The organism is Okeania sp. SIO1H4 (assembly GCF_010672695.1).
Lineage (GTDB): Bacteria > Cyanobacteriota > Cyanobacteriia > Cyanobacteriales > Microcoleaceae > Okeania > Okeania hirsuta.
The window spans coordinates 1-57671 of record NZ_JAAHGB010000014.1 but is presented as its reverse complement, the minus strand read 5'-3'; the positions used below and the strand labels follow the sequence as shown (position 1 = coordinate 57671).

Genomic DNA, 57671 nt, shown 5'->3' with positions numbered 1-57671 from the left:
GAGCTAAATTTGGGACCAATCAATTTCGGGAACATGATCTCTTCGGTCAAGTTCGACCAGGGTGTGCCACCAGCCCCAGCGGTGAGTCCGATCCCGGTGGTAGCCGAACTCTACAGCGGTGTGAACTACGGAGGAATTCGGAAGCTGATTATATTTGAGGATGTGGACAACCTGCATACCTACTCTGAGTTCAACAACCTGGCTTCCTCGGTGAAGGTATTCAAAGGGCCGAACTACAGGCCAGGAGATAAGATCAGGCTCTACGACCTTTTCAATGGTACTGGTGACTACATCGACCTTGAACCCGGTGAGTATCCGGATCTCCAACAGAGCCACCGCTTTGGTAATAGGACCTCATCAACCAAGTTCATCATCGGAGATGGCACGGGGTCTGAACCAGCTTCCCCCGGGTCCATGGAGTACGCCCACATTCCCTTAATCGTGGAACTGTACCAGCATTTATTCACCCCGAGCACGCCTTGGATGGGGGCTCCAGGGCGACGTCTTCTGTTGAGCCAAGACACCCCCAATCTGGCTCCTCCTTATTCTATGAATAACACAGTTAGCTCGTTGAAGATCCGTCCGGGTCCTAACTTTGACCCGAATGCCGACTACGAGGTGAGCTTCTACCGCGAGGCCGACTATATCGGTGGTCAGTTAGTGCTAACGCCTGGTGAATATCCGGATATCCACTTTGGACCAATCAGGTTCGGGGACCAGATCTCTTCGGTCAAGTTCAACCAGGGTGTGCCACCAGCCCCAGCGATGAGTCCGATCCCGGTGGTAGCCGAACTCTACGACCTTATAAACTACGGAGGCCGGAAGCGGATTATATTTGAGGATGTGGATCACCTGGGTCACTACTCTGGCTTCGACAACCGGACTTCCTCGGTGAAGGTATTCAAAGGGCCGAACTACATGCCAGGAGATAAGATCAGGCTCTACGACCTTTTCAATGGTACTGGTGACTACATCGACCTCGAACCCGGTGAGTATCCGAATCTCCAACAGAGCCACACCTTTAGTAATAGGACCTCATCGACCCGGTTTATCATCGGAGATGGCACAGGGTCTGAACCAGCTTCCCCCGGGTCCATGGAGTACGCCCACATTCCCTTAATCGTGGAGCTGTACCAGCATTTATTCTGGAGAGGGAATCCAGGTATGCGTCTGCTCTTGAGCCAAGACACCCCCGACCTGGCTCTTTATTATATGGATAACAGAACTAGCTCGTTGAAGATCCGTCCGGGTCCGAACTTTGACCCGAATGCCCACTACGAGGTGAGCTTCTACCGCGACGCCAACTATATCAGTAGTCAGTTAGTGCTGAAACCTGGTGAATATCCGTATATCCACATACCAATGCGGTTCGGGGAGTCGATCTCTTCGGTCAAGTTCAACCAGGGTGTGCCACCAGCCCCAGCGGTGAGTCCGATCCCGGTGGTAGCCGAACTCTACGACCTTATAAACTACGGAGGCCGGAAACTGATTATATTTGAGGATGTGAACCACCTGGGTCAATACTCCGGCTACAACGACCTGACTTCCTCGGTGAAGGTATTCAAAGGGCCGAACTACAGCCCAGGAGATAAGATCAGGCTATACCAAGATCCCGATGCTAGTGGTAACTACATCGACCTCGAACCCGGTGAGTATCCCAATCTCCAACAGAGCCACTCCTTTAGTAATATGACCTCATCGACCCGGTTTATCAAAGCATAACCTTCTTCTGTCACTCTTCGGTTTTTCCTACTAGCAGTCAAATGTTACCTTAAATCTTTTGACTTCATCCTGTATGTAGGACTTTAGATTGATATAGTCCCCTGCTGTAATCTGTAATTCAGCGGGGGATTATCAGTACAATTGCTGATTCTCAGTTCATCGAGCCTACTTAAAAATTGACCGTCTCCGTTCAAAATCTAGAGGTCAGTTTGGCGTTGAGCCGAGATATGTGTAAAATCATGCCATATCTCCTTGTAACTATTACTATACATAGCTTCCAATCTTCACTGCCAAGCAATCTGCTACACATCTCTCTGAAGGTCTTCACTCGTCCCGCGAATATAAACCATCGTTGTAGGGGTATGAGCGAATTTCTCCCCCAGAATAGAACACATTATCGGGAAAGACCTTGCCACAGCAATTAGAGCGCACCAACGGAATTGTCCGCCAACAAACAGGTCTCGGGCATCGCCGACAGAATAAATTTGGCAAGAACTGGGAGCTTTCCTCAAGTGACGGCAAGGTTGCTGGTGAGCTATTTCAATTGGATTTGGGTTCGCCCGTCGCAAGGAAAATAGTGCAGCCACATTCGGCAGAGTTGGCGTTGGCGGAGTAAGTGCGACAGCTATATCGCTCCTTGGTATTGGCATGACTTAATTACTTATCTCACACTTTGCGCTCTGCACTACTGGATTTTTCCTTCTTCCTTCTTCCTTCTGCCATACACAATAATTACCTCAAATTTAGTTTCCTCTGGGATTTTGACAGAACACATATGTATCAAACATCGCTCCCACTAAACTAAAAGTGACAGCAATTACCAAACACCCTTGCCAAGGATGGCCATCACCAAACGTGGCCAAGAAATGCCAAATTTGCCTAACACCAGATTGACCAATTGTCCGTAAACTGGGAAAATGACTAATTAAGGCAAAGCTCGTCCAGCTAACCCCAATTAACAGAATAGGAGTTACAAAGCTAAAGATACTTGTAAGTAACAAAGAACGTAGAAGATTAGGCAAAATATTCATATATGTAAAAATAAGTTCAGTCATAATGCCACTTAGTAGCAAGTCAGCTGATATAGCTAACTTACTTTCTAAGATAGAGAGCGATCGCTCAAAATCACTCAATCTGTCAGAAAACTTCAACGTTGGTTAAACAATCTTGTTGAAGATTGGTAAATTTCTCTCATTAGTTTTGTTTAGTCTTCTAATTTATTAATTTCTATTGAGTAAGATTACTTTTAAGTTAAATTTAGGGGTATGGGGACAACGGATGTTGGCTGCAGCATATTTAGCAGGCCAAGTATTTTTTCATGTCCTAAAGGGCAAAATTCATCGTCGTAACACTGTTGAGCAAATGGCTATAGTCGGTCCAGAATCTTTACTCATTGTCTTACTGACAGCTAGTTTTGTAGGTATGGTATTTACCATTCAGGTTGCTAGGGAACTTGTTTCCTTCGGTACAGCGAATATGGTTGGGGGTATGTTGGCTATAACTTTAACCAGGGAATTAGGCCCTGTATTGACAGCAGTTGTTGTCGCAGGAAGAGTAGGTTCAGCATTTGCAGCGGAAATAGGCACGATGAAGGTGACAGAACAAATTGATGCTCTGTATATGCTGAAAACCGATCCGGTAGATTATTTAGTTATTCCTAGAGTTATTGCTTGTGCTGTAATGATGCCAATATTAACTTTGTTATGTTTAATAGCTGCCATATTAGGTGGACTTATAGTGGCAGTTAATATGTACGATATTTCCCAGAGTATATATATTAGTTCTGTCCATACTTTTCTGACTCTTTGGGATTTATGCAGTGGATTGCTTAAATCAATGGTATTTGGTGTTTTAGTTGCTGTAATTGGTACAAGTTGGGGTTTAACTACCACTGGTGGGGCAAAAGGAGTAGGCCAATCTACAACCACAGCAGTTGTGACAGCCTTAATATCTATTTTTATCTTTAATTTCTTTCTCTCTTGGGCAATGTTTCAAGGTATTGGTGGAGCAATGAAGCAAAGTTTTTAATATTAGGGAGATGGGGAGATGGGACCCACCCCTAACCCCTCCCAGGAGGGGAATGTGGGGAGATGGGGAGTAGGTTTTTTAAATTCTTGATTTTTGCTTTTCTTCTGTTAATCTAGGAGCAGGCTAACTATTATTTTGTTTGTAAATTAAAAGTCAAAATTAGTCACTTATCTCTAAGCCTTTGTGAATGAAAAACTAAAAACATTCATTTTAAATTGATTTTTAGGAGCATAATTTTGATTATTTTAAGCAAATTAGATTTTTCTGAGTTTTGAGGATGTTGAAACTGATAAATTTTTATACTATCTATCACTACCTTTTACAATAAATAATTGTATTGAGCAAATAAAATAAAACTATGACTACTATTTCTACATCCGAACCCAAACAAACTATCGAACTTGCCCCTAATTATAAAATTCCTCTGGTGCTAATAATTAGTGCATTGCCTTTGGCCTTTTGGCAACCATGGGTAAGTCTAGCGATCGCTCTATTTGGTATATTTCTATTATTTCAAACAGCCACTATCCGTCTCAAATTTACTGATACATCTCTAGAAGTATATCGTTCAGAAAAACTAATACGAAGCTTTCCTTATCAAGATTGGCTAAACTGGGAAATATTCTGGTCTCCTGTCCCAATTTTATTCTATTTTAGGGAAGTTAAAAGCATTCACTTTCTACCAATTATTTTTGACCCTAAAACACTAAAAAATTGCCTAGAAAAACACTTACCCTCAAATCAGAATTCAATAGAAGCTTAGTAAATTTATCTTATACCAATTTGAAAAAAGAATGCTATATTTAAGTGGTACTTCAATTATTAAGTAATTAACACAGACTGAATAATTTTTTTGAGAATTATTAGCTAGTTATTGTTAGTTATTCTTATTTCTACTTCTCGCTATCAGACGTTGAATTAAATCTCCCTACCAACTCCCCTACTCCCCTGCAATGCGAAAATGTAGCAAATATTTATCAAATTGGTATATTAAAAGTTATACATAAATCTACTAAAATTACCAATGGATAATTGATAATTAATCCATTGGGTTTAAAGCCTCTCCTTTTAAGGAGAAAAAAGCGGTCGATCTTCGGAGCTTCCCGTAGGGTGGGATGGCGATCTTCGGAGCGGGTCTGCAAGAACAGGTCTCCTCGCCATATCCAATCGACCAAGAGAAGAAATCAGATTTCCTTATATTCAATTCCGTAACGGTTTTAACTAGAGGTAATTATCCATTATTCATTATTCATTATCCATTAATGAATCGTTCCCTTTGAGCTAATATCTACAAAAGCTTAAAGTAGAAAATAAAAACTATTCAGTTTAAAACCCTGAATGAAAATAGCATAAAGTCTTGATAATTTTTTTCCATTATGTACCCAGACGAAACACAATCAGAAGAACAAAAAGACCAATCAACAACAACTTCAGATAATATAAATGAAATAGTTCCTTCACCTTGGGATTTAGATGAAGAGGTTGAGACTCAAGTTATTCCTACAGATAAACAAAGTGTCAGGACTTACAAGTCTACCACGACTCAACCAATAGATGCAGAGTATGTTCCATTAGTTGAAGAAAATTCTACAGATACTCCTAATATCAAGGAAAAATCTACAACTCCCCCAGTTACAGAAATAGATGCAGAGTATGTTCCATTTGTAGAAGAGAATTCTACAGATACTCCTAATATCAAAGAAGAATCTACAACTCCCCCATTTGTAAAAGAGAATTTTACAGATATTCCTAATATCAAAGAAGAACCTACAACTCCCCCAGTTGCAGAAATTGAAACAGAATTAACACCAGCAGTTAATGGCCTTCAACAGCAAGAAGAAAATTTGAAGGAGGAAATAGCTGTCCTACAACAAACCAAGGCCAAATTACAGCAAGAAGTAATGGCGCAAACTGAGGCCATAGGGCGTCTGTTACCTGAAGCTTTGAATCAGTTAGAGTCCCGTAGACAAGTATTGCAAGTAGAAGTCGAAAAACTAGAACGTCGCAAAGAACGTATTCAGAAAGAGATGCGAACTACTTTTGCAGGTGCTTCTCAGGATTTGGCAATTAGAATTCAGGGATTTAAAGATTATTTAGTAGGAAGTTTACAAGATTTAGCTCTTGCTGCCGAACAGTTAGAATTAACTCCACAGATACAGGAACCTCCAACACCTTCTGTGATGGAAAATTCTCCTCGGTCTGTCAGAAATGCTGAAACTCCACAATTTGCAGAAATGGGTTTTGAGGAGCAAGCTAGACAAATTCGTCTAATTCTTGATGAATATCGAAAGATGCCAGATTATTATGGCCCTCCCTGGAAATTACGGCGTACATTTGAACCTATTCATGCAGAAAGAGTTTCTAATTGGTTTTTTTCCCAGGGTGGTCGTGGTGCCCTGCGAACTATGGGCAGTCGCTTGCAAAATATTTTGCTTGCTTCGACAATTGTTTCTGTACTAAGAGATTTGTACGATACACGAGTACGGGCCCTAATACTTGCTAACTCCCCGGAACGTTTAGGAGAATGGCGTCGGGGTTTACAAGATTGTCTAGGAATTGACCGCCGTGATTTTAGTCCAGATAGAGGTGTGGCTTTGTTTGAAGAGCCAGAAGTATTGGCCCAAAAAGCAGACAGATTGGTAAAACAGGGAAAATTACCGCTCATTATAATTGATGATACGGAAGATAGAATTAGTCTCTCAATGTTACAGTTTCCTCTGTGGTTAGCTTTTGCTCCTGAACCTGGACTTCAGAACTCCATAGATAGGTTTTGAAATGGAAGAAGGAAGAAGGAAGAAGGAAGAAGTGAAGAAGGAAGAAGGAAGAATAAATATCGCCTTTCTCAATTTACTGAGGTACAGTTGTTTTTCTTATTTCCTACTCCCTAAAGCAAAGTAATTTTGTACCTCACGCTTCTTGGGAATTGCTATATCTATGAATTGGAGCAAGCAAAAAGCTAATTCAGAGGGATTGTGGATATAGGATCAATTCAAGCTATGCTAAATTTGTTCCTCCTAATTGATGCTTTTTTTAAAGGAGTAATTTAATGATTAGCTGGTTATTATTAAACGGAGTAATATTAATTATTGCCTATTTATTGGGTGCTACTCCTAGTGGTTATTGGATAGGTTCGTGGTTCTACGGGATTGATATTCGCGAACAAGGTTCGGGTTCTACAGGTGCGACAAATGTATTAAGAACCATCGGCAAATGGCCTGCTTTGGCGGTGTTAGTTATTGATATTTTAAAAGGGGTATTAGCGATCGCTCTAGTCCGCTATATTTACTCTCTTTTGTTTGTGCAAAACTTAACTATTGCTGCTGGAATACCTGATGTTTATATAGCAAAAGAATGGATGGTAATCTTAGCAGGACTAATAGCTATATTCGGCCATACTAAATCTATTTGGATTGGTTTTAAGGGAGGCAAATCAGTTGCTTCTAGTCTGGGTATTTTGTTAGCAATGTCTTGGGTTGTTGGTTTAGGAGCACTTTCTGTATTTGCTGTATTTTTAGCTATTAGTCGTATTGTTTCTCTGAGTTCTATCATTGCTACTATTTCTGTTTCTGGGTTAATGTTTTTCACAGGTCAACCACTGCCTTATGAAATATTTGCTGTTGCTGGTGGTATGTATGTAATTTTGCGTCACCGCAGCAATATTGAACGACTTTTAGCTGGTCAAGAACCTAGAATTGGGCAAAAGTTATCAACGGAATCTTAGAGGTTGTCTGAGAAGTCTCATTTACTACATCCAAGCCCCCTAAATCCCTCAAAATTGAGGGACTTTTAGAAGTAAATTGACTCTTGTTCCCCCCAAAGTTGGCTTGCTAGACGGGCAAAATTCAGTATCAAAAAACTTTTCAGATATCCTCTTAGTTGAAGAAGGTAGAAAGCAGAGAGCAAAAGGGAAAATTGCTTATGTATAGTCTCCCCTACAACCCAAATTTATTGTCCTAACCAAAAGACGCAGTGCTATAAAACCTTCTTCTTTCTTCCTTCTTCCTTCTGAATTAACTGTTGAAATTCTAATTTTCCAATTTTCCCCAAATAGCTAATCCTCCACCTCTTCCCCTCGCAGAAATAAATTTTTCTTGAATCAAAAAGTAAGCAAAAAAAGCTTGCTTACCCACACTTTCAGTCGCAAATTTATCTTCACTTTCTTGACCACCTCGAATATATCCAGAATAAAGTTTTACTCCTAATAATTTGATTGTAATTTTTGTAAAATCAAACGCCAAAATATTTTTTTTATCTATAAATTTTGTCGGACCAGAAAGAGATAGTTTCAAACCAGCAAATTCTACCGTATTTTCTACCCTGCCTATTTCTAATTGCTCAGGTGTTTCAGAAGTATTGAGAGGAGAAAAATAGGAGAGTGAAATTTTTACCCAATTAGGAATATAACGTCCAGCTCCCAGAACAATACCTGCTCGCTTTCTAGTTTTTTTCGTACCAGTAATAAAACATAATTGCCAATTGCCCGATAATTGCTCAATATTATAGTTATTTTCTTGTTTTTTTGACTGTTTTTCAATTTGAATAAGTGCAGAGACTACAGAATCTTGAGAGGGTTTATTCGGGGAATTTTTGATAACTGAATTAGCTGCTGTTTCTATTGTTATTAAATCTTCCATAATATTCTTAAATAATTTTTGAATTTTTAGATATTATACATATTTGAGAAATAAATCTTACAAAACCATTTTTTGAGGAAAAAAATAACTAGAAGTAGTAGACTGTTTCATCTAATTAATTATAGGATTTTATGTATTCGGTTGGTGTTATACCTGTTTTCTTTTTGAATAATCGTGAGAAATATTGAGGATATTCAAAGCCGAGAGCGTAAGCTACTGTTGCTACTGTTGCATTAGAATCTAACAATAAATCTTTTGCTTTATCAAGCAAATGTAAATGAAGATTTTCTATAGCTGTTTTGCCTGTTTCTACCTTTAGAGCATCGCTTAAGTAACGAGGAGTCATGTTCAGTTTATTTGCAATTTCTTCAATTGTTGGAATTGCTTTTCCATAAATCTGATCTTCATTCATATAACGCTCAACTTCATCAATGAATTTATCAAGTAAATTAGAGTTATTTTCTTTACGATGCAAAAACTGACGGTGATAGAAACGATTGGCATATTTTAACAACGTATCTAGCTGTGAGAGAATAAGCTCTTTACTGAATTCGTCTTGGTTGCTGTGATATTCATATTCTATCTGATCAATCAACCCTGAAATCATCTGTTCCTCTTTTTGCGACAAATGTAGGGCTTCGTTGACTGCGTAGCTGAAATAGTTATATTTCTTGATTTCATCCTTGATCGAATACCCACGGATAAAATCCTCATGGAAAACAATTGTGCGGCCTGTTGATTTTACATTTAGCCCCACAACCTTCACTTCCTGCTTCGGAGCCATGAAAATCATTGTGCCGTTTTTACAGTCATATTTTGTGCGGCCGTAAAAGATTTCGCCGGATGTAATATGCTTGAGTGATACCGAATAAAAATCACCGCTTAGTGTAATATCTCGATCGTCACATTTTGTATCATTTGTCTTGTTGGACGACATAGCTACCACAGAAAACAAAGGATGTTCCGGGTCTGGAAGCCCTAAAAAGCTGTGGTACTCTCTCAAATCACTGAAATGTATCTTTTTTGTATTCATATTAAATCACCTTATCTTGTTTGAAGTGGATCGCCTAGAGGAGGCATGGGCGATCCACTTCGTTTAGTCGCATTATATCATGTCCGGATAATTAGGGCTTGTTGAAAAAAGCAAAGTGTGGTCCGGGTGGGAAGTGTGGGAACCCACCCCTAACCCCTCCCAGGAGGGGAATGTGGGAAGACTGGGATTGTAGGAGAAATAATTTTTCCTTGATTTTTCTGCCTCGCCCTGCCCCAACGTCCTCACTTTATGCAGCTCTTTTCACCGAAAAACTGATACTTTTTCACGACTTAAAATGGCTAAAACCTTTATCTGTAAATGCTTTTATATTTAATCAGCAGAGCAATAATTAGTGATAAAAAAACCTTTTCCCGTAAGTACCTTTTCTTTCCTCTCTTGGTGCGCATTCCCTCTCTTGGTCAGCATTCCCTTGCGCCGACAGGCGCAAGGGGTCGCACCGCTTCTGCCTTACCTCCTCCAAAATGTAAGTATTCAACCGGACATGATATTACAGCGGTTTAATAATGAATAAACCACAATCATACTGACTCCTTACTCATTACTCATTACTCCTCACTCCTTACTCATTACTCATTACTCCTTACTCATTACTCTTACAACAGTTTTGTGGTCTACTCAACTGAAAAGCACTGTAGGCTACCGCTGGGACTGACTATGGTTGGGCTTTGGTTTGTGCGCCACCATGCTTTTTGAAGAACCCGTCCATCGCGTCAATGGCTCTAGAAACAAATTCGTCTCTGTCGTACAGGTCAACATGGGATGCGCCTTCGATTTCAACAAACTGTTTCGGGTCAGATGCTTTATCGAAGAAAGTTTTTGTTAGTGGTCCTGTCATGAGAACACCACTAGCAGGCTCCATCGCCTTTTCACCAATGATGCCAATGTATGGCGTGTAGAGGTAAGGTGCGTAACTTGTCGCATCAGCCAACATCGGTGCTTCAAGCATAAAGGATGGCGACAGGTGCGAGTAGTTGGGGTAAGTTTCCGCACCCGCACGTTTGGTCATATAATAATCATAACCTTCGCTCGGTGTTGCTCCATTCTTGACCGCTTCCACTTCTGCTCCCATGCCAAGCGCATCAACATATTCGACGACGCCTGTTTCATAGGCTTTTTGACGACCTGCATTTTGTCTAGCGATTAAGGCTGTAACAGTCTCACGATCCATCGCTTCAAAGTAGCTAGCCTTATTGCCCATCATGCCGGATACAGAGGCAATCGCTTTCAAGCGTTTATCTGTCGTGGCAGTCAAAGCCATGTAACCGCCTGATGCGCAAACGCCGATGCCAAAGAGGTTGTCACGGTCAACGAAGGGAAGTGTACCCATGAAGCTAACCGCATCGCGGATGCTTTCAATCTTCACAAATGCATTTTCGTTGTTACGAATTTCCCCTTCGCTGTCGCCATAACCGATATGGTCAAAAACGATCATGACATAACCGCGTTCGGCAAGATCAGGACCGTAAACGGCTCCGGTTTGCTCTTTCACTTGGTTAAAGGCTGACGAAAAGACAATAGCGGGATAGCTACCATTTGAATCAAAACCTTCTGGTGTGTAGAGGTGAGCTGAAAGGTTTAATCCCTGAGATTTAAAGGTAATATCATTTTTTCCAGATTTTAAATTTTGTAATTTCATCATGGTGTCCTGTTCAATTAAGTTTTAAATTCGCTTACATTTACGATATTATCCAGTTATTTGAGATTAGTAAATAAACAAAACTGCAGGATTTGGATACATTTTTGCAACTTATGTTTTAAATGAACAGGACTTAGGCACTGACCTGACAATAGATGTAGGGTCTTGCTCAGTTACGCTACTGCTAACACACCCTACTGGACTTCCTATTCCCTCTATTCCCTAGCGCTACGCGCTATGCTACTTTTTCCGAATAAAATGCGCCCAAACACCTCCATTAGGACCTGCAACTCGATCCATGTAATCATAGGGATAAGTTAAACGAGTACCTTCAGTATCAGAATAACCAGTTAAAGCATTCCCCCAAGGATCGTTAACAATATAACCCTTGTAGTTATATCCGATCGCTGTCAATATATGACCGCTAGCAGTAAAGTCTCCTGCCACAACTACTGGACGACGGTTATTCAACTCATTTTTTACCTCAGACCACTCACGGGTAGTACTAAAACTTGTCTCAAAATCATAAGCACGAATTAACGCTGATAATACACTGTGGTCTGTTTCTGAACCCTGACCATAATTATTAAAACACCATTCCAATAACTCATCTTCTAACTGATCGCCTCAATAAGACCGTACTCCATAATAAGCAAATATCATGGCGATCGATGTTACATTACAAGTAGACCAATAAAACCGAGGGTTATCACGTTGAGAAAAATAGGGTACATTCAGCTCTATATTATTTCTAATGGGATTAAAAGATTTATTCCCACGTTTAAACAAAAAATAACTAGGAAACACATAACCAGTATTACCAAATTCCCCCATTTGTTCGGTCAAAGCAACTTTGAGATGATTTCCCTCTACAGCATAACTATTCACCCCGTATACTCGACCAATAGGTAACGTTACTCTTTCTGAGCGACCTAACAAAAATGAAAACAAAGGTCGCTTTTTTATCACGGTAGTTTCTCGAACCGTCATCGTCATAGCATTAGGATCGTAGAGTATTTCCTCTTCTTGTTTCTTGATTCTAACGTGCTGCCAATAGATATATCCCACTTTACCAAAACCGGGAATAGATTCCAGCAGAGTTACGCGAAAATGTCCTTTAGTGGAAGCATAACCAGTAATTGCCAAAGTCTGACCTAGAGATAATTCTGCTTTTTGATTATCATCAAGTTGAGATGAATCTTCTGGACTACCCTTAATAAAAGTTTTTTGAACTACCAATATTTTAGCGCTGATATAAGTATCTGGAACATCGGTAAAATCAAATAGTAGAAGTTTAGAACCTTTTGTCATTTCAACATAGGGTTCATAAAAATAGCCAAAATTCCCTATCGGTGATATTGCATTACTCAATACCACTTTTAAATGCCCATCAACTAATCCATATTTTTCAACAGTAAAAATTTCTCCTGCGTCAACCCTAACTTTTTGTTGATTATTAAGCTTGGAACTATCTATAGGATATAATTTAAACCAAGTATCCTTGACAACTTTCAATTTAGTATCTTTTCCAGCAGATATTGGTTCTGAACTTACATAAATATTAATTACTTTACTATCAACAACATTTCCCTTACTATCAAGACTTTGTAAGCGTAACCACCGTGTTCCCTCTGTATTAAAACCTCGACTTAATTTGACTTCCCATAAACCAGACTCTGAGTCAAGATTCACTGGCAATGGATATTTATCTTCCGCAGTCACTGTTACAGTTTTTCCTTGACTAGGATCATAAGTACCCCGGAGAGTTGTGCTTTGATTCACCAAAACTTCTGTAGGACCTAAAAATTTGAGTGTGGCAGCAGTAGCAAAAGCTTGACTAGCTTCAGTTAATTGCACAAAATCTGGATAAACGTACCCCTCGTTACCAAAGTCGGGTAGGTTTTCTGTGAGTAATATTCTGGTATGGTTATTTTGGTATGTGTAGTTGGAGACACCATAAACCATTCCTTTTTGCAGAATTAATTTTTCATCTGGTTTTAAATATGCTTCGTTTGTTGGTTGCTTTTTGATGACGGTATTGTTGAGGGTTTTCAGAGCGATCGCTGTTTGATTATATTTTACTGTTTCCCCTTGTCTGATAATTTCCACTTTTTGTGGATCGATATATCCTGTATCGCCAAAACCTGGGATAGCTTTAGTTAAAGATACTCGAAAATGATCTTCCACACTTGCATAACCTTGGATAACATAAGTTTCTCCAGAAAAAAGTTCTATTTGTTCATTGGATGCTAGTTGGGAATAAGGTTCCGGTTTAAGTTTAATTTGAGTTCTTTCTTTGACCCATAGTAAGGCTTTATCTGGGGGTGCTTCTGGTAAATTAGCACGATTGAAGTAGAGAATTTTTGCCCATTTAGATAAGTGTACTTGTTGAGAATTAAAATAGCCAAATTTGCCAATGAGTGGAATAGGTGTTGCAAGTTCAACTTGTAGATAGTTATCTACTAACTGATAATTTAGCAGTCGATAAGTTTGACCTGCTGATAGATTTGCTTTTTCTTGAGCAGTTAAATTATCTAGATATTCTAATCTTTCTTGAAAGACAGTATTCGTGAGGGTAATTAATGTTAATGATGGGTAAATATTCGGTTCAGTATTAACAGTAATATTAATTGTTTGTTCAATAACTAAAATATTATTTATATCCGTTCCTTTCAGTCGTAACCAACGATTTCCTGAAGTATTAAACCCTGATTCTAAAATTATGTGCCATCATCCTGTAGCTAGATTTTTAGTAACATTCAAAGTATTTATCTTCTGCTAATAGAGCAATACTATGGATTTGTTCGGGATTAAATTTACTTGTAATAATAGTAGGTTGATTAACTAGAAATTCGGTCGGACCAAGATAGGAAAGGGTATCTTTACTCATAATTTCTATTTATTCTAAAACTAAAATTTACTACAACAAATAAACCTGTAGATAATTCTACAGGTGATGAGTAAAAAAATATTTTTCGGAAAATTTATTAGATACTGAAAATTAGTAGAAATCTCCAGAAAAGAGGGAGTAGGGAGTAGGGAACCCACCCCTAACCCCTCCCAGGAGGGGAAGAATTGATAGTTTCTGTGCGATAATCAATTTTATTTTTTATTATCGGAGATGTCTAGTACAAACTATAGCAAAGAATGGATTGCTGAGGACATAGACTGATCATAAACCGTAAGACAGGGAAATGTTTTTCCCACTGTTCCCTATTCCCTATTCCCTATTCCCTATTCCCTATTCCCTGGCTATAATTATTTTGCACCGATAACTTCTAAAATATCTTGAGCGTGACTACCAGTTTTCACATTCTCATCGACGTGAGAAATGTTCCCTGTGGAGTCAATAATATAGGTGACACGCTTAGGATATCCACCACCTTCAACATCATAAGCTTTTGTGATAGCGCCATCAACATCTGCCAATAGTTGGAAAGGCAAACCATATTTCTCAGTGAAAGCTTTGTGGGAAGCTTCATCATCCATGCTTACACCAAGAACAACCATATCTTTACCTTGGTATTCAGCATAGTTATCTCGGAAGCTTTGAGCTTCTTTAGTGCAACCTGGAGTATCATCTTTGGGATAAAAATATAGGACAACTGTTTTGCCAGCAAAATCAGATAAGGAAACGGTGCTGCCGTTGGTATCTTTTACAGTGAATTCTGGTGCTTTAGTGCCAACAGATAATGGCATAGATTTTGTTTTCTCCTTAATAGGTTTACAGTATGGCCTTGTTTTCTTTCTGTTATTTTAAGATATTTTGTGCTTTGAAAAACTTTTTATACCAAATCCGCTTATCAAAAATATTTTATATAATCTAAGATTAAACCTCTTCCTTATTTTCCCCACACCCTATCTCCGCATTTTTACAATTGTGAGGATCTATAAACCGGATTTAGCATTACTTACCCTATAAATTGTTTTCTAAACTACTTAGTAAAAAAAAATCAAGTATTATTTGTATAGCTTATTTTAATGTAATATTATTTGTATTATGAATCAAGATAAAAAAACTTACTTATATGGTATAATGAATAAAAAAAAATAATAACAATGACCTCTATAAAATCTGCAAACTTAATATCACTCCAATACCCTACTAATACTGAAAAAAGGGCGGAAATAGCGCTTAGTTGTAGTCCGTTTAACATCAGCTTATTTGTAACAATGTCGGATAGAAGTGTGGAATTAAAATCAATAGCATCAGAGATAGGCTTCAAAAATGCCTATACTCGTTCGCTTATATCAGAATTAGCTGCTGAAAATTATCTAATGTGGCTCATTCAGGTGGGTGTATTAAGGAGAGAAGTTGATGGACAGGGTATTACAGATGGTTTTCGCCTCACACCTCTGGGCCATAAGTTAGTTAAAAAATATTCTCCAAAGGGAAGTTGGTCTCAACCCTCTGTGAGCGATCGCTTCTATAATTTAATTAATCGTTGGTTTCGACTTCCTATTTAGATGGGCAAAAAATATTCAAGTTTTGAAGAATTCGATCGTAATTTTTTAGTCAAACCTCAACTTTATAGTTATAGATTCTGAAATTAAGTGAATATAGATTATTAACTTCAAAAAAAAGCGCTAATAGCTCAAAATGCTTTTCTTTTGCTCTTACAATATGTTTAATATCAGTGAGGTTCTATGGTATGCAAGATGCCCGCACTTTATAGTTAATATTTGTACCTCATATACCACCAAATATTCTCTCAATTTCTTATCTACCTTATTCGAAAGCTTATATACTTTATCAGCTTGTAAAGTAAAAAAAAATACGGCGTTGGTGATGCGTGGCTATGATTGTGCTTTAATAGCAATTGTCTAACTATTAACTGAAAAGCATTTTATATTTCGCTAAATTTAGGTTTCATAGCTTGACTTACCAACGCCAAAAATACAAGTATTTTACCAAATTCATAAGAAGTTCCATAGAAAAAATTTTAATCAGAGTTGACTGTAGCTCAAGAAAGACTTGTTCATAAATTTCATAATTCTGTGCAGCCTCACATAAAATTGGTATAGTAAAAGATTACACAAAGCTAGCTATATATATTTTAGATTGCAGATAGAAAAATCTTAATTATAATTCCTTTATTACAAACAGCTATGAAAGCAATTATGGTAGTGGGAACTACCTCCCATGCGGGGAAATCTCTGATCACTGCAGCTATCTGTAGAATTTTATCACGTCGTGGATGGAGAGTATCCCCCTTCAAAGGACAAAATATGGCTTTGAACTCTTATGTCACATCTAGTGGTGGAGAGATCGGCTATGCTCAAGCAGTACAAGCTTGGGCCGCAGGTGTTACTCCTGCGGTAGAAATGAATCCTATTTTGTTGAAACCTCAAGGAAATATGACTTCTCAAGTTATCCTCAAAGGAAAAGTATTAGATACAGTAGGAGCCATAGATTATTATCAGAAATATTTTAATATTGGTTGGCAGGCTATTAAAGAATGTTTACAACTTTTATCTCAGGAATTCGACATTATAGTCTGTGAAGGAGCAGGTAGTCCAGCAGAAATTAATTTAAAGCACCGAGATTTAACTAATATGCGAGTAGCCAAGTACTTGAATGCGACTACAATTTTAGTAGTTGATATAGATCGAGGTGGTGCTTTTGCTCATATTATTGGTACTCTAGAACTGCTAGATCCAGAAGAAAGAAGTTTAATTAAAGGGATTGTAATTAATAAATTTAGAGGACAGCGATCGCTTCTAGATTCAGGTATTGAATGGTTAGAAAAAAGAACTAATATTCCTGTAATTGGCGTAATTCCCTGGATTGATGAAGTCTTTCCTGCCGAAGATTCTTTAAGTCTTTTAGACCAACGTTCTACTAAATCTAATACTGAGATTATAATTGCAATTATTAAATTACCAAGAATTTCTAATTTTACTGATTTTGATCCTTTAGATGCAGAGTCTAGTGTCAAGATTAAATATCTCAATCCTAATGATGATTTAGGTTATCCTGATGCGGTAATTATTCCTGGTTCTAAAACTACTATTAGCGATTTATTAATATTACAAAAAAGTGGCATGGCAACAGCTCTCAAGGATTACCAAGCTGCTGGCGGTACAGTTATGGGAATTTGTGGTGGTTTTCAAATGCTTGGTGAAGTTTTAATTGATGCTCAGGGTTTAGAAGGACAAAAGGGAGAATATCAAGGACTAGGACTACTACCACTCAAAACTGTAATTGCTGCTCAAAAAATTTCTCGTCAGCGACAAGTTATTGCTAATTATCCTCTAGCTAATTTACCAGTAATCGGTTATGAAATTCATCAAGGTAGAACCAAAATTACAAAACCAGATATGGTAAATCCTTTATTTAATGATCGTGATTTGGGATTTATTAATAATAATCAGTCTGTCTGGGGTAACTATTTACATGGAATTTTTGATAATAGTCCTTGGCGTCGTTCCTGGTTAAATCTCTTGCGTAAAAAACGAGGTCTCGAAGGTCTACCTACTGGTGTTGCTAACTATAGAGAACAAAGAGAAATAATGTTAGATTCAGTTACAGATCAAGTTAATCGTCACTTAAATTTAAAGTTGATATTTAACTAAAATTTACTGATTAAAATTCACTATAAGCTAACAGTTAATCAAATAATTATTGCTTAATTATGGAAATACTTTTCTTGCCAGATAATGTTACTGTTGAGGCAGAGTCAGGAGAACCTATTCTAGAAGTTGCTGAACGTGCTGGAGTAACTATTCCTACAGGTTGTTTAATGGGTTCTTGTCATGCTTGTGAAGTTGAAATTGATGGTGGTCAAATTATTTGCGCTTGTATTACAGCAGTTCCTCCAGGACGGAAAAAAATGACGATAAATCTGTCTGTAGACATGGACTGGTAATCTTAATGTGGGTGGTAGGTTGTAGGTTCTAGTAAAAAATTACGGGGTATAAATAATAGTAATTAATTTGATTTAGCTACTTAATAGAAGTTTAACTCTTTGACTTATATTTATTGTTCTATCGATCTATATAAGTTGCTACTTAAATCCAGCAAAGAGTTTAATTTATTTTTGCTTGTTCCTATTTTGTTTTCAAAATCTAAAATTTTAATGCCGTTACAAGCTTCGTTTAAAATTTGTTTTAATATTCTTAAGCTGTTTGACTGACAATTGGGATTTTTATAGTTGATATTTGACTTTGTTGAGAATCGAAAGTTTCTCAAGGTATTTTTTTAATAAAAGTAATTCTTGAACTTCCTCTCTTTCAGCACCTATTTGAGCATTAAATCCTCCTGTTATACCAATTTTATAAATGTTTGCTACAAATAGGTAGGGTACTTCTTAGAAGTCAACCCACCCCTAACCCCTCCCAACCCACCCCTAACCCCTCCCAGGAGGGGAGGGGAAGTCAGGAGTCAGGAGTCAGAATGAATAGATTTAATACCAGTTTTTAGGTCATAAATTCTCTTTTTTGTCAAAGATACATTTCCTGCAAAATTTTTTTATTGCACTTATTATTCCTAACATTATTTTTGAAAATTGGTATTATACCTTTAAGCACTTCTTCAAAAGTTGAAATTAAAATTTCCAATCCTTTTTTCTTTGCCTTAATTAAAATAATTTCATTATTCAACAATTAAAATTTTACTAGAAGATTATCCATAATCATTTCAGACTTAGGTTGTGGTTTAGCCAAATCAATACCCAACTTTAAAAGCAAAAACATATTAACTAAATTAGATTTAAATAGTTAATTCTAGCCAGAGATTTCAATTTTTTTTTCTTAAAATTGTTATATTTCATTGATTTAAAAGGTGGAAAACTCATCAGCTTGCCTTTTCATCTCATGTGCATTAAATAAAATTTTAAACTACTTAAACTATTACCAATTACCCATAATTATAGTTAACTTTTTCCTTCTTCATTCTGCTTGACAGCAACAGCATAATCACGAAATCTTTCCATATCTGCCATCAAAGTAGATTCTACCATCCTACCTAAAAATAAATTATCCATAATCTTAATTAACCAGCCAGGAACTCCATAGGCTACAGTTAACTTGACGATACTACTACCATGACGGTCATAAAAACGGATTGCACCTCGGTTGGGTAAACCATCCACAGACTCCCACTGAATAATTTGATGGGTAACTATTCTCTGAATTCGAGAAAGCCAGCTAAACTCAAAATTACCACTAGCTAATTTCCACTTGGATAAGTCTGGATTATCTTTAATAACTTCAACAGATTCTATCCACTTCATCCATCGAGGCATTTGTTCTAAATCTGACCAAAGATTCCACACTAAATCAATTGGAGCAGCTACCTCTATCTGTACGCTATGTTCTAGCCAATTACTCATAATTTTTAGGGAGTAGGAAGTAGGGGGTAGTTAGGAAAAATGAAAATTATGAGCAATAGGGTTCGGATCGGACCAAAACTCATAAGGTATGGAAACATTATACAAGCTTTTTAGATTATAAGACTGCACAAAAAAATCCTTATCGCAAAATTTCACTACTCAATCTTCTCTAGCTGAGTGCTTCAGCAAATGAATCAATTATTGCTCTATACGCAATAGAAGAAAAATTTCACTACTCAATCTTCTCTAGTGGAGTGCTTCAGCAAATGAATTAATTATTTCCCTATACGCAATAGAAGAAAAAATTCCTCCCACTACCCATCACATCTTGCATGAGCTTCAGCAAATGAATTAATTATTGCTCTATACGCAATAGAAGAGAAATTTGACTATCCATCTCTCGTAGCGGGGTGCTTCAGCAAATGAATTAATTATTGCTCTATACGCAATAGAAGAAAAATTTCACCATCAATCTCTCGTAGCGGGGTGCTAAACCGCAGTGGGAGCATCTTGCTCCCGTGCTAGTTATTCCTTGTTTTCCCTATTTCCTACTGCCTAATCCTATCCATTACCCAAAGTCATATTTCAATTCCTAGTTCCAAATTATATGCAAGTTTAACTTGTTACCGAATCTCTTTTACCTGTAGTCTATTGCCACTAGTAACATCTGCACATCGATCCGAGTTATCTGCACTGCAAATAATTACCTTTTGTAGATTTCCTTGAGCTAAAGTTCGATCCATATGAGCAACTTCAAAACAAAGAATAAATAGAAAAACTGCGATACAGGTTAACACGATAAATTGGGCTTGACGAATAAACATTTGCTCTCCTTGTTATTTATTGAAGAATTTTACTTACTAAAACAATTAGCAAATATCTTTACTTAAAATATTTTCAACATTCGCCAAAATTACCTTAGCTGCTTGCTTTCCAGAAATAGTTGCCCCCTCCATACTATCAATATAATCTTGTTGAGTATAACTACCCGCCAGAAAAAAGTTAGGCACAGGAGTCTGTTGATTCGGGCGATATGGATCCATACCAGGAGCTTCCCGATATAAAGACTGAGCTAACTTCACCACACTATACCAAGTCATATTTAACTCCCGCGACGAAGGAAACAACTCATGGACTTGCTTTAACACATGGTGAGCGATCGCCTCATTATTCTCCTTAATAAAAGGATCGCCAGGCGTCAATACCAACTGTAACAAAGAACCTTCTCCTTCTCGGTAATAATCTCCCGGACTTGTCAATGCCAAATCAGCAAAACACGAAAAATCAGCATCTGGAGTATAAAGCAAATTATCAATACCAGCAGCACGCTCTAACTGTTGACGTTGGTTTTTATCATGTAGCTCCGTCACCCAACCATCAAATCTTAACTGTACCGTAGCAACTGGCACTGCATCTAATTTATAAATATTCTCAAATTCCGGCCATTTTCGCCAAGCTTCCGGTAAAATGCGCTGAATACCTGGTACATCGCAGGCAAAAACATAAGCATCAGCAACAATAGTTTCTTTTGTATCCCCATTAGCAACAACTATTCCACTGACACGAGTTTCTCCATCATTCTCAGAAAACTGAATTTCCCTAACTTGTCGTCTAGTAAAAATTTTAGTACCCCGTTCCTCCAAATAATCAACAATTGGTTTGTGGAGATATTCATAAGGAGATCCTTCCAACATCCGCAACACAGACGCTTCAGTTTTTGCAGCAAATAATTGGAATATTGTCAACATACATCGAGCAGAAATATTATCCGCATCAATAAACCCTAAAGCGTAGGCAATAGGGTTCCACATTCGCTTGATACTTCCATCAGACCCACCTTGGCCACGAAACCATTCTCCAAAACTAACTTTATCCAAATCGCGAATAGTTTTCATCGCCCCATCAAAATCTACCAACCCTCTAACTATGGGACTCGTACCTAGAGCGATCGCATTTTGTAGCTTATCTTGCACAGATAACTGAGATGTGGTAAAGAAAGCTTTTAACCCATTAAAGGGCGCTCCAGTCAAAAAGCGAAAATCTAGAGAACCTGTTTTACCCCCCTTATTGATAAAATTGTGAGTATGTTCTTTGAGGCGGAGATTCTCAAAAGCTCCTACTTTTTTCATTAATTCAAAAAGTTGGTAGTAACAGCCAAAGAAAACGTGCAAACCCATTTCTAAATGGTTTCCATTTCCATCTACCCAACTACCTACTTTCCCTCCAACAAAGGGGCGAGATTCAAATATTTCCACTTGATGTCCAGCATCAGCCAACTCTACAGCAGTGGCCATTCCTGCTAAACCTGCCCCTGCGATCGCGACTCGCATTATTTACTTCCTTTATCATTTTTTTTACAATTCTTAATAATTATACCAATTAAGAAACTTTTTTGAGCTTCGAGAAAGTAATTTGCTCTGAAGAAATGTAGGGAAATTGTAGTCTTAGCATATTACTTTTTGACCTGTGGAAAGATAATTTAATTAAGATCGCACAACCATTTATTCTTACTTACAGAAATAGGTTGTCATATATTTGTTTTGATTCATATATAACGACCTATTTATTTAAAATCTCTATTACAATTGATCAATTATTTCATTAGCAAAACATAAAATAAATATGACTGAATAGTTCTCCATCTGGATCGTTTGGAAAGAAGACATTATCGTTTTGAGGTTCTATAAGACGCAACTTACAATCTTCATTAATCATCCAGTTAATAGCATGACCGCCATTATTTATCCAGTTGCCCCACAAAATTCCAAAGGCATGAGAATGATTTAAATTATTACTTTGATAAGAATTTTTTGCAAAGTCAGCCTTGAGCAAAAGAGCAAAATCATCACAATCAAAACGATATATTGTCATCCCAAAAGTACAGTAATTTATTTTTTCTTAATTTTTATACTTATCTCCCTACTTAAAGGCATTCGGCACATACTTATTAGTTATCTCTTCTTCTTAGTTATCTCTTCTTCCTTCTTCACAAAGATATTGGCATTAATTGTAATGGCCCTATCCCCAATTCTTTAGTAGAGAGAAAGCGCACTTCAAACAAAGCCATCATATCCTTAAAATCTGGTTGACCACGAGAAGCACCTGTAATACCCCTGGCAATAATTAAACCACACCAACCATCAGTAGCTTGGCAACGCTTGTCCCATTTTTGTTTAGCTTTCTTGTGTACTGGGTCATTCTGCACAAATTCACCAAATAAATGAAGCACACCATCATAAGTTTTAAATATGCCCAAATCGTAGCTTGTTTCTTCCATGGGATCTTCTCCTATATTAAACCCGATACCATGAAGTCCTTGAGCTTCTTGTAAATCATCTATCAATTTAGTTGCTTTTGGCAGAGAAGTTTGAATCAAAACTATTGGTAAACCTTCTCCTAATAATTTAAGATCTACTTCTGCTGCCTGGTGTAGTTTAGTATTGTCTCGTAGATATGCCACTGTATCCCAAGGTACCATTCCTAAACTTAAGAAAGAATTGGCCGGGACCAAATCATTCTTCAGCATGGGCATTTCAATTTCTAATTCTTCATCTCCTTCAAGATCGGCCTCGGTAGCCATTTCATATAATTCTTCTGCCACTTCTGGCATAGTGGCCACTTTGACTGAAATTATTTGTTCAGATTCTGGTATAGGGATACGGTAGCGACTATTGATACTAGGAAACTTATTACCTGTCATCTTTTTGCGACAAGAGCGTAAAAAACGATGGAGTGCTTCTATTGCCACTAATGTGGTAACTGCTTCCTCTTCATATAGAACAGACCTTAAACCTTCTAAAGGATGTAGATTACCAAAATTGGGCTGAATTTCTGATGCAGATAAATTTTGGAGGTCGATATTCTCACTCTCATCATCTGCCTCTTCTTCTTGAAGGTGATCGTAAGTGACAAACAAACAATCTTGTCCCAAAAAAGCTTCCTCTAAATTTTCAAAAGATTTTTCATAAGCTACTCGTTGCCGAAACCTTTTGAGAGAATCTAAAGAACGATATAGTAAGATGCCATAATCCATACCCAACTTACCTAAGACGCAGATGTAGAGATTTTTGATATCCCATTGATTAAGTTCTATGGAAATAATTTGATGTTCTCCTAATATTTCCCATGGTGCATCGTCCCAAACTTGATATGCTTTTTCAAGTAAAGCTTCCGCATAGTCAGGAGGTAAGTTAGGAGGACGATTTTCTGCTACTTCCTGTAGTCCTTGAAATATTTCATCAATTAGAGGTAAATCCGGGACATAATCAATGGTAATTCCTAGGTCTTGTAAAACTCCCCTCAGAAAAAATTGAATTTCTCGGTCTTTGACTACTATTTTTTGAGGTCTAATTGTTGGAGCTGGACTTTGAGGATTTTCCATTGCTCGCAGCAGTGTCCGAACAATTGCTTCTGGGCCAATTTCTGATGTCACCATGTCCATTGCTCGTACCATTCCATGGGAGCCATCGACCCAAATAATACATTCATTTGTTGTTTCTGACTCTAACTCTGGGTTAGAGCTTGAGTCTGAGTATATAGGGCGACGATCGCCTTCCCACACACTTGGAACTTGTTGTAATTTTTGTAACCTACGAATTGTTGAAGGATTAAGAGCTGCCATAGACTAAGCCTGTGAAAGTGAAGCAATCGGTAAATATTCTTTCCTTGTTGCATTAAGCCATATTCTTCATGTACTTTGATATACATTTTTCTCTATACAGCTTTGCTAATGTGACGGGAATTTTATTTTCTACTATCTTAATGACTGCTCGGATCAATTGAGCGATGAATCATAATTAACATAAAAATATATAGACTTACTATATAATTCTCTATCTATAATTTTAATAATTTTAACATTATTAACGACAGTCTTTAAGTTTTTGGTACCCATATATTAAGATATTAAACCACAATAAGGCCAGATTTAAAAAAATGATGATTTTTGACTGAGGATACTATTCAAAAAGTATAGTTACAATCTTTATCTAGAAATATAAATATGAAATAGAATATATAAATAGTAAGGAATTACTATTTTAGAGCAATAGTACAAGGAGCTAGAAATAAAAATGACACAAGCTACTCAGTCTCAGCAAAAAGGTATCATGATGAGCGAAGCTGCTTTAGCTCAGGTTAATTCTCTAAGAGAGAAAGAAGGGAAAGACCTGTGCCTCAGAGTAGGGGTGCGTCAAGGTGGATGTTCTGGAATGTCCTACATGATGGATTTTGCTGACCCTAATACTATTAGAGAAGATGATGAAGTTTATGATTATGATGGATTTAAGGTAGTTTGCGATCGCAAGAGTATTCTATATCTCTACGGTTTAGTACTCGACTATAGTAATGCTTTAATTGGGGGTGGGTTTCAATTTAGTAATCCTAATGCAACTCAAACCTGTGGCTGTGGTAGTTCCTTTTCTGCCTAAAATTAATCAAATCAAATCATATTTGTCAGAAGTTATCTAGGTCTAGTCTTTCCTAGAACTTCTGTAAATGCAACTGCTTAATAATGGGCAAACTGGAGAGTAGGGGTACAGTATTAATTGTGCCCCTATCTATGTAAATTGAGTATATTAATGTACAATCTTAAACTTACTTATTGTCATTAATTTTTTTAAGTAGAAAATATCGAATATTATGACTCAGACACCTGAAGAATTATATAAAGAAGGATTAGAAAGATATAAAGCTGGAGAAGAACCAAAAACTTTAATTCCAGTATTTAAAGATATTACAAATCGTTCTCCTAAAAGTAGTAGTAGTTGGATAAGTTTATCATGGTTATATCTATTAGAGAAAAAACCTAAATCAGCTTACAAAGCAGCGAAGACAGGAGTTAAACTTAATCCAGACGATCCACAAGGGAGAATTAATTTAGCTTTAGCAATGCTAGAAATGGGAGAAAAGGGTGTAAGAACTCATGTAGAAAGGGCACAACAAATGATTATGGCTGACTCAGATTGGCTTGAGGAAATTAAAAGTAACATTCAGGATGGTTTTGAGAGAAGAGCTGATTGGCCTAGTTTAAGTCGAGTTAAGAGTTGGTTATTCGATGTTTAAGTGAAATACCCCACCATACTTCTTTGAGGGTGGAGCTTCCTACCCTCAAGAACTAACGCTCTTGATACACAGCATTTGAACTGTCTGGTTAGGCGTAGATTCGGACACTTCCTACCCTATATATTCATCAGAAAATTGCCACAAATTATGACAGGTGTTAATATCTCTGTCATGAGCCACATGAAACTCTTCAAAGATAAACTATACACTATAAAAAAGCAGTGTTATAGCATCCAGAAACCACTAAAGGATGATAATAAATAGTTTTGAGTTGAGCTGATAACTGTATAGATGAAGCAAAACATTAAAAGCTATTTTTCAAAGATATAGAACTCGCATAAATTCTCAACATTAAATCTTTTTTTCCTTCTCCTAGTTAAACTACTCTTCACTGATTCAAGAAGTTAAAATATATATGTTAAAAAAACTTAATAATTCATATAAAAACTTTATGAGATATCCAAGAAAATCATGTTATGATGTTTAGAACTTTAAGAGATTACTTAATCGCTGTAAATTGAGAACATCCCACATAGAGCATCTAGCTCTACAAACTACCTCTAAATCATCTAGCGAAAACTTGAAGAATGCTAATATTGGCATTACATAAAATTCAAGTTAAAGGTTGACTTCCTCAAGATATTTACTCAAATAATATCATAAAGTTGTCTGCATAAATGAGGATAATGGGAAATTATCTGTACAATCCTAAAACACAGATAAAATGTCTGAATTAATAGCCTATTATGACCTACAAAAATTGCTGAAAGTAAAACAATAACATACACTAAGCAAAAAAAATGAATAGGTAGTTAAAGCACAAATAAATTCAGAAAAAGATTTTTAGAGTGTGAGGCTGTGCCTAATATACATAAGCAAGTCTGGGAAAATTTAACAACTTGTTTAGTCTTTAGTAAAAATCTCTATATCAGAGAGCCAGACCTAATTTTTAGATAATACAAAGGAGTTGAAATACAATGACAATTAATAACAACAACAAAGAAGTTAGTTTAAAGCCAGAAACTCGTAATCACAAAGGATTTTTTATACAGCAAGGAGATTATAAACTAATGAGCATAGATGAGTCTGGCTGGGCTTTAATTTGTCTAGATGACGCAGTATGTCATTATGTAGATCCAGATAACTTGGAACAAATTAAAGAATTAGTCAAAGAATCCGCAACTGCTCAGAAATAAAGATTTTAACTACCTATAGATTTAAAAATTATTTGATAGAGCTGCCTTAAACTTAAAGGCAGCTTAATTTTTTTTTACTCCCATGACGGAAAGTCCCGCGTTTTCCTGTAAGGGAGACTCGGGATGATAGCCATCCATATTTTGAAGAAGGAGACAGGAGACAGGAGACAGGAGACAGGAGGAAAATTACATGGGGATTCGCTCCCCCAAGTAATTTTGAACACCCTGTAGACGGTGGGGTATTAAACCCACAAAGAAAATGTTGAAGAAGGAGACAGGAGACAGGAGACAGGGGGAGGGCATCACCTCTGTATAAACTGCAACTCTTTTTTGAGTTGAAGAATCCCGTGGTGTCGCCTAAGCGTACCACCGGGAATATGTCAAGGAGCTAAAATATTTTTCAGAGCCGACTTAACAGTTGAATATTGATACTCAAAGCCAGAAGCTTGAGTCTGTTTTGGTAAGACTTTTTGACCTTCCAATACCACCACTGCACCATCTCCTAATAACAATTCAATGGCAAAATCAGGTACAGGTAACCAAGAAGGTCGATTTAAAACTAATCCTAAATCTTGACAAAATTCTCCCATTCGTACAGGATTAGGAGAAGTAGCATTGAATTTACCTTCTATTTTTTGGTGGCGCAGAGAATGTAAAATCAAACCAACCAAATCATCAATATGTACCCAAGAAAACCATTGCTTACCACTACCAATAGGCCCACCAGCAAATAACTTAAACGGAGTTAGCATTTTTGAGACAGTACCACCCATACCCAGTACAATACCAATCCGCAAAATAACCAACCTCACCCCCAAATCTTTTACAGGTTCAGCTGCAGTTTCCCAAGCTCGACAAACCTCAGCCAGAAAATCATTTCCACTATTGCTATGTTCATCAAAAGTTACGGTTTCACTCGTACCATAATAGCCAATAGCCGACCCACTGACCAATACCGATGGTTTAGAATTAGCCTGAGCGATCGCCTCCACCAATTTTTCCGTAGTTACCTTGCGACTGTCCATAATTTCTTGCTTCCGACTAGCATTCCAACGCTCATCAGCAATACCAGCTCCTGCCAGATTAACCACACCATCGCAGCCATCTATAAACTTTTGCCAAGCACCAGACTGTTTTGGTTGGTAGGCAACTATCTCTAAATTAGGGTAGGCTGAGTCAGGAAAAATTCGTTTAGCTTTTTCCGGATTGCGGGTCAAAACTAATATTTGTTCCCCTTCCGAATGTAAACGCTCTACCAAGCGACTGCCAACAAACCCTGTTGCTCCTGTAATAGCTACTTTCATTACTAAAAAATTTGCCCACAATACTTAATTTATCCTTGTAAGACATCATATAAGCTGTTTTGCATTTAAACCATATACCCAATTTTTGTCAAAGGGAATAGTGAATAGGGAATAGGGAACAGGGAACAGGGAATATAGAATCTAAATACACATCTCCAATAATAAAAAATAACATCAATTATCCCACATAAATCATCAATTCTTTCTCCCTACTTCTTGCTCTGTACTCCCTACTCCCTCTTTTCTCGAGATGTCTAATGATTCTTAGCTTAGTAGGTTGGGTCAAGTACCAGCGTTAGCGCAGCTTATCCACAGGATAAACCCAACCCAAATAATGTTGGGTTTCAATTCTTCAACCCAACCTACTAGACTGATACTAAAAAACTTTGCCCACAATATAGTAGCTTGGGTCAAGCACCAGGGAAACCCAATCAAAACCTATAAATTAAATAATGTTGAGTTTTATTTTTCAAGCCAACCCAACCAACCGACCCTACCTAGTCTGCAAAATTAATTTAATATTTGTTACAGGTAGAAAACAGGAAAGAGAAAATATAAACGGGTAGTGGATGTTAAAGAGAATTTTGTCTACCTACTTCTACTTATACTTACCTAGTAGATATTAAATTATAAAAAAAATTCTATGAAAAAATCACACTTTCTAATTGCTGGTGCAACCATCATTACAGCAGTCAGTATTGCTACCTATCTTTACTTGAGAAATGTGGCCGCGAAAGTCTCCAACCCTCTGAACAGCGCCCAAATAGTACCTGAGTCGGCAATTATGGCCAGTTTTATTCATCCTAATCAACAAGCTTTGAATAAATTACAACAATTTGGTACTCCCGAAACCAGAAAATTAATTAGCCAGAGTTATGCAGAATTTCAGCAGGAAAATTTAGCAGAAGCTAATATTGATTGGGAAAAAGACATTCAACCTTGGTTGGGAGGAATAATGTTTGCTTTTGTTCCCGCTGAGTCAGGGGAAGATACCGATCCGGTGAATATTTTGATGTTGGTGGGAATTAAAAATAAGTTGGAGGTTTGGAAATTTGCCAATAAATTAAAAGGAGATGAGGAAAATCAAGTTATTGAGAAGGAATATCAGGGGGTGACTATTCGGGAAGTTACTGATGAGAGTGGGAAAACTTTTAATTTGGCAATTTTGGGAGATTATTTAGCGATCGCGACCGTTGCAGCAGCAGTGGAAGATACTATTGATACGTTTCAGGGTCAAGCTTCTTTGGCAATGCAAGAGAATGCTGCTGAAAGTTTACAGCAGAGTGCAGGGGTGGAGAATGCCCTCGCTACTATTTTTATTCCTAATTATAGTCAGTTGATGACGGCATTTACTGATGACTTGCCGGAGAATGAACAGTTGTCTACTGCAAGTTTAGTGCAGTTGGAAAAAATAAATTCTGTGGTGATGGGAATAGGAGTGGATGATGCTGGTTTGCGCTTGCGGACAGTGACTAAGTTGAATTCTCCCTTGCCTCCAGAGCAGACTGAAACAGCATCGGGTGAGGTTTTGCAACGGTTTCCAGCGGAGACGATGATGTCGGTCAGTGGGAAGAATATTAGTTTAGCTTGGTCGCAGTTTGTGGCGCAAGCGCAGGGTAGTGAAGATTTGCAGGATCTGTTGGAGATGGTGAGGAAGACGTTTCAAGATTTAGATTTGGATGTAGATCGAGAAGTGTTTGGTTGGATGGATGGGGAGTTTGCTATAGGTTTAATTGGGTCAAATGAAGGAAGATTGGTACAGACTGGCGTTGGTGGAGCGATGATTTTGGAGACTAGCGATCGCTTTGCTGCTAATGGGATGTTGAGAAAGTTAAATAGAGTAGCGATGGAAAAACCTGGTGTGTCGTTGAAGGAAAAACAGGTGGGAGAGATATCGGTGACGGAGTGGCAGATGGTTGGTATTGGTAGTTTTTTGGGGTATGGGTGGTTGGATGATGATTTTTTGTTTGTGGCACTTGGTGAACCGTTGATAGAGGTGATGATAACTATGCCAGATCGTGGTTTAATTGGGAGTGATGATTTTGAGGAAGTCGTGGGGTCTTTACCAACATCGAATCAGGGGTATTTTTATTGGAATATGGAACAGATGATGGTTTGGGCGAATCGTTATCAGTTTGTGAATCTGATGATGCCACGGGATGTGAAGGTTGTTTTGAGTTCAATTCGTGGTATTGGGGTGACGGCGAGTTGGTCGGATGAGTTGACGAATGAGATGGAAATTTTGTGGGTGTTGCAGAAAAAGTAGTCAGTTTGTAGTTTGTAGGGTGCTGTTAGCGATAGCGTAACGCACCCAAATTATCAAAAGTGATTAAGTGAGTAAAACCTTAAAAGTAGATTTTTTCTAACAGAAAAATCGGACTTCAAGCCTGATTTTAATTCAGGTAATGATTCTTTTTGTATAGATTTGCCAACTTTGTAGATAGTAGTAATTTATAAATTTTATACTGTTCATCCATATCATCTATTTATGGATATGGCAATAAAATTTGGAATTGGCAAAAGTAGATTTCAATTTACCTTAATTATCGGCTGAAAACGATTGAAAACTATTTGTTTTTTACAGTTAAATTTGACAAAAACAACTATTATTTCGTCGTTAAAATAAATATAATCAAAAAATATACTACTTGGTATAATATGGTATTAAATATTATTAGGAACTACTAACCAAATGTTAGATTGGATTTCTGTTACTTTTTCTCAATTATTAAAAAATATAGATGCTATCATTTTTTATCGTATTGGTGGCGACCAAGGGATACCACTTATTGTACTTTGGCTAATTAGTGGCAGTCTCTTTTTTACTCTCCGAATGCAGTTTATTAATATTCGAGCTTTTAAACACGCCATAGATGTTATTTGGGGAAAATACGATGACCCTAATGATGAGGGTGAAGTCTCTCATTTTCAAGCTATGGCAACTGCTTTATCTGGAACTGTGGGGCTAGGAAATATTGCTGGAGTTGCTATTGCTATTAGTTTTGGAGGACCAGGTGCAGCTTTTTGGATGACGATCGCAGGGTTGTTAGGCATGAGTACAAAGTTTGTTGAATGTACTTTGGCACAAAAATATCGTGTAGTTAACCCAGATGGTACAAGCATTGGAGGGCCAATGTATTATATATCAATGGGTTTAGCTGACTTAGGACAAAAAAAATTAGGTCAATTTTTAGGTGGAATGTTTGCATTGTTCAATATCTTTGCTGTCTTGGGTAGTTCCAGCATATTTCAGTCTAACCAGTCTCAAGTAGTTGTTGCTAATGTGATACCTTTTTTTGCTCAACGAAGCTGGGTTTATGGATTAATTTTAGTATTAGTAGTGGGGTTAGTAATAGTAGGTGGTATTCAACGTATTGCTGGAGTAGCTGCTGCCATTGTACCGACAATGTGTGGCGTTTACTTTCTGGCAGGTTCATGGGTAATTTTAGCTAACTTTACTGCTATTCCTCACGCAATTTCTACTATAATTCATAGCGCTTTTGCTCCCCAAGCTATGGCAGGGGGTTTTGTGGGAGCGCTAATACAAGGGATTCGCCGTGCAGCTTTTTCTAATGAAGCAGGATTGGGTTTGGCAGCGATCGCTCATGCTACGGCAAAGACAGATGAACCTGTTCGAGAAGGTATTGTAGCAATGCTAGAACCATTTATTGATACTGTCATTATCTGTAATATGACCGCTTTAGTAGTTATTATTACTGGCGTTTACAATAATCCTGAATTTGCGACTCTCAATGGTTCAGAACTAACTTTAGCCGCTTTTACTACTGTGATTGACTGGTTTCCTGCTATTTTGACAATTTGTATAATTTTGTTTGCTTTTTCTACGATGATTTCTAGTAGTTACTATGGTCAAGTTTGCTGGCAATATTTATTTGGAAACCGAGGTGTGATTATCTATAAAATCTTGTTCTTAGTAGGTATCTTTGTGGGTACGGTTACTAACCCAGAAGCAGTCATTGAGTTTAGTGATGCTATGAAAATAACTCTTGCTTTTCCGAGTTTGCTTGGTGCTTATTTTCTCTGTGGTAAAGTGGCAACAGACCAAGCAAGTTATATGAAGCGTTTACAAGCAGGAGAAATGTTCAATGAATCTCCTTCAAAAGTTATTGGGTGAGAAATAGCGCTACGCGCAAGGCAACAGGCAACAGCGGTGCGACCCCGCGTCGGTGACAGACGCAAGCGGTCAGACCCCGCGACCAAGTTAGTAGCAAGGGAATGCTGACCAAGAGAGGGAATGTTGACTAAGAGAGGGAACGCGCACAAAGAGAGGGAGTAGAAAAATCAATGCTTTTGGGTTGCCCATACTAACTGTAGTCTATCTATGTGAAAAGCGCTATAAAGTCGGCCGTTCACCCCTACGGATAGTATATGATTTGATATTTTGCGTAAGTCCTGATTTAGTAGAAGGGCGTTGCACAAATGCGGGATGATTTTAATAGTTTTGTGCTTGGGGGGCATTTTGCCCGTTCCTGATATTTTCGTTCCTGATATTTTCACTCCTTGGCAGGGACAGGCAGGATGCCTGCCCCCGCTTATATCAAATCCGGTAGCATCGGTGTAATTAGATAGTTAATCTAGGAGTCAGGAGGACCGAGTCAGGAGTCAGGAGGGAAGAGAATGCGCGAAACATTTGCTCTTGGATGAAGATGAAAATTTTTTTTATACCGAACCCTAGCGGATTTGATATTACCACTTATATTCATCCCGCTCCTCAGCAATGCCAGTAAAAGTATTGAAAATAAATTAATACTTTCTTAATAGCAGTGTAGATGAGAGAGATAATATAATTGATAGCTCCTGATTTTCTCTAGTTCCAGTTTTGAATAATGTCAAATATTAAACTTGACAAACTACTCTGCTATCGTTACTATACTAAATGAAAATAAATCTCAACTGTTTACATAAATTAATGGATAAAAAATATGAAGATAGATCGGAATCTAATAATGTAGAGAGGAAGGAGAAAGCATGGGAATTTACATTTCTGGGAGACAGCAACTATATTGAGTTGAAAGAGGAAAACAACCATCACACTCTTAAAGAAACTTATCAACAAGTAGTAGAAACTAACTTTCCACTGACACAAGCAAAACGGGGCGATCGCTTACATATTATTACGATCAATGCTATAGATGAGATGGATAGTCGCTTGAAAAAAATGGGATTGGTAGTAGGAGTTGAGCTAGAGGTAATTAGTAACAACCCTAGTGGTTCGGTAATTGTGGCAGTAGGAGACCGCAATATTGGTTTGGGACTTAATCCTGCTAGCGATATTATTGTCTGTTCCAAAATCATTGATCAGCAATAAGTAGTAGAAAGGAAAATTCGGTCATATATTCAGTCTTTCTCGTTCCTCGGTCATTACCGAATAATTAAGATTTAAAGTCTCTCCTTTAAAGGAGAAACAAGCAAAAATTTTCCTTTGAGTCAATCCTATCCGTTCTCTAGGAGAGGTAATTGTTAATTATTAATTATTAATTATTAATTATTAATTATTGAGGATTTGCTGACGATACATTTACAGCAGTTTTCGAGTCTTGGAGGTACAAAGTTTTAGGACTTTAGGCAACAGGCAACATAATAACTTTACCTCACCATCCTAAAAAGTGCTGTAAGTCTGAGATTATATGCAGAATACAAGATAGTAATTACCACAATATCTACACAACATTTAAGTAATAACGTCAGAGGTAATCAAAATGAATGTAGCTGATTTGAAAACAGGGCAAATGGCAATAGTCGATCGAGTTTTAAATATTGGTCGCGATCAAGGAATTGTTGAGAGACTCGCAGCAATGGGAGTAGTTTCTGATAGACCAGTGCAAGTCTTGCGAGAGGGAACTTTTAGTGGGCCTTTGCACATTCGAGTTGGTTTAAGCACAGAAATAGCTATCCGGTCTCATGAAGCAGAAATGATCGTGATTAAAACAGATGGGGATGAGGAAACAAATTCATCAGAAGATTATGAGATGTTTCCCAAGTCTGTAATAAAGTTAACTAAACAAGTTAAAACTCTCTCATTACTGACATTAACTGCTATTGTTATAGTTGTTCTGGCTGAAATTTATCAACTTTTGAATCATGGAAATATCGATGGAGGCGATCAACAACAAACTACTGCTAATATTGTTTCTAATTCGACTTCACAATTAACGGAAAATGAAAAATTAGAGACGGTAGATACAACTTTATCTGCACCAAAAATAACCGGAAATTTGGATGCCGTAACTGATAAATCTGATGCCCTTGAAACGACAAATCAAGCAACTATTGAAAATACCATTAATCCGGTAGCAACAACAACTAATTCTGACATCGAAAACGTAGAATCAATAGGTAAAAGAATTACCGACAACAAAGAAATTGCTACATTACAACAAAAACTCTACACTAAGATCGATAAAAACTGGAAAAAACCAGTTAAACAAACAGCAATTTATCTAGTTAAGGTAGATAAAAATGGAGATATTATTTCTTACGAAGCTTTTAATCAAATAGCAAAAAACCATTTGAGCAGTACACCACTGCCGAATTTAGTTAAGCCTAATTCTACGAATAAAATAGAATGGACTGAGTTTGCTATTTTGCTCTATGCAGACGGTAGTCTAGAGATAGAGCCAAAGTAAGTAGTTCATCAATTGATAATGGATAATTACAAGAAGGTTAAAACCGTTACGGAATTGAATATAAGGAAATCAGATTTCTTCTCTTGGTCGATTGGATATGGCGAGGAGACCCGTTCTTGCAGACCCGCTCCGAAGATCGCCATCCCACCCTACGGGAAGCTCCGCTAACGACCGCTGTCTTGGTTGATTGGATATGGCGAGGGGACCTCGCCATCCCTCAACCGCTTTTTTCTCCTTAAAAGGAGAGACTTTAAACCTTTGGGGATTAATTATCAATTATCCATTGTCAATTATCCATTGTAATACCGTTTCACTGAATTCAGATCGGGGAGCAGTCGGATTATCGACGTACAGAAGTCAGAAGTCAGAAGTTAGATTTAATCGACTAAAAACTTTGATAAGAAAATAGTTTCGGGCAATTATTTTACATTTAAAGTTGGAAACTATTTGTGACATCCCTAAAGTGAATTGGTATAAGTATAATTAATATCATGTCCGGATAATTAGTGATAAAAAAACTTCTCCTTTTCCTCCTCTTTCTTCTTCTTTATTTCCTCCTGACTCCTGAGGACTCCGTCGTTTATTTATAACTGTTGAACTGGACATGATATAAATGTAAAATTTCATTGCGACTGGAACGGAGTGGAAGGTTTGCGGAGCATTCCGGAACGGAAAGCAATCTCAATTACTTCTGGAATTTCCAAATAGTTTCCATTTTACTAATTATTTATGTCTATCTACTTAATACTAAATCCGAGCAATAGGATATTTATTAGGAGGATAAAGCAGAAAGGTTAGAAAGTATAACTCATATCAAATCCGGTAGAATTTGTGTAATTAGATTCATAGTGTGGAGACCCACCCCTAACCACTCCCAGGAGGGGAATGTGGGGATATCGATAAAGATTTGGCAATGGCGCTCAGATGGAACATTTTTTTATACTGAATTAAGTGGATTTGATCTCAAAAGTACTTTTTAATAATCGGATTGAGTATAATTTAAGTAATTTAACTTTTTTATAGCAGTTCTATTTGGGTTTAGAAAAAAATCTCTTATAGTAAATAAAAATCAATGAGAGTTTTATACTTTGCAGTCTATTTTTGGATTGTTAATCCTGCATAAATTTCTATATTTTCATTTGTGCAGCATTCTATAGAAAAGAAAAGCAGAAGAGGAAAGTATTTAGGCTTGAGAGCTGACTTATAACTATAAGCATTCAGCTTTTAAATATTTGTCGAACGGTTTAATTTTCTGCTTTTTTTGCTTTATATAAGCCCTCGAAATATTTTGGAAAAATCTCCACAAAAACTTAAAGACTTCTAAAAATAATCCCTAATTTTCATAATTTATGTTTATAATAAAGCCATAAAAATATATCGCTAACTTTAAGATAAATAATAGGTAAGATAATGACTTGTCATACCGCTACAACTACAACAACAATCTCAAAATCTAAAGCAACAAAAAGAGTTGCTTTAATTGGGATGCCAAATACTGGAAAATCAACATTTTTTAATCGGATTACTGGAGTTTCTGCTCATGTGGGAAACTGGCCTGGAGTAACAGTCGATCTTTTGCAAGCTAACGTCAAAATAAATGGTGAAACTACTGAATTTGTAGATCTACCAGGAATTTATAACTTTAACGGTTTTTCCGAAGACGAAAAAGTTGTTCAAACATTCTTAGAAAATTATGCCATTGACTTAGTATTAGTTATTATTAATGCTGCACAAATTGACCGTCAAATTAGACTGCCATTACAGATAAAAGCCTTGGGTTTACCAGCAGTTTTGATGCTGAATATGTCAGATGAAGCAAAACAATATGGAATTAAAATAGATACAGAAGAATTATCAAAACGATTAGAAATGCCAGTGTTTCTAATTAGTGCTAAATATGGCAAAGGCTATATGAATGCATATATGGCAATTTCTGAAGAGTTAAAAAATGTAGAAAATTCCGTCAAATTAAATAATCTCACATCTTGGATAGAAGCACAGGAAGATATTTCTCTGAGTGATATAGATACAGTCTTAAATGGTGCTGTACTTATGCCTTCCCAAATGGCACAAAACTTCACAGCTCAAGTTGACAAAATACTCCTTCATCCTGTGTGGGGTTTACCCTTATTTTTCCTCGGAATGTTTCTAGTTTTTTGGGCAGTTTGGAACATCGGACTTCCCTCAATAGACCTGCTCGAAATAGTTGTTGAATGGGTACAGTCATCAATTGTTGAACCTCTAGCTCAACTTTTTCCAGAGATAGTTCAAGACTTTCTTATTAATGGAGTTTGGGCAGGGGTAACTACTGTTGCTTCTTTTGTGCCATTAATTATCGTATTTTTTATTATTATGGCAGTGCTAGAAGATAGTGGTTATCTATCACGTTCTGCCTATTTAATAGATGCCTTTATGGCAAAATTAGGTTTAGATGGACGTAGTTTTGTACTTCATATAATGGGGTTTGGTTGTAATGTACCAGCATTAATGGGAACTAGGGTAATGCGATCGCCTGCTTTGCGACTATTAACCATGTTAATCATTCCTTTTGGTTTATGTTCGGCACGACTGCAAGTATTTGTATTTATTATTGCTGCAGTATTTCCTAATGGTAATGGAGCGATAGTTTTATTCTCTCTATATATCCTCAGTTTTTTAGTAGCTATTATCACCGCAGCATTATTTCAAGGGGTATATAAAAATGAAGAACCTTTCATTCTAGAACTACCTCCTTATCGTTTACCTACATTAAAACAAGTTTTACTGAGAAGTTGGGGAGAAGTCAGAGAATTTTTAGTCAGAGCATCAGGCTTTATTACTGTTGGTTGTATTGCAGTTTGGGTACTTACAAGTTTACCACCAGGTGCAACAGGATTAGATACAATTGGCGGTAAAATTGGTCAATTTATGAGTCCAATCATGGACCCAATTGGGATTAATCCTTATTTAACATTATCCCTATTTTTTGGCTTTATTGCTAAAGAAATAGTAATTGGTTCTTTAGCTGTTATTTACAGTATGAGCGAACAGAATGTTAGTAGTAATATTGCTGAGACAGTTACTTTTATTCAAGGATACAGTTTCTGTATTTTTTGTTTGCTTTATACCCCATGTTTATCTACTTTAGCAACTATAGTTAAAGAAGCAAAATCATGGAAATTTTCTTTACTTTCTTTAGTATTTCCATTAGTTTTAGCTTGGGTTTCTAGTTTTATTTTCTATCAAGGAGCTTTGGCTTTAGGCTTCTGAAATAAATGTTAGGTGAAAATTAGTTTATATAGCAATCCTAAATGATTTGTGAGATTTTTATAATAGTTAAGATTGAGGAAAAACCTTGAAAATTCTGACTCGGTCCTCCTGACTCCTAACTACCACAAAAATATTACTATTGAAATAGGATTGCTATAGCTCTATCTTACACTTTTTGGTAAATGCTATATACAGCAGTTTCCTACTTTGTGCAGTACATATATTTATTTTTAGGGAATAGGGATTAGGGAGTGGGGAACAGGCAAAAAATATTCACTCTTAAGCTGTACCAAATTAATCACCGAATCTGCTGTAAGTTGTGGGAGTAAGTTAAAAACCTACTCCTACTTTTGCTTTTGTATAATACCTAATACCAAATTGATAAATGTTTGTTATACCAAATTCACGCAAAGGCAGTTACATCTTAATTTGTGATTTCTTCTTAAAAGAAAAAATTATAAATTCCATAAATTCTAAAATTTCCACCTTTTTTCCTCTTTAATATTTATGTTTTTCTTTCTCTGTTCCCAGCTCCGGTGTTCCCAGTTAAGTGTGTCCTCACGCTTTGCAATATTTTATGAAATTGGTATTACAAATAGCTAGGCTATTTTTTAGGAGTCAACGGAATTCAAAAGTCATGTATTCAAAAGTTAAAAGTTGAGACTAAGGTATAGCACTACGCACAATTTAAAACTCAAAACTCAAAAGTAATCCCTGACTGAGTTTGGGCATTTATAAATGTCCTAACCTTTGCTTCGACTGCTATAAGCATTCAGCCGTCAGCTATTATATCAAATCCGCTTAAACAGTTATAGATTGGTTAAGTCTTTAAGAGTCAGCTAGGGGAACCATCAGATTGGCGACGTACAGGAGGAGAGAGAATCACAAAGATGAGCGTATTTATGACGATTAGAGAATTTTTTTATGTCCAATTCCCCCGGATTTGATATTAGTCATAGCGCGATTAATTTATTGTCAGCCAGAAGTGGAATTAGTATTGATAGTATTGAGGGAGAATTAAAAGTATAAATAAAATAGATAAAAAGCTCAATTCCTAATCTTAGCAGTTATTGCCGTCATACCTGAGAGCTGACCAACGAGCTAGTTGTTAACTCCGCATTCCGCAGGAAATGCTTACAAACTAAGATTGTATGAATTGAAAACTTTATTTAAGTAAATTGGTATCAACAATTAAATCTTTCTCTCTAAGTAGAATGTAAATCCCTTGTTGATTCGCAAGGGGCAAATTTTGTTTTTTGTAGTTCTATGTTACATTTAGTATTAAAGCTTGAAATTATATTTTAGATATAATATAGTATTAAGATCTTGGAGAAGATAATAACAATCAATTAATAAAAAGTAATGATAATGAATTTATCGGATTTAAAAACAGGGCAAATAGCAATAGTCGATCGAATTATCAGCAGTGACGATACAAGAAGAATTGTTCAGAGACTAAAAGAAAAGGGAGTAGTTTCTAATAAACCAGTGCAAGTCTTGCGGGAAGCCAAATTTTCTAGTCCGTTGCATATTAGAGTTGGTTCAAGCCAAGAAATAAATATCCAACCTGAGGAAGCCGAAATGATAATTGTGAAAACAGATATTTCAGCTAAAGATATGAACCCTGACAGTACAACAGAATTAACCGAACAAGTTAAAACAGCATCATTAGTTTCATTAACTACTATTATTCTAGTTGTTATTTCTGGGTTTTATCGCATCCTGATTACTAGAGATATTTATCAACAAAATGAAGCCAAAGTTGTAACTAATGTTGTTTACAACTCAAGTTCAACAAAGACAAAAAATCAAAGATTAGAGACAGTAGATAAAAGTCAAGTTCAACCAACAATGGTCGGAAGTATTGAGACAGTAAATAAGAAATCTGAATTTCCAGAGAAGGCTGGGAAAAAAAATAATCAAAATACCAACAACCATGTAAAAGCAACAACTAATTCTCCACCCCAAAATATAGAGCCAATAGCTAAAAAGATTACCAACAAAACAGAGTTATTAGAATTAAAACAAAAACTATACAATACTATTGATAAAACCTGGAAAACCCCGATAAATATAACTTCAATATACCTAGTTAAAGTAGATAAAAATGGGGCGATCGCTGCTTACGAACCGTTTAATCAAATAGCAACAGATAATCTGGAAAAAACATCTATACCCAGTCTAGTTAATTCTGACGCTACTACTCAAAAAGAATTACTCAAAACAGAGTGGGCTGAGTTTACAGTTTTATTTTATGATAATGGTATTTTAGAGGTACAATCACAGTAATTTAACTTCCCTACTGTAGTTTCGCTGAACGTTTCATGTCTCACAACTTTTTGTAGGAAAAGAGAAGGTATTTTGGCGTTGCTCAAATGTAATGGTAAGTAGCTGAAGGTAAAATTGAAAAACTTATGTTTTGCATTGATACTTAATCTAAAAATTATTACCGTTCAGCAACACCAAAAATCGAATATGGACATAAAATTAGACTATTTGTATGATTAGAAACAGTAGTTCTAATAACAGCTTAATAACTTATTGACGCTCTCACCGTTAAATCAAAAATTATAACGGGAGATTCTTGTCTCCCAGATTCGTAAGCTTGGTAACAAATCAAATAAATTGAGCTGTACCCCCGTCAGATCATCTCCACAAGCTTTCTTGCTCCGTCTTTACGCTGAGGAAATCTCAGCGCAGGCGGTGCACTTTTCTCTAATCATGCTGGATTAATTTGCAAGCGCTCAATTAACTTACTACTTTGAAATTCATAAGGTGCTGTCTGCGTGGGTTCCCCGCGCAATTTATACGCCCCGTCTCACCGTTAAATCAGCGCGATTATAACGGGAGTCCTCTTTCAAGATTTTTGATAGAATTACTTAACTATATTGCATAATTATCTAAAATAATAAATATGGATCAGTCAAAATGTATAGGCAAAGTCTATCTAGTAGGGGCAGGACCGGGAGACCCGGGACTACTGACACTCAAAGGCAAAGTGCTATTAGAACAAGCAGACGTCGTTATCTATGATGCTCTTGTCAGCTGTCCTATCCTTGCAATGATTAACCCCAATGCAGAAAAAATCAATGCAGGCAAACGTCGCGGTCGCCATTCCCTACCACAAACACAAACAACTCAACTGCTAATTCAAAAAGCTCAAACTCATGCAGTGGTAGTACGTTTGAAAGGAGGCGATCCCTTTGTTTTTGGTCGTGGTGGAGAAGAGATGGAAGACTTAATTCAAGCAGGAATACCTGTAGAAGTTGTTCCCGGTGTCACCTCTGGTATTTCTGCACCTGCTTATGCAGGTATTCCCCTTACCCACAGAAATTATAGTTCCTCAGTTACCTTTGTCACAGGTCACGAAGCAACAGGTAAATATCGAGCAAATGTAAACTGGCAAGCGATCGCCCAGGGTTCAGAAACCATCGTAATTTATATGGGAGTTCATAACTTACATAATATTATCGCAGAACTTATGGTCGCCGGATGTTCCCCAGAAAAACCCATTGCTTTAATTCAGTGGGGAACTCGTCTCGAGCAAAAAGAATTAATTGCTACTCTCGAAACTATTGTAGAACAAATTGAAGCAACTGGGTTTCAAGCACCAGCTATTGCAGTTATTGGTGATGTAGTTAATTTACATCAAATATTAGGTAGTTATCAGCATTATATCATGTGAGGAGTCATTTCAGTTATCAGTTATCAGTTATCAGTTATCAGTTATCAGTTATCAGTACCTCTCTCTGACTAAAGTCAAAAGAATTAAGATTAATATCATACACGCGCTTTACCAACGCCTAAGATTTCTACAGGACTTACGCAAATTCTTAGACAATACGCTATCCGTAGAGGGCGAATGCCATTCGCCCCTACTAGATATAGCGGTTCTGCGTAAGTCCTGTTCTATTTAGGGCTTGCTGATTAAATCTAAAAGTATTTACAGATAAAGGTTTTAGCCTTTTTTGGGTCGAAAAAAGTACCTGGTTTTCAGCTCTTCACGCTCAAAAAGGAGCGTATTTTAGGCGCATAGTTGGGCAGAAAAATCATTCTTACAATTCTTACTCCTACTCCTACTTCCTCGCTCATTCCCATTTCTCCTGTCTCCTGTCTCCTGTCTCCTGTCTCCTGTCTCCTACCCTCACCCATAAGACTTTATTCAGCAAACCCTATTTATTTTAACGAAAGAAGTCAAATACCTAATGAATAAATCTTCACTTTCACTCCCGAAAAATCATCTAGTAGCACTCATTCTTGCTGGTGGTAAAAGTTCTCGTATGGGTAAAGATAAAGCCTTAATTCCTTGGCAAAATATACCTATGCTAAAAAGAGTTTATCAAGTAGCTAGTGAATTTACAGAAAAAGTTTATATTATTACTCCTTGGTCAGAAAAATATCAGCATATTTTACCTACAGAATGTGAATGGTTAACAGAGATTAGAACTGAAGGACCTTTAGTTGCTTTTAATCAAGGATTAGCTCAAATTAATAGTGATTGGATTTTACTATTAGGATGTGATTTACCTCTGTTGAACTTAGATATTATTCAAACTTGGGCAACTCACTTAAACCAACTTTCCCCTGAAATTTTAGCTTTAGTTCCGAAAAAATCTCAAGGGTGGGAGCCATTATGTGGTTTCTATCGGCAACAGATAAAAGTTGAATTACAAAAATATATTGACCAAGGCGATCGCTCCTTTCAAAGATTACTGACTCGAATACCAGTTCAACCATTATCTATTGATACTGATATAGAAAAAATGTTATTTAATTGTAATACTCCCTCAGATTTGCAGTAGTTTTAACCTGATGAAATAGAGAGTTTGATAATTTTGATTTTAGGTAACTAGGAGGTAAGGAAGGAGATAATATCAAATCCGGTAGCATCGGTGTAATTAGGGTTTGCTTATGGAAGTCTTTTAGTAGAGGTAGGAGACAGGAGACAGGAGACAGTATAAATGGGAATTTACGGGAGGTAGGAGCTAAGTTTTGTCCCTTAATTTTTCTGCCCAAATCTTGACCAAAATCCGCTCCTAATTGAACAATTACCACTTAAAAACTCGAACTTTTTGATACTTAAAAAGGCACTTACCTTTATCTATAAAGACTTTTAGATTTAATCAGCAAGCCCTAATTAGATGGTGAGTAGGGAGTAGGGGAGTAGGGGAGTTAGGGAGATAGGGAGATGGGGAGATGGGGAGATCGAGAAATATTTGGTAATGGTTGAAGATAGAACATTTTTTTATACCGAATTAAACGGATTTGATATAAGCTATGAAAAACAGTAAAATTTTTAAGAATTTACATAACTCAATAATTCCTGTTTCAAAGCTATTATTACTTTTTCATATTCACTATCAAGCTCTAAGACCAAATCCATTCCCTCAGTTATTAATTCAGAACCAGGTAAATTTGCTAATTTATCACATAAAATAGGAATATTTATTGCTCCAATGTTAGAACTATAAACACCCAAAAGTTGAGTATACTGTTTCAATTTTTTTGTTGAATTAATAGCAATTGCATTTAAAATTTGTTCCATATAATGAGCGACATTTTTTAAATAATCCTCAATCATTTTAGCGATAACATCATTTGCATTTGTGCCTGATGATTGGCGAATAGAATCTAAAACTGTTAAATCTAAAACTGAGTGCTGAATATGATTAATAGAATTACTGAAAGTATCAGCGGAAATATTTTCAGTGACAGAAGTTACTTCAGAAGTCTCAACTGAGTGATTAATAGAATTACTGAAAGTATCAGCGGAAATATTTTCAGTGACAGAAGTTACTTCAGAAGTCTCAACTGAATTACTGAAAGTATTAGCAGAAATATCTTCAGTGACAGAAGTTACTTCAGCAGTTGGCAAATCAATATTATTACGAGATTTAAAATTAATTAAATATCGCTTAAATTCTTCGTACTCATTTTCGAGTGTAGGAAAAATTTCTGCTGCTCCTATGGTAGTATCTGCTCGTCCCAAATTTTCCAACTGATGACATATATTTCCCATAGTAACTGCTCCCAGATTACCACTACTATCCTGTTTTCATTTTCTATCTTTGTGATGGATTATCGCCGACTCAGAGTTACACCGCTGTTCCCTAAAATCAAAAACTTTTGTACCTTATCTATTTAAGATGCAGAAATGCTACATAGATTGGTAGCGCACTCCTGTGAGGCAAAAGTGGGGAAAACATTGCCTAGTCTAAGATTGATCATCAGCATAAGTCCTAACCGCTCTGGCTATTGCTGTAATTAGCGTTTGCTGAAAAAGTCTTATGGGTGAGAGTAGGAAGACCGAGTCAGGAGGACTGAGTCAGGAGAAATGGGAATTACAGAGGGTGTAGTTGGAAGAATTATCCCTTAATTTTTCTGCCCTTATCTGTACAAAATGTTAACTTTTTAAGCTTTCTTGACCGAAAAGCTGGCACTTTTTTTTCAACCTAATAAGGCTGCAACCTTTATATGTCAATGCTTTGATAGTTAATTAGCAAGCCCTACTTAATAAATTTTTGGACTTATAGCACTACGCAATTGAAGAAGGAGACAGGAGACAGGAGACAGGAGACAGGAGGAAAATTACATGGGGATTCTCACCCCAAGTAATTTTGAACACCGTGTAGACGGTGGGGTATTAAACCCACAAAGAAAATGATAAGTTAGGACATTTCCTCTACTGCCTACTGCCTACTGCCTACTGCCTTTTCTTGTCCTAACCAAAACGTACTGCTATACCTGGAAAACCACCCTTGGCCAGAGAGAAAACCGAACTAGAGAAATAGCCTACACTAATAACTACAGTAAACAAAATAGCAATTCATTTTCTATGCCTCTATTAAGCGAAAGAACCTTAGAAGTTGGACAACAATTAGAAGGCTTTGAGGTAAAAGCCATTACCCCCCTCAAGCAACAGCAGATGGTGGCATATCAACTGGAGCATCTGAAAACTGGTGCCAAATTGCTACACCTCTACTCAGAAGATGCGGAAAATCTGTTTTCCATTAGTTTTCCTACTCCTCCGCCAAATAGTACAGGAATACCCCACATTCTAGAACATTCTGTTTTAGCAGGTTCAGAAAAATATCCTGTACGGGAACCATTTTTTGAAATGCTAAAAATGAGTCCGGCAACTTTCATCAATGCTATGACTGGACCTGACTGTACTTATTATCCAGTCTCCAGCAAAGTCAAACAAGACTTATTCAACCTGGCAGAAGTATACTTTGATGCAGTATTTCATCCTCTGCTGACTGAAAACACATTCAAACGGGAAGGCCACCATCTAGCTCCTGCCGACCCAGAAAATCCTCAAGGCGAGCTAAAATTTACTGGAGTAGTCTATAATGAGATGAGTGGTGTCTTTTCAGACCCCGAACAAAGGTTAGATAGTATTGCCAACCGGATTCTATTTCCTGACAACATTTATGGCCTTGAATACGGAGGCGACCCGAAAAATATTCCCGAACTAACTTACGAAGATTTCCGGGAGTTTCACGCCAACTATTATCATCCTAGCAATGCTTACTTTGTATTCTATGGGAATATTGCCACTCCAGAATATCTAAAATTTTTGGCTGAAAAGTTAGATGTTTTTGAACAACGGAAACCCAACATCAACATTACTCCTCAGTCTCAATGGAGCGAACCCCGTTTCCAAGAAGATTCTTATCCTATTAGTGCAGCAGACTCGGCAGAAGAGAAAACTTATATTATGCTCAAATGGTTGGTGGGAGATAGCACCAACTCTGATGAATGGGTTGCCTTGGATATTCTCAGTCGAATACTTTTGGGAAATGAAGGGGCACCATTAAAAAAGGCGATCGTTGAGTCTCAAATAGGTCAAGACTTACTACGGTCTGGAGTAGACTCTGTAGGTAAAGAAACTACTTTTCATATCGGTATTCAAGGTAGCGAACCAGACCGTGGTGAAGCATTCAGTCAGTTAGTTATTAATACTCTCACAGAACTTGCAGAGACCGAACTTGAACCTAATCTTGTGGAAGCAGCTTTCCAACAAGCAGCATACCAACATCAAGAAATTGCCAGTATGTATCCTTTGCGGATGTTGTTCCGGGTGATGCAAACTTGGATTTATGGTAACGACCCGTTAACGTTTTTGCAGATCGGCGATCGCCTCGTTGAATGCAAACAACGTTATCTTGAAAACCCTAGTTATTTCAACAACCTCATCCGCGAAAAGTTACTCAACAACCCCCACCGTTTAACTTTAATATTGAAGCCAGACCAAGAATGGCAATCTACTTATGACCAAGAAATAGCAGCACAAGTGGAAGAGGTACGTTCTCAACTGACTCCAGAAGAGCTAGAGCATATAGCTAACGAAGCAGAAGCACTAGAAGTAGAGTCAGGAACTCCCAACGATCCAGAAGCAGTAGCGAAACTACCTCAACTACAGGTAAGCGACTTACCGCCAAAACCAGATGATATTCCTACTGATGTCGAACAGATTGATGGTGGAGTGACACTATTACGCAACCATGTGTTAGCAAATGGGGTAAACTATTTACAACTAGATTTTAGTCTGCGGGGGTTGCCTGAAGATTTGTGGTTGTATGTACCTACTTATATAGATGCTTTGCGGAAGTTGGGTGCTGGGGATATGGATTACGAACATATTGCCCGACGCATTGCTTCTTATACAGGGGGAATTAATTTTAGAACTCAGTTGCGGACTCATGCTCAAGACCCTTATCGTCCTATACATGGATTTCGTGTTACTCTGAAAACCCTTGACGAACAACTAGAGCAAGCATTAGATTTATTGCGAGATTTGATTTTTGCAGTCAACCCTCGCGATACAGCTAGACTACGAGATGTTGTTAATCAGTCTCTGGCTCAATGTAGTTCTGATTTGGTTTACAATGGTATCTACACAGCCATGTTGCGAGCTAGTGCTGGCATGACAGCAGAAGCTAAAATTAGCCAAGTTATTAACGGTTTGCCTCAATTAGAGTTGCTGAATAAAGTATGCGATCGCTTTGATGAGCATGGGGCAAATTTGATGGCTAAAGTCGAAACTATCCGCGATTATGTTGCGAATCAACCTTTAACTGCTAGTTTCACTGGTTCCGACAATGGTTATGAGGTGGTGAAGAACACCCTATCAGAGTGGAGTCAGCAGCAACAGCAACAACCAGGAGAGAATTTTGCTAATCGCTTCGATCCTATTTACAATCTACGGGAAGGTTTGGCAGGCCCAGTACAGGTAGCTTATTGCGTTCAGACTATGCCTGCTCCTCACTTCAGCCATCCAAAATCTCCATTGTTAGCATTGGGCGCTCATTTGTTAGGTTTGGGTTATCTATTCAGTGAAATTCGTTTGAAGGGTAATGCTTACGGTGCTGGATGCTCTTACAGTGGGTTAGGAAAGGTTATTTCTTTGTATTCTTACCGAGACCCTCATGTGAGTCGCACTCTTGAGGTGTTTACTGGTTTGATAGATTATATCAAGGATTTAGATTGGACTCAGACTGATGTTGACCGAGCTATTATTGCTACCATTCAGGATGATTCTCCAGTGTTACGCCCAGAGATGGCAACAAGTTTAGCCTTAGAGCGTTATTTGATAGGGCAAACTACTGAAGTACGAGAGGAACGTTATCAGCGATCGCTTAATGCTACGGTAGCGGATGTGAAGCAAACTTTGTTAGATGTGTTTAGTTCAGGAATGGAACACAGTAACATTTGTGTGATGTCTTCTCGCGCCAAATTAGAAGAAGCAAACGATCAAATGGAAGGAAACACGTTGGAAATTTCTGACATTATGTGATTTGAGAATGATTAGATAAAATTAGTTGATTAGTTAATCACTTAATGGCTAATAGCTAATAGCTGAATAGGTTATTAGTTGTTAGCCATTAGCTGACAATTATATCATATTCGGTAGAAAAGTTATAATTAGGCTCGTAGTTGGGCTTTAGCCCTAAGACAAGTATTTATAGCAGAAGGAAGGACCGAAGTTGGAAAAATCTTACGTTGTCTGAGTTTTAGGCTTTTGAACTGTCCGCGCCCTTTCCTTCGACTGGTATAGAACCCCTAACCGTATCTTCGCGGTGCGTAAAAAATTTTGAGCTACTCCTTGGTCTTTATGTAGAAGCAATAAAGGAAAAATACTCGCTACACACCCCCAGCACCCCATCTTCACAAGGGTAGGTAATGCAGCTTAGGGTCAGACGATACCTTGTGCTTCCCACACCTCCCACACTTCCCACACCTCCCACACCTCCCTATATTTTTTAAATAGAACCCATTTGGGATCTATAAGTTATATTGAGGGGTTGCAAATTAATCCAGCATCAGTTATAGTAATTAATGGCCGTGGGGCACACGGTTAAATAAAAAGCTTGTGGAGATGGTCTGACGGGGGTACAACTCAACTTGTTTGATTTGTTACCTAGTTAAGAATCTGCGAAGCAAGAATCTCCCATTATAATCTTTTGATTTAACGGTGAGAGTGTCAATTGATGCAATAATATTTCGGCACTATGAGCAATAATACTATCCCGTTATGCCCGAAATTCCCCAATTTCCTGAAGCTCTTGCTGAAGCTCTCAATAACTTTCCAGAGCTAGATTTAGACCTACCAGACCCAGAAGATGAAAATATTCCAGACTCAGACTTTGAAAAAGTAGTAGACACAGCATGGAAAGTTTGCGATCGCTTCGACCTCCAGACAGAAATCTGGCGGGGGCGCATCTTAAGAATCATCAGAGACCGAGAAAAAAAAGGAGGCGATGGGCGAGGCAGCGGATTTCTAAATTGGCTCAAGGAAAGAGAAATCAGCAAGAGTCAAGCTTATGCCCTGATAGAATTGGCCAATAGTGCTGATACTTTAATTGCAGAAGGACATTTAGACCCAGACTCCATTAATAATTTTAGTAAACGGGCCTTTGTAGAAACAGCAAAATCAGTTCCAGAAGTCCAAGAAATGGTGACAGATGCAGCAAAAAAAGGCGATCGAATCACCAGGCGAGAAGTCAAACAACTAGCAGATGAATGGATGGCCATTAGCTCAGATTTACTTCCCAGCGAAATAAAAGAAAAGGCCACATCTGGTTCCATGCCACCACGTTATTTAGCTCCCCTAGTGCGAGAAATGGAAAAATTACCAGAATCTCATGTGAGCGCAATTCAAGAGGAGATCGTCCAAATTCCAGAATTAGATACCGTCAAGCAATTGACCTCAGATGCTCGTAACCTTTCTAAATATCTTGATGCAGCAGCAAAAGTTCAAGCATTGAATGAATCACCATTAGACATGGAAATGGTTCTAGAAGAAGCTTTGAGATTAGAATGTCTGAATGTAGTCGCCGATCTAGTCAAACAGTCTGGTCAACTAGAAGCAACAACTGCTAAACTTTACAGCACCTGGAAACGAGTAGGTAATTTATCAGAACGGTTATTTGTTGATACTGGTGCTAGTACACCTCATTTACGACACTTGTTAGGGTGTTTAGACAAACTATCTAATAATGTAATTGAAATCCGTCTAAGTGAAGTCAATGACCAAATTATTCGCCTACAAATACTCTCTGATGGAGATTGAAGAAAAAGTCAGGATACAGCAATTCTGGAAACAGAATTAATGGGATGGAGATTGCCGATATCAGTCACATTAATTAGGGTTTGCTGAAAAATTTCGATGAATAGACATCTCCAAAAATAAAAAATCAAATCAATTATCGTATAGAAATTATCAATTCTTTCTTCCTATTCCCTATTCCCTCTTTTCTGAAGATGTCTAATGAGGTGAGGAGTCAGGAAGACCTCCTCAGGAGTCATATCAAATCCGGTAGCATTGGTGTAATTAGATTCATAGTGTGGGGAGATCAAGAAAGATTTGGCAATGGCGCTGTGATGGAACATTTTTTTATACCGAACCCGAGCGGATTTGATATAATTAACGACAATGGGACGTTGGATTCAACGTCCCTAAAGCTTCTCCAGAAGCAATACTGATAATAGGTTACTTAACTTTCCGGCGTTGCTAATTTGAGGTATAGCGCTGTGCGCAGGCAACAGGCAACAGGCAACAGGCAACAGGGAGAATAAAAATCTGTTTGCGCAGCATCTCCGTTGGAATAATATAAGACTTTTAGCTATTGGACACCTCTTGTAATTTGTAAATATGCCAGCGCACATTGCTATATGATATCATTCAGGATAAGAGGGCGAGCAAAAAACTTTCTCCTTATACTCGGGGTTTGTTATTCTTTCTTCCCTCCTGACTCCTAACTTCCCCTCCCCTCCTGGGAGGGGTTAGGGGTGGGTTTACTCCTAAGTAATTAGGATTAATATCATACACCTGCTTCAGCAACGCCAACTTTCCGATCCCTAGATTAATTCTGGCGTATTCTCATCAAAATCATCAAAACCATCATCATCATCACTATCATCATCATCATCTATTAAGTCATCTTCTAGGTCGCCAGGAAAATCAGACTCAAAATTATCGGAGACAAAATCTGAGTCATCTAAAACTGACTCACTATTGTTTAAAATCTGAGGAAAATCAGGCATACGATCGTCTATCAATTGATTTTGATCTTGAGATATGCCTTGAGAATCTGCAAAATTATTATTCACAGGTGATAAATTCAGACCACTTTCTAATTCTAATGAACGTGCTGTTTGATCGTCTAACACTACACTTTGTAAATTATCTTCCTCAATCAGATCCACATCCTCATCCCAACTTTGTTCCAAACGACTAATCTCTGCACTCAGAGCATCTTCATAAGCATTAAAACCAGTACCTGCTGGAATCAACCGCCCAATAATCACATTTTCCTTCAATCCCCTTAACCAATCAGACTTACCTTCAATTGCCGCCTCCGTTAAGACCCTTGTAGTCTCTTGGAAACTAGCTGCCGAAATAAAGCTATCTGTATTCAAGGATGCTTTTGTAATCCCTAACAACATTGGCGTATACTGAGCTGTTGCTCCACCAGTAATAGACATAGCCTCATTCACCTGTTCCACTTGTCGTAATTCTATCAACTCTCCAGGCAACATAGTAGTATCACCACCATCATCAATCCTCACCTTAGCAGTCATCTGACGCACAATTACTTCAATATGTTTATCAGAAATATCTATACCCTGAGATTGATAAACCGCCTGCACTTGGTCTACCAAAAACTGCTGACAAGCCTCAAAACTCCTCAAACAAGCCTCATAAATGCTTTCATGGTCGCGGTAATAGTTGAAGAAAATCTCCAGAATTTCATGGGGGTTTCGGGGTCCATCTGTGAGTGATTCACCCACATTTACATTTTGTCCATCAGAAGCAATCACATTCTGCCCAGGACCGATCGGATAATCTGTAATTGTTCCGTCAGGCGAAACCACACTAACCTCCACATTATCCTCATTAACCTTAACCTGAGCTTGACCAGGATACTTCACTAAAATACAAGACTCTTTTGGTTTGCGAGCCTCCAAAAGTTCCTCAATTCGAGGTAAACCCTGAATAATATCCCCAGTCTTAGCACGCTCAAATACCAACAGTACTAAATTATCTCCTCGTTGTACCAAATCTCCATCCATGGTCAGCAGTATCGCCCCTGCAGAAACACGATAAGGTCGGCCTTGACGTAAGATAACTTGATAACCTTCTTCACCATTATCTGCAACTGTTTTCTGAATTTTAGAAACCAGACCTGAGTGTTCAATAAATACTCCAGGAGCAATTTCCGTACCAGCAACTAATAAATCCCCTTGAGCTACAGATGGCAAAGTATTAACTGGTATTTTAATTAAGTCAGCATCTCTGACGATCAAAATACGACGAATAGCTTCCGAACCTTCTTTAATACCCCGTACCTCACCAGCTTCCTTAGATAAAATTTCTGTGCGAGCAACCACTGCTCCAGCTTCAATTACATCCCTATCTTTAACCAAAAGTTCAGTACTTGTACTACCATGAGTTGTATCTGCCGTTACATCGCGACGAATTACTAAAGATTCTAGAATCACCAACTGCAAACGCATTACTCCCTCTTCCTTTGGATCTGGTGATAACTCAATATCAGCAGCTAATTGAGGAGCTTCTTCTCCAATCTCTAATACTAACTGGGTTCGCAGTAATTCTACACCTTCTACAGATTTAACTCGTTCCCCATCTTTAAAAGGAATGCGTTGTACTGCTCTTAACTCAATGGAAGAATTAATTGATTTTTGAGAAGGAACACCAGGGTCATCAGGCACATTAAATTCCGTCACAGGTCGTAATAATAATCCAGGGTTTTCTGGAGTTTCTACATATTCAATATACTTTAACTCAGAGACTATTAATCCTGGCACCACTTCCTTTCCTGGCATTGCAATCTGACCATTGATTAGAGTCAAATCCCCTAAATCTGTTTCATAATCTCCACTATGTAGTTCACCTGGTTTAATTACCACTTCCCTGAGAATATCATTTTTTTGGTGTACTTCTACAACTCCATTAGACAGACAGAAAATATCCTTAACTATTTCTGTACCCGCTTCTACATATTGACCATCTTCTACCAATAGCAAAGATATATCTTTATTGACTTCGTGGCATTCTTCAGGAATCCATAGTAGTGTACCACCTTTTGTCACCTCGTAGCCTTGTTTAGCTTTACCACGTTTAAGAACTTCTACTCCGGCATATTTAATGATGCCACCTGTAGTAGTTTTATAATTTTCTTCTAAAAGTTCAGCAATAACTTCGTGGTTGGCAACCTTACTGCCAGGAGTAACTTTCAAAGCAAATCGTTGATGATTTTGGGCTTCAATGATATACTGGTCTCGGTTAGCAATGGTTTCCATCCTAACTTTTGCCTGGTCTAGTCGCACACTTGCAGTGATGACTTCAATCTCACGAGGTAGATTATTTTGTGCTTTCGTATGCACTGGCAGTTCGGTAGGAACGTTAGTCGTAGTCACTGATCCTTCAGACTCATCCGTTGTTGCCTGTGGAGTTCCTGCACTCAACATATTTTGAGTTTTTTCCGTAGAAGGAATTCGTACCACACCGCCATGCTCTGTCACCAACTTAGTCACAGCAATTACACTATTAACATTAATTGTAGTAGCATTTTTGATTACTGCTTCTGCACCTGGTGGCAGATTATAAACTTCTCCTGATAATATCCATATCAGACCTCCTCTTTGAGCAATGCGCGTTGTTGTTCCTTGTCTATCTACCTTTTCTTCCTGCACCAACTTAGCAAATAGAACCTCCCCTGCTAAATCTGAGGCTACTTCTTTTGTAACTTTCTCCGTTGTTTTTCTGACCTGACCTGCCTTTGGTACTTCTGCTAAAATGTCTCCTGCTAACACTTGTTGGTTATTTTGCACCATCAAAATAGAACCTTGAGCAATGAATATACTTTCTTGACCGCCATTAGTTCCTACTATTGTCAGGTCAAAATTATTTTCTGCAATCATTGCTTCATCCCCATGACGAGTCCGGAATGACCTGGTACGCACAGTTGATGGATACTTGACAATACCTGCAAAAGGAGATGTGAACTGACGTGCTACTTCCCCTGTAAATACACCACCAGTATGGAATGTCCGCATTGTTAATTGAGTACCTGGTTCGCCGATAGACTGAGCAGCAATAATCCCAATAGCTTCTCCCATATCTACTATATGACCATGAGCTAAACTCCACCCATAGCACTGTTGACAGACAGAACGAGGTGATTCACAAGTCAACGGCGATCGCACAAATACTTTTTCTACACCTGCTTTACCTATTGCTTTAGCTAAGTCTTCTGTAAATACTTGATTTCTTACTGCTTGAATACCACCACTACTAATAATTTCTCCTGTTTCTGGATGTTTAACATCTTCTCCTGCAACTCTACCCAATAACCTGTCTTGTACGGGAATTAACACGCGTTCACCATCTTTCATGCTTGTCACCGTTACTCCCCGCTTTGTGCCACAGTCTGCTTCCCGAACTATTACATCCTGAGAAACATCAACTAAACGACGAGTCAAATAACCGGAGTCCGCAGTCCTCAATGCTGTATCAACCAAACCTTTGCGCGCACCATAGGAAGAGATAATATATTCTGTTACAGTTAAACCTTCCCGGAAATTAGTCTTAATTGGCAAGTCAATAATTTCCCCTTGTGGATCTGCCATCAGACCACGCATTCCCACTAACTGACGCACCTGAGAAATATTACCCCGCGCTCCAGAAAATGCCATCATATAAACTGAATTCAGAGGGTCTGTTGCCTTAAAGTTACGGACTACCTCATCCTTAAGATTTTCACTGGTAACATTCCAGGTATCAATTACTTTTTGAAACCGTTCTACTTCAGTAATTTTTCCTTTAGTATAGCGGTCAGTTGTATCACGAATTTCTTCCTCTGCTGCATCTAAAAGTTGTCGTTTAGAAGCAGGTATTCGTAAGTCATCAACACTAATAGAAACTCCTGCTTTTGTGGCATAACGAAATCCTAAATCTTTCAGTTTATCTGCCATGTGTGCAGTTCTGGCTGTACCATAATTATTAAAAGACCAAGAAATTAGCTTTTTCAGTTGACCTTTATTAACAACTCTATTCCGAAAAATCATGTTATTCTCTACCTTTGTTTATTAGTTTACTAATTTTATTTACAGCAGTTTTCGAGTTGATGAGGTACAAAGTTTTATTGTTCTAGGGAACAGGGAACAGGGAACAGGAAATATCAGAATAGTTTTACCGAATAATTAATAATTAATAATTAAATAATTCTGGTTTAAACCCTCTCCTTTTAAGGGGAAAAAAAGTGCTAGGATATTTCCTTATATTCAATCAATAACGGTTAAAACCCGAGGTAATTATCAATTATCAATTATCCATTATCCATTAATGAAAACTGTACCTCACGCTTCCTCAAAAGTGCTGTAGATCAAAAACTGTTCTTCAAGGAAATAGAAAAGAGTAAGTAGTTTTGTTTTCTGCTTCCTTACCTTTTCCTTCTGTTAGCGATCAACAGCGGTGTCAGCTCAGTTTGCTAATTTGCGACCTGGTTTGTGGCACTTTCCACCTCTGTCGCTGACGTGGTGAGTTAGTGCGGTCTTTCAGGTTTCCCTGAGTGGAGCAACTAATACCGTTTCACGGAAGTCACAAGTCAAAACTCAGAAGTCAAAAGTGAAAGTTTATAGACTTAAAGTAATGGTTATACACTAATTTCAGCTTATTCTTTCACATCATCAGTTGCCAACTATGGCGTTACTGATTTGAGGTACGATATCTTTCCGGATAAGAAGGCAAGCAAAAGACTTTCTCCTTCTACTCGGGGTTTCTTTTTCTTTCTTCCCTCCTGACTCCTGAGGACTGACTCCTGACTCCTTACAAAACACTTTGAATTGTTTGATTGAGAATTATACGACCAGGTGTTGTCACCACAAACTGTGTCGCTGCTTCTCCATTTATTTCCCGCACCTGGCGAGATTTAATATGAACCTGTTTAATTTTTCCCTGTGGAGTATAATGAACCCGATACAAGTGATAACGCTTCACTACCTCTCCATTTTCTAGAGTTTTCTCTGACTTCAACTCTCCCAAAGTATCAGGTAATATTTTGCTATCCAATGGCATCCAATAACTTTTAACCGCCACTTCTTCTGATATCTGTTGGATATCGGGAGGCATTTCTTCTGGTTTATCTGTTTCGACCGTAACATCACTAGGCAACCTCAAATACACATAAGTATGTAACCCTAACTTAGACTGTTCATAAGCTAAAACTACATCGTTAAAGTTAGCAAAATATAGTTCTTTTCCACCTTGCTCCCTATGGTTTTCTGCCGTCAGATAATAACAACCTAATACCATATCTTGAGAAGGCGTAATAATTGGACGACCAGTCGCTGGAGACAGAATATTATTCGATGACAACATCAATAATCTTGCCTCTGCTTGCGACTCTAGAGAAAGTGGCACATGAACCGCCATTTGGTCACCATCAAAGTCAGCATTAAATGCCGGACAAACTAAAGGATGTAACTGAATTGCACGACCATCTACTAAAATAGGTTCAAAAGCTTGAATACCTAATCTGTGTAAAGTTGGTGCCCGGTTCAACATCACTGGATGACCTTCTATGACTTCCTCCAGCACATCCCAAACATTCGGGTCTCCCCTTTGAATCAGTTTTTTGGCAGCTTTAATATTATTAACTAATCCCTGACGAATCAACCGATGAATTACAAATGGTTGAAACAATTCTATTGCCATTTCTCGTGGTAAACCACACTGATTAATTGCCAATTTCGGTCCGACAACAATTACCGATCGCCCTGAATAATCAACCCGTTTACCCAACAAGTTTTGCCGGAAACGACCTTGTTTTCCTTCGATAATATCACTCAAAGATTTCAGAGGTCTGTTATTTGCACCTACCACAGTACGACCACGACGACCATTATCAATCAAAGCATCAACTGCCTCTTGCAACATTCGTTTTTCATTACGAATAATAATCTCTGGTGCCAAGATTTCTTGCAGTCTTGCCAAACGATTATTTCGATTAATAACCCGTCGATATAAATCATTCAAATCGCTAGTTGCAAAACGACCACCATCCAACTGTACCATTGGACGTAAATCCGGTGGAATGACTGGAATTGCATCTAAAACCATCCATTCTGGTCTTGAACCCGTAGCGACAAAATTATCAATTACTCGCAAACGTTTGATTAATTTGGCGCGTTTTTGCCCCTTAGAATTAGCAATTTCTTCCCTTAGTTTTTCTGCTTCCTCCTCTAGAGCAAGATTTTGTAATAAGACTTGTAAAGCTTCAGCACCAATGCCAACTTCCACCCCAACTATTGTTGAATCTTCGCTATAAATTTGATCTTCAATTTCTAGCCAAACATCCTCTGTTAACAGTTGCTTATAACTTAAACTTTCGTGATTTCCTGGGTCTAGTACCACATAAGCATTGAAGTAAACAATTTGTTCTACATCTCGCAATGGCATATCTAACAAAATTGCCATATAACTCGGAATACCCTTGAGATACCAAACATGAGTAACTGGTGCTGCTAATTTTATATATCCCATACGGTGACGGCGCACCCGTGACTCAGTTACTTCTACTCCACATCTTTCACAAACAATACCTCTATGTCGGACTCGCTTATACTTTCCACAATGACATTCCCAATCTTTCGCCGGGCCAAAGATGCGTTCGCAAAACAATCCATCCATCTCTGGTTTGAGAGTCCGGTAATTAATAGTTTCTGGCTTAGTAACTTCTCCGACGACTGTACCATTTGGTAAAGTTCTTTCTCCCCAGAGACGAATTCTTTCTGGAGAAGCTAGACCAATTTTGACATAATCAAATCTTTGTTCAAGTTTTGGCATTTTTACAATAAAGAGTTAAGACTACAAAATTAACAGGCATTGCACATTCAGCGAATGATTTTGGATTAGGGAACTGAGGAATTGTTATACCGTTTCACTAAAGTCACCAAGTCAAAAATCAGAAGTCAGAAGTGATATTAATGGAACTTAAAACCTCAACTATACAGTAATTTCAGGTTATTATTTTACTTCATCAGTTACCAACTATTTGTGATATTTTTTAAGTGAATTGGTATTAGTAATGATTAATATTCGGTTTTTTTGAGTCACACTCCAAACCGCTCAACTAAACTTACTAAAAAGTCTGAAAGTATAGTCATTCGTAGTGGTTCAAGCACTACAGGGTTAAACGGCAAACCCTTTATTCCCCAAAAACATCGGGAATTACTTTTCTAATTATATTAAATGCTCCATTCACATCAGCATTTAA

Annotated in this window: 42 protein-coding genes and 1 pseudogene (1 of these 43 running past the window's edge); 24 read left to right on the top strand and 19 right to left on the bottom strand. The window is 37.7% G+C overall.

The window, feature by feature from the left end:
• Both F6K06_RS13255 and F6K06_RS34545 read left to right on the top strand, forming a co-directional pair.
• On the top strand, positions 1 to 1722 hold the 3' portion of the coding sequence (locus F6K06_RS13255) for a hypothetical protein (protein ID WP_287241547.1). 753 nt of this gene lie to the left of the window's left edge; the window shows 1722 of its 2475 coding nt (coding positions 754-2475); its start codon lies off the left edge, out of view; the stop codon is at positions 1720 to 1722.
• A gap of 403 nt (positions 1723 to 2125) precedes the next feature.
• Positions 2126 to 2399 (top strand): annotated as a pseudogene (locus tag F6K06_RS34545) (IS1 family transposase); the annotation flags it as partial.
• A gap of 66 nt (positions 2400 to 2465) precedes the next feature.
• Here the strand turns inward: F6K06_RS34545 and F6K06_RS13245 are convergent.
• Positions 2466 to 2873, bottom strand: coding sequence for a hypothetical protein (locus F6K06_RS13245; RefSeq protein WP_338043227.1), 408 nt, complete (start codon positions 2871 to 2873; stop codon positions 2466 to 2468).
• Between the two features lie 127 nt (positions 2874 to 3000).
• On the opposite strand from F6K06_RS13245, the gene F6K06_RS13240 reads away from it, so the two are divergent.
• The 4 genes from F6K06_RS13240 (at position 3001) to plsY (ending at position 7471) form a co-directional block, all read left to right on the top strand.
• Complete coding sequence (locus F6K06_RS13240) at positions 3001 to 3750, top strand: MlaE family lipid ABC transporter permease subunit (RefSeq protein WP_240039106.1); 750 nt, start codon at positions 3001 to 3003, stop codon at positions 3748 to 3750.
• Positions 3751 to 4108: 358 nt separating this feature from the next.
• Positions 4109 to 4513 (top strand): DUF3119 family protein, encoded by a 405-nt coding sequence (locus tag F6K06_RS13235; protein ID WP_287241549.1) that lies wholly within the window; start codon positions 4109 to 4111, stop codon positions 4511 to 4513.
• A 613-nt stretch (positions 4514 to 5126) separates the two neighbouring features.
• Positions 5127 to 6524: a DUF3086 domain-containing protein gene (locus F6K06_RS13230; protein ID WP_124146378.1), complete on the top strand. Its 1398-nt coding sequence runs from the start codon at positions 5127 to 5129 to the stop codon at positions 6522 to 6524.
• Positions 6525 to 6796: 272 nt separating this feature from the next.
• Entirely contained in the window at positions 6797 to 7471 is a 675-nt protein-coding gene (gene plsY / locus F6K06_RS13225) for a glycerol-3-phosphate 1-O-acyltransferase PlsY (protein ID WP_124154724.1), read from the top strand.
• A 304-nt stretch (positions 7472 to 7775) separates the two neighbouring features.
• On the opposite strand, the gene F6K06_RS13220 is transcribed toward plsY, so the two are convergent.
• Together F6K06_RS13220 and F6K06_RS13215 are read right to left on the bottom strand one after the other, a co-directional pair.
• The gene (locus F6K06_RS13220; RefSeq protein WP_124154725.1) at positions 7776 to 8384 is read right to left on the bottom strand and encodes a hypothetical protein; all 609 of its coding nucleotides are present in this window, start codon (positions 8382 to 8384) and stop codon (positions 7776 to 7778) included.
• Positions 8385 to 8499: 115 nt separating this feature from the next.
• A complete protein-coding gene (locus tag F6K06_RS13215; protein ID WP_124154726.1) occupies positions 8500 to 9417 on the bottom strand; it encodes an AraC family transcriptional regulator in 918 nt (305 codons plus the stop codon).
• A gap of 98 nt (positions 9418 to 9515) precedes the next feature.
• Here F6K06_RS13215 and F6K06_RS13210 point away from each other — a divergent pair, with 98 nt between their 5' ends.
• Positions 9516 to 9770 carry a hypothetical protein gene (locus tag F6K06_RS13210; RefSeq protein WP_124154727.1) on the top strand — a complete coding sequence of 85 codons (255 nt, stop codon included), beginning with the start codon at positions 9516 to 9518 and terminating at the stop codon, positions 9768 to 9770.
• Positions 9771 to 10090: 320 nt separating this feature from the next.
• Here F6K06_RS13210 and F6K06_RS13205 read toward each other — a convergent pair whose 3' ends face one another.
• The 5 genes from F6K06_RS13205 to F6K06_RS13195 form a co-directional block, all read right to left on the bottom strand.
• A complete protein-coding gene (locus F6K06_RS13205; protein ID WP_287241553.1) occupies positions 10091 to 11077 on the bottom strand; it encodes an alpha/beta hydrolase in 987 nt (328 codons plus the stop codon).
• A 237-nt stretch (positions 11078 to 11314) separates the two neighbouring features.
• Positions 11315 to 11677: a C39 family peptidase gene (locus tag F6K06_RS33955; RefSeq protein ID WP_287287968.1), complete on the bottom strand. Its 363-nt coding sequence runs from the start codon at positions 11675 to 11677 to the stop codon at positions 11315 to 11317.
• Positions 11678 to 11701: 24 nt separating this feature from the next.
• A complete protein-coding gene (locus tag F6K06_RS33950; RefSeq protein ID WP_353734888.1) occupies positions 11702 to 13261 on the bottom strand; it encodes a peptidoglycan-binding protein in 1560 nt (519 codons plus the stop codon).
• Positions 13262 to 13823: 562 nt separating this feature from the next.
• Entirely contained in the window at positions 13824 to 13964 is a 141-nt protein-coding gene (locus F6K06_RS33945; RefSeq protein WP_287277328.1) for a hypothetical protein, read from the bottom strand.
• Positions 13965 to 14332: 368 nt separating this feature from the next.
• Positions 14333 to 14773: a peroxiredoxin gene (locus F6K06_RS13195; protein ID WP_287241555.1), complete on the bottom strand. Its 441-nt coding sequence runs from the start codon at positions 14771 to 14773 to the stop codon at positions 14333 to 14335.
• A gap of 360 nt (positions 14774 to 15133) precedes the next feature.
• Here F6K06_RS13195 and F6K06_RS13190 point away from each other — a divergent pair, with 360 nt between their 5' ends.
• From F6K06_RS13190 to F6K06_RS13175, 4 genes are all read left to right on the top strand, one after another.
• Positions 15134 to 15541, top strand: coding sequence for an Npun_F0494 family protein (locus F6K06_RS13190; RefSeq protein ID WP_124146494.1), 408 nt, complete (start codon positions 15134 to 15136; stop codon positions 15539 to 15541).
• Between the two features lie 642 nt (positions 15542 to 16183).
• Positions 16184 to 17650, top strand: a complete 1467-nt coding sequence (gene cobQ / locus F6K06_RS13185) for a cobyric acid synthase CobQ (protein ID WP_124146493.1) — start codon at positions 16184 to 16186, stop codon at positions 17648 to 17650.
• Positions 17651 to 17709: 59 nt separating this feature from the next.
• Positions 17710 to 17943: a 2Fe-2S iron-sulfur cluster-binding protein gene (locus F6K06_RS13180; RefSeq protein WP_124146492.1), complete on the top strand. Its 234-nt coding sequence runs from the start codon at positions 17710 to 17712 to the stop codon at positions 17941 to 17943.
• Between the two features lie 416 nt (positions 17944 to 18359).
• Positions 18360 to 18497, top strand: a complete 138-nt coding sequence (locus F6K06_RS13175; RefSeq protein WP_205127483.1) for a hypothetical protein — start codon at positions 18360 to 18362, stop codon at positions 18495 to 18497.
• A 451-nt stretch (positions 18498 to 18948) separates the two neighbouring features.
• On the opposite strand, the gene F6K06_RS13170 is transcribed toward F6K06_RS13175, so the two are convergent.
• The 5 genes from F6K06_RS13170 to F6K06_RS13150 all read right to left on the bottom strand — a co-directional run bounded on the left by F6K06_RS13170 (position 18949) and on the right by F6K06_RS13150 (position 24028).
• Complete coding sequence (locus F6K06_RS13170) at positions 18949 to 19407, bottom strand: SRPBCC family protein (RefSeq protein ID WP_124146491.1); 459 nt, start codon at positions 19405 to 19407, stop codon at positions 18949 to 18951.
• 623 nt (positions 19408 to 20030) lie between these two features.
• Entirely contained in the window at positions 20031 to 20231 is a 201-nt protein-coding gene (locus F6K06_RS13165; RefSeq protein ID WP_124146490.1) for a hypothetical protein, read from the bottom strand.
• Positions 20232 to 20276: 45 nt separating this feature from the next.
• Entirely contained in the window at positions 20277 to 21737 is a 1461-nt protein-coding gene (zds, locus tag F6K06_RS13160; protein ID WP_124146489.1) for a 9,9'-di-cis-zeta-carotene desaturase, read from the bottom strand.
• Between the two features lie 271 nt (positions 21738 to 22008).
• Positions 22009 to 22278 (bottom strand): lectin MOA-related protein, encoded by a 270-nt coding sequence (locus F6K06_RS13155; RefSeq protein ID WP_124146488.1) that lies wholly within the window; start codon positions 22276 to 22278, stop codon positions 22009 to 22011.
• Between the two features lie 115 nt (positions 22279 to 22393).
• The gene (locus tag F6K06_RS13150; protein ID WP_124146487.1) at positions 22394 to 24028 is read right to left on the bottom strand and encodes a DUF6930 domain-containing protein; all 1635 of its coding nucleotides are present in this window, start codon (positions 24026 to 24028) and stop codon (positions 22394 to 22396) included.
• A 451-nt stretch (positions 24029 to 24479) separates the two neighbouring features.
• Between F6K06_RS13150 and F6K06_RS13145 the strand changes: the two genes are divergently transcribed.
• The 3 genes from F6K06_RS13145 to F6K06_RS13135 all read left to right on the top strand — a co-directional run bounded on the left by F6K06_RS13145 (position 24480) and on the right by F6K06_RS13135 (position 26666).
• Entirely contained in the window at positions 24480 to 24836 is a 357-nt protein-coding gene (locus tag F6K06_RS13145) for an iron-sulfur cluster assembly accessory protein (protein ID WP_124146486.1), read from the top strand.
• A 211-nt stretch (positions 24837 to 25047) separates the two neighbouring features.
• Positions 25048 to 25470 carry a hypothetical protein gene (locus tag F6K06_RS13140; RefSeq protein WP_124146485.1) on the top strand — a complete coding sequence of 141 codons (423 nt, stop codon included), beginning with the start codon at positions 25048 to 25050 and terminating at the stop codon, positions 25468 to 25470.
• Between the two features lie 977 nt (positions 25471 to 26447).
• Positions 26448 to 26666, top strand: coding sequence for a hypothetical protein (locus tag F6K06_RS13135; protein WP_124146484.1), 219 nt, complete (start codon positions 26448 to 26450; stop codon positions 26664 to 26666).
• A gap of 380 nt (positions 26667 to 27046) precedes the next feature.
• Here the strand turns inward: F6K06_RS13135 and F6K06_RS13130 are convergent, their stop codons facing one another.
• A complete protein-coding gene (locus F6K06_RS13130) occupies positions 27047 to 27970 on the bottom strand; it encodes a TIGR01777 family oxidoreductase (RefSeq protein ID WP_124146496.1) in 924 nt (307 codons plus the stop codon).
• Positions 27971 to 28613: 643 nt separating this feature from the next.
• Here F6K06_RS13130 and F6K06_RS13125 point away from each other — a divergent pair.
• From F6K06_RS13125 to cobA, 7 genes are all read left to right on the top strand, one after another.
• Positions 28614 to 30236: a DUF3352 domain-containing protein gene (locus F6K06_RS13125; protein ID WP_124146483.1), complete on the top strand. Its 1623-nt coding sequence runs from the start codon at positions 28614 to 28616 to the stop codon at positions 30234 to 30236.
• A 426-nt stretch (positions 30237 to 30662) separates the two neighbouring features.
• Positions 30663 to 32105, top strand: a complete 1443-nt coding sequence (locus F6K06_RS13120) for a sodium:alanine symporter family protein (RefSeq protein WP_124146482.1) — start codon at positions 30663 to 30665, stop codon at positions 32103 to 32105.
• A 795-nt stretch (positions 32106 to 32900) separates the two neighbouring features.
• Positions 32901 to 33299 (top strand): FeoA family protein, encoded by a 399-nt coding sequence (locus tag F6K06_RS13115; protein ID WP_161564653.1) that lies wholly within the window; start codon positions 32901 to 32903, stop codon positions 33297 to 33299.
• Positions 33300 to 33690: 391 nt separating this feature from the next.
• Entirely contained in the window at positions 33691 to 34617 is a 927-nt protein-coding gene (locus F6K06_RS13110) for a FeoA family protein (protein ID WP_124146480.1), read from the top strand.
• Positions 34618 to 36027: 1410 nt separating this feature from the next.
• Complete coding sequence (feoB, locus tag F6K06_RS13105; protein WP_287241562.1) at positions 36028 to 37866, top strand: ferrous iron transport protein B; 1839 nt, start codon at positions 36028 to 36030, stop codon at positions 37864 to 37866.
• Between the two features lie 1368 nt (positions 37867 to 39234).
• Positions 39235 to 40155, top strand: a complete 921-nt coding sequence (locus tag F6K06_RS13100; protein ID WP_287241564.1) for a FeoA family protein — start codon at positions 39235 to 39237, stop codon at positions 40153 to 40155.
• A 625-nt stretch (positions 40156 to 40780) separates the two neighbouring features.
• On the top strand, positions 40781 to 41551 hold the full coding sequence (gene cobA / locus F6K06_RS13095; protein ID WP_124155633.1) for a uroporphyrinogen-III C-methyltransferase: 771 nt from the start codon (positions 40781 to 40783) through the stop codon (positions 41549 to 41551).
• 308 nt (positions 41552 to 41859) lie between these two features.
• On the opposite strand, the gene F6K06_RS13090 is transcribed toward cobA, so the two are convergent.
• Complete coding sequence (locus F6K06_RS13090) at positions 41860 to 42018, bottom strand: hypothetical protein (RefSeq protein ID WP_287241567.1); 159 nt, start codon at positions 42016 to 42018, stop codon at positions 41860 to 41862.
• Positions 42019 to 42071: 53 nt separating this feature from the next.
• Between F6K06_RS13090 and F6K06_RS13085 the strand changes: the two genes are divergently transcribed.
• On the top strand, positions 42072 to 42668 hold the full coding sequence (locus F6K06_RS13085; protein ID WP_124146941.1) for a molybdenum cofactor guanylyltransferase: 597 nt from the start codon (positions 42072 to 42074) through the stop codon (positions 42666 to 42668).
• A 494-nt stretch (positions 42669 to 43162) separates the two neighbouring features.
• Here the strand turns inward: F6K06_RS13085 and F6K06_RS13080 are convergent, their stop codons facing one another.
• Positions 43163 to 43885, bottom strand: a complete 723-nt coding sequence (locus tag F6K06_RS13080) for a hypothetical protein (protein ID WP_287308965.1) — start codon at positions 43883 to 43885, stop codon at positions 43163 to 43165.
• Positions 43886 to 44701: 816 nt separating this feature from the next.
• On the opposite strand from F6K06_RS13080, the gene F6K06_RS13075 reads away from it, so the two are divergent.
• Positions 44702 to 47665, top strand: a complete 2964-nt coding sequence (locus F6K06_RS13075) for an insulinase family protein (RefSeq protein WP_124155331.1) — start codon at positions 44702 to 44704, stop codon at positions 47663 to 47665.
• A gap of 738 nt (positions 47666 to 48403) precedes the next feature.
• Positions 48404 to 49441, top strand: coding sequence for a hypothetical protein (locus F6K06_RS13070; RefSeq protein WP_124144734.1), 1038 nt, complete (start codon positions 48404 to 48406; stop codon positions 49439 to 49441).
• A gap of 645 nt (positions 49442 to 50086) precedes the next feature.
• Here F6K06_RS13070 and F6K06_RS13065 read toward each other — a convergent pair.
• From F6K06_RS13065 to F6K06_RS13055, 3 genes are all read right to left on the bottom strand, one after another.
• Positions 50087 to 50212: a hypothetical protein gene (locus F6K06_RS13065; RefSeq protein WP_287308963.1), complete on the bottom strand. Its 126-nt coding sequence runs from the start codon at positions 50210 to 50212 to the stop codon at positions 50087 to 50089.
• A gap of 17 nt (positions 50213 to 50229) precedes the next feature.
• A complete protein-coding gene (locus tag F6K06_RS13060; protein WP_124155330.1) occupies positions 50230 to 54462 on the bottom strand; it encodes a DNA-directed RNA polymerase subunit beta' in 4233 nt (1410 codons plus the stop codon).
• Between the two features lie 760 nt (positions 54463 to 55222).
• A complete protein-coding gene (locus tag F6K06_RS13055) occupies positions 55223 to 57241 on the bottom strand; it encodes a DNA-directed RNA polymerase subunit gamma (protein ID WP_287241574.1) in 2019 nt (672 codons plus the stop codon).
• Positions 57242 to 57671 lie beyond the last annotated feature (430 nt).

Excerpts from the sequence above, each read along its gene's own strand:
- F6K06_RS13240 (WP_240039106.1), top strand. The coding sequence starts at position 3,001 with ATGTTGGCTGCAGCATATTTAGCAGGCCAAGTATTTTTTCATGTCCTA.
- F6K06_RS13235 (WP_287241549.1), top strand. The coding sequence starts at position 4,109 with ATGACTACTATTTCTACATCCGAACCCAAACAAACTATCGAACTTGCC.
- F6K06_RS13230 (WP_124146378.1), top strand. The coding sequence starts at position 5,127 with ATGTACCCAGACGAAACACAATCAGAAGAACAAAAAGACCAATCAACA.
- plsY (WP_124154724.1), top strand. The coding sequence starts at position 6,797 with ATGATTAGCTGGTTATTATTAAACGGAGTAATATTAATTATTGCCTAT.
- F6K06_RS13220 (WP_124154725.1), bottom strand. The coding sequence starts at position 8,384 with ATGGAAGATTTAATAACAATAGAAACAGCAGCTAATTCAGTTATCAAA.
- F6K06_RS13215 (WP_124154726.1), bottom strand. The coding sequence starts at position 9,417 with ATGAATACAAAAAAGATACATTTCAGTGATTTGAGAGAGTACCACAGC.
- F6K06_RS13205 (WP_287241553.1), bottom strand. The coding sequence starts at position 11,077 with ATGATGAAATTACAAAATTTAAAATCTGGAAAAAATGATATTACCTTT.
- F6K06_RS33945 (WP_287277328.1), bottom strand. The coding sequence starts at position 13,964 with ATGAGTAAAGATACCCTTTCCTATCTTGGTCCGACCGAATTTCTAGTT.
- F6K06_RS13195 (WP_287241555.1), bottom strand. The coding sequence starts at position 14,773 with ATGCCATTATCTGTTGGCACTAAAGCACCAGAATTCACTGTAAAAGAT.
- F6K06_RS13190 (WP_124146494.1), top strand. The coding sequence starts at position 15,134 with ATGACCTCTATAAAATCTGCAAACTTAATATCACTCCAATACCCTACT.
- cobQ (WP_124146493.1), top strand. The coding sequence starts at position 16,184 with ATGAAAGCAATTATGGTAGTGGGAACTACCTCCCATGCGGGGAAATCT.
- F6K06_RS13180 (WP_124146492.1), top strand. The coding sequence starts at position 17,710 with ATGGAAATACTTTTCTTGCCAGATAATGTTACTGTTGAGGCAGAGTCA.
- F6K06_RS13170 (WP_124146491.1), bottom strand. The coding sequence starts at position 19,407 with ATGAGTAATTGGCTAGAACATAGCGTACAGATAGAGGTAGCTGCTCCA.
- F6K06_RS13165 (WP_124146490.1), bottom strand. The coding sequence starts at position 20,231 with ATGTTTATTCGTCAAGCCCAATTTATCGTGTTAACCTGTATCGCAGTT.
- zds (WP_124146489.1), bottom strand. The coding sequence starts at position 21,737 with ATGCGAGTCGCGATCGCAGGGGCAGGTTTAGCAGGAATGGCCACTGCT.
- F6K06_RS13155 (WP_124146488.1), bottom strand. The coding sequence starts at position 22,278 with ATGACAATATATCGTTTTGATTGTGATGATTTTGCTCTTTTGCTCAAG.
- F6K06_RS13150 (WP_124146487.1), bottom strand. The coding sequence starts at position 24,028 with ATGGCAGCTCTTAATCCTTCAACAATTCGTAGGTTACAAAAATTACAA.
- F6K06_RS13145 (WP_124146486.1), top strand. The coding sequence starts at position 24,480 with ATGACACAAGCTACTCAGTCTCAGCAAAAAGGTATCATGATGAGCGAA.
- F6K06_RS13140 (WP_124146485.1), top strand. The coding sequence starts at position 25,048 with ATGACTCAGACACCTGAAGAATTATATAAAGAAGGATTAGAAAGATAT.
- F6K06_RS13135 (WP_124146484.1), top strand. The coding sequence starts at position 26,448 with ATGACAATTAATAACAACAACAAAGAAGTTAGTTTAAAGCCAGAAACT.
- F6K06_RS13130 (WP_124146496.1), bottom strand. The coding sequence starts at position 27,970 with ATGAAAGTAGCTATTACAGGAGCAACAGGGTTTGTTGGCAGTCGCTTG.
- F6K06_RS13125 (WP_124146483.1), top strand. The coding sequence starts at position 28,614 with ATGAAAAAATCACACTTTCTAATTGCTGGTGCAACCATCATTACAGCA.
- F6K06_RS13120 (WP_124146482.1), top strand. The coding sequence starts at position 30,663 with ATGTTAGATTGGATTTCTGTTACTTTTTCTCAATTATTAAAAAATATA.
- F6K06_RS13115 (WP_161564653.1), top strand. The coding sequence starts at position 32,901 with ATGGATAAAAAATATGAAGATAGATCGGAATCTAATAATGTAGAGAGG.
- F6K06_RS13110 (WP_124146480.1), top strand. The coding sequence starts at position 33,691 with ATGAATGTAGCTGATTTGAAAACAGGGCAAATGGCAATAGTCGATCGA.
- feoB (WP_287241562.1), top strand. The coding sequence starts at position 36,028 with ATGACTTGTCATACCGCTACAACTACAACAACAATCTCAAAATCTAAA.
- F6K06_RS13100 (WP_287241564.1), top strand. The coding sequence starts at position 39,235 with ATGAATTTATCGGATTTAAAAACAGGGCAAATAGCAATAGTCGATCGA.
- cobA (WP_124155633.1), top strand. The coding sequence starts at position 40,781 with ATGGATCAGTCAAAATGTATAGGCAAAGTCTATCTAGTAGGGGCAGGA.
- F6K06_RS13090 (WP_287241567.1), bottom strand. The coding sequence starts at position 42,018 with ATGGGTGAGGGTAGGAGACAGGAGACAGGAGACAGGAGACAGGAGACA.
- F6K06_RS13085 (WP_124146941.1), top strand. The coding sequence starts at position 42,072 with ATGAATAAATCTTCACTTTCACTCCCGAAAAATCATCTAGTAGCACTC.
- F6K06_RS13080 (WP_287308965.1), bottom strand. The coding sequence starts at position 43,885 with ATGGGAAATATATGTCATCAGTTGGAAAATTTGGGACGAGCAGATACT.
- F6K06_RS13075 (WP_124155331.1), top strand. The coding sequence starts at position 44,702 with ATGCCTCTATTAAGCGAAAGAACCTTAGAAGTTGGACAACAATTAGAA.
- F6K06_RS13070 (WP_124144734.1), top strand. The coding sequence starts at position 48,404 with ATGCCCGAAATTCCCCAATTTCCTGAAGCTCTTGCTGAAGCTCTCAAT.
- F6K06_RS13060 (WP_124155330.1), bottom strand. The coding sequence starts at position 54,462 with ATGATTTTTCGGAATAGAGTTGTTAATAAAGGTCAACTGAAAAAGCTA.
- F6K06_RS13055 (WP_287241574.1), bottom strand. The coding sequence starts at position 57,241 with ATGCCAAAACTTGAACAAAGATTTGATTATGTCAAAATTGGTCTAGCT.